This is a genomic window from Alteromonas sp. IB21 (assembly GCF_016405965.1).
In the GTDB taxonomy this organism is placed as follows: domain Bacteria; phylum Pseudomonadota; class Gammaproteobacteria; order Enterobacterales; family Alteromonadaceae; genus Alteromonas.
Window position 1 is genome coordinate 1 of the sequence record NZ_JAEFCD010000020.1, and the last position, 57,671, is coordinate 57,671.

Consider the following 57,671-nt stretch of genomic DNA (forward strand, 5'->3'; position numbering starts at 1 on the left):
TCCAGTTGAGATAATTATCCCTTAACTGGCTGTGTGAATCTATTGGAGCACGTCATGGTATTTACGATGCCGCAGAGGAATAACTAAAAAAGGAGCAATAACGATTGCTCCTTTTTCTAACACTGGTTGGTTATTAAAGAGGGGGAGCTGCTGGCTATCACTAATTACTGACGGTTAAGTGTTAGGCTGTCGCTTTCAACTGAATGTCAGTGAGATAACGCTTACGTTTTTTTTCAGTTAGCGTTTGCATATCGACGACCACGAGTCCATCAATACAGTCATTAAAGTCAGGGTCGACATTAAATCCCAAGAACGCCACGCCCCCATCCTTTGCTACCTCAGAGTATTGTTTATAAAGCGTTGGTACATTTACTCCCATATTGGCAAGTAAATGCTTTAGTTGTGTAAATTCCGCTTTATAGTCCTTACCCGTGAACTGATGTAGCGACTCTTGGGTGATCTGATAGGGGCGCTTGCAAGTGGCTTCACCAAATTTCGCAGGAAAGTAAGTAGAGTAAAATTGTACCAGTAAGTCTTTTGCTGGTTCTGGGTATGCGTTACTCAACGACACTGCACCAAATAAGTATCGATATTTAGGGTAACGACTTAAAAACGCGCCAATGCCAAACCATAGGTAATCTAAACTTCGCTTTCCCCAGTAGCGGGGCTGCACAAAACTTCTACCAAGCTCCAAGCCCTCTTTAAATAGCTTGTCGTTATTCTGGCCGTAATTGAATAAGGTTGCAGAATACAAACCCGTGGGGTGTTCAGGGGCGGTAAGCAGCTCTGCATCGCCAAAACGATAAGCGCCTACAATTTCCAAATCACTGTCATCCCATAGCACAAGGTGATAGTAATGTGAGTCGTATTGATCGATGTCTCTGCGCTTATTAGTGCCTTCTCCAACCGCTCTAAACGCTACCTCTCGTAATCGACCTATCTCACGCATAATGGGCGAGCAGCTTTTGTGCTGGTAGAGATAAATAGACTTTCCATCGCCCGTCTCGCCCAAGTGTTCGCACTCACGTATGGCTCTGGCCAATTCTTTTCTATCCTCTGGCATTGCAATAGAGGCTTGAGTGTGGAAAACGCCTTTTTTGTTGCTGCCAATACGGTATAAATGGCGCTTAAAAAGCTTTACTTGTTCCTTCAGGGGGATGGTTGTTTGCTGATATGACTCAAAAGGAATAAGTTCACCAATTCGCATAGGAAGATGCTTCTTGCGCTGTTTGAACATTTCTTTAACCAGTAACGCTGTCGCGAGCGGTTTATAAACCATAGAGACGCCATAAAAAAGCGGGCTGTTCTTGGCATCAATATAAACGGGTAAAATGGGGGCTTTCGCTTGCCTTGCAATACGCAAAAAGCCAGAGTGCCAACGGGTATCACGTACACCCTGAGGTCGGAGCCTGGACACTTCGCCTGCTGGGAAAATGAGGACGGCGCCATCTTTATTCAAATGAGACTGAATTGCCGATAAATGTTGTTTTGGCGTTCCGCCTTGCATGTTGTTCACAGGGAGCAGCATATCGTGCAATGGCTCAATCGCCATAAGCATTTCGTTTGCAACCACCTTTAGGTCGTGACGTACTTCGCTAACAAGCTTTATCAGTGCAAGAGCGTCTAGTGAACCAATAGGGTGATTTGCAATAATGACAACCCTACCATCGCTAGGAATACGTTCTTTCTCTACATCTCGAGTGGAGTAGCTGATATTAAAATACTCAAGCACCTGCTCTACAAAATCGATATCTTCATAGTGAGGATATGTCTCACCAAACTCAGTAATTTCACGCTCGTGAAGCAAATGCTTTAGTACGAAAGACAGCGACTTAAAAAGAATGGGGTTATTCGCTACCTGAGGATAATGCTTGTTCAGTACTTCGTTTACGGTAAACATAGAACCTGTTTCTCTTTCGGTTTTGGCGAACAATAGCAGGGCAATGTGACGTTTTTCACACACTTTGATGGCAGTTATTTGACAATGTTAATGAAATGTAAGTGTGCGATCTGCTTCCCTTAATTTTGTCGGTACAAGAGTGGGTTAGGTGCTTCTAGGGGTGAATAAAACGATTAGAGTGTCGTGGCTCATAAAAAGGTCGAACCCAAATGCTGAATTTACATAGCATCTATAATGGCAATGAAGAATAGGGGCGGAATTGCGCCCCTATGTTTCTAAATGTTTTATGCGGCTTTAGATGGAGAGGATTTTACTGTGATTGAAGTAACGCTCGCCGATTCCATGGTATCTAAATAATGAATAAGCGATAGATTACCGTTTTTATCTTCTGCCAACGCACTACAATTTTCAATCCAGTCGCCGTCATTAATGTAGTGAATACCATTTTCCATACTGCTCTCTGGATGGTGGATGTGACCGCACACCACACCGTCAAGCCCCATCTCATCAGCGCGCTTGCAGCATGCTTCTCGATAGCGGGCAATAGCGTCGTTAGCCCCTTTGATGTGCTTTTTAATATAACCGGCTAGTGACCAGTATTCTCGTTTTCGCCAAGCGCGAAAGCGATTAAACTCACGGTTGAGAAAGAGCAATAGGTCATAACCTTTATCGCCAATCCACGCATGAAACTTGCCCATTGTGACATCGCCATCGAATTGATCGCCATGTAAAACTAAATAGCGTTTGCCCTGTGCCGTGGTGTGAACCAACTCGCGCTCAATCTCTATATCACCGAAAGCCATGCCTGAATATGATTGGATAGGCTCGTCGTGATTTCCGGGTAAATAGACTACCCGTGTGCCTTCTTGGCTCATTTGCATAAATTTATGCATCACCTGATTGTGGGCTTTGGGCCAGCGAAATTGCTTAGTCATTTGCCACATGTCAACGATGTCACCTACTAGATATAAGGTGTCTACAGTGATGCTATTTAGGAAGGAAAGTAAGTGTTCTGCCTTACAATCGCGGTTTCCTAAATGGATGTCTGAAAGCCAGAGTGTGCGATAGTGTGTCTTTTTCATAGCGGGTTCCCAAAGCGATGCCTCGGACAGACACTATAGGTTTGCAAATTGACACTACCGTGACGCTTGCTTGACCATTGTGTTACAACAGCACAAATACGCGCTATAACCCCAACTTATTCGCCACTTCTAAAAGCTTATCTCGCATCCATACATTCACTAAGTCTTCGTCGGCGTGTTTGTGCCAGTACATGTGTACGGGGAGTGGGGGGACGTCGAATGGAAGGGGCAGAATATCGATAGCGAATTTATTACTGAATTGTTGGGCGAATCGCGTTGGCATGGTCAGCAAAAGATCGCATTGGCTAACTACATTAACGGCTGCAAAGTAGTGTTCACACTGCAATGCGATGTTGCGATGTAAATTGTGCTGAGCAAGGGCTAGATCTACCGTATCTAATTTAGAGTCTTTTAAAGATACAAGCGCATGCTGTGCAACTGAGTAGCTCTTGATACTCGGGTTATCTACGTAGCTATTACTAGGCGCGCATACCACGACAAACGTTTCTTCGCAGATAAACTGTGAACGAATGTCACGGCTGGTGGGAACTAGTGCGTCAATTACGATATCAAGCTCTTTAGCGGCTAACGCAGGAGCAAGCTCGGGCCAGGTAACCTGTCTGCTATTCACCGTGATATTGGGAGTATGTTTAACAAGCTCTGGAATAAGCACGGGAAAAAATATAGATTCTAAAACATCTCTCAAGCCAAGGTTCACCTGACGGGGTTTATCACTTATATCAAAGCCCACTTTACCTTTTAACGTACTTTCAAGGGTTTCGATTGATTTCACAACCGATGCAATAATGCCTTGGCAAAATGGGGTAGGCACGACTTGTCGTCCATGACGAATAAACAGCGGATCATCAAATTTCTCTCGCAGACGACCTAAGGCGTGACTCACCGCAGGCTGAGTAATATGAAGTGCGTTGGCGGCTTTCGTAATGCTGCCCTGATCGTAGACCGCGCGCAGCACAACAAACAAATTCAGGTCTAATTTTCCATGCATATTATTTATGGGTTTCCATAATAAGGCATCATTTTTATTTATTATTAAACAGAGTACACTGGCTTAAATGTTAATAAAAGGTTTCTTTAATAGAGGCTTCTTTTGTAAGGGGCGTGTGCATGCAGGCATCAGTACTTACCGAGGTGTTGTTACCTCTAGCGTTGGCATTTGTTATGTTTGGTATGGGGCTAACGCTAACCCTTGCAGACTTTGCCCGACTACTTAAAGTACCTAAAGCAGTAATAACGGGTTTTATAGGGCAAATTATATTGCTGCCTATGTTGGCGCTAGGACTGTGCTTTGTTTTTGGTCTACCTGATTATATTGCGGTTGGCGTAATGGTTTTAGCGGCATGCCCAGGCGGCACGACCAGTAATTTAATCAGCCACATTGCAAAAGCAAATCTGGCCCTTTCAGTAAGCTTAACCGCTATTTCTACCATCGCTTGCGTTTTCTCAACGCCCTTTATCATTCAATTTGCTCTTGATTACTTTGTAAAAGAAAACGCGCCAGACTTTTCTATTATTCAAACAGTGATCGGGCTGGTTGGTATATCAATTGTACCGGTCATTTTAGGCATGACCATTCGTCGCTTTAACAGCAGGTTTGCTACTAAAACTGAAAGCTTCTTTCGGCAGTTTTCCATGTACTTCATGTTGCTTATGATTGTGGGCGTGCTTGTTTCAGAAAGAAACAATTTAGCCGTGTCCTTTGAAAGCGCGTTTTTGGTTTGCCTAACGTTAAATTTATCATCGGTATTGTTAGGGCTCGGGCTTGCTAAGTTTTCAAACCTAGCATTTAAAGACTCGCTCACGCTGGCCATTGAAATAGGCGTGCAAAATGCGGCGCTTGCAATGCTGATATGTATTACCTTTTTAGATGCGCCTGATTACGCGATTGCACCTGGTGTATATGGCGTAGCAATGTACATCGGGCCGGCACTATTGGCGCTGTGGGCAAAACGAAAAATGCGTAACGAACAGCCATCAGTGTCACTGCAAAAGACGGAATCAGTTTGATTGGATTGATAAGGCGGTCAATTCGAGAGAATAGTGAAGTACTGATTAGCGCTTAACACAATAAAGCGCAACTAAACATAAACGCCGATACAAGAATAATGAAACAAGAACAAGTAGGAAACACAGAATGCGCATATTAATTACCGGAGGCGCGACCGGCTTGGGTCAAGCCATCGCCCTTAAATGGGCAGATAAATGGGCAAATAAAGAAGGCGCTTTTGATATTTGTATTGCTGACATAAACCAAGAAAGAGGGGATGAAACGGTAAATGCGCTTATCGCAAAAGGTGCAAATGCATTTTATGTGCATTGTGATATCACCTCGGACAGTGATGTACAAATGCTGGCGCAAACTATCGATTCGCGCTGGGGCGGCACAGACTATGTATTTAATAACGCAGGTGTTGCAACCGGCGGTAGCCTCTTAGATGAAAGCATTGAGCAATGGCAGTGGGTTTTCGATATCAACGTGCTGGGTATGGTGAGAGTTAGTCGTGCGCTATTACCGTTAATGCGCAAACAAGGTGGTGGCTACTTTATTAACATTGCATCGCAAGCGGGATTAACGCCTATTCCTTACATGGGTAGTTACAACGCGGTGAAAGCCGCTGTGGTATCGTTTTCTGAAACCATGAAGTTAGAATTAGCTCCCGACAATATAAATGTTAGTGTCGTATGCCCTAGCTTCTTTAAAACTAACTTAGATGAGTCGATGAGAAGCACTAATCCCGCGTCGCATAAAATGATTAATAAGTTTTTTGCCAAGGCCGACATGACCAAAGAAGATGTCGCAGAGGCTATTTACCAACAGGTTAGTAAAAAGCAGTTTCTTATTCTTACTCACAAATTGGGTAAACGGGCTTTCTTATTAAAGAAGCTGCTGCCAACTCAGCGTTATATCAGCAACATGCTAAATCAAACCAAGACGATGAAACGTGTGATGGAAAAGCAAAATTAAGCCAACAAGTCGAACATGTTTCGTGGGCGCTTTACTGGCGCGTGCTAAGTAGCTCGCCACAAATCCCTAGCGCGAGAGCATACAGCCGTGCTTTAAAGTAAACGCTTTAAAATAGAATTAGATAGAAGAATAACTCATGCAACAGCAAGTCGTAGACAAGGCCGATAGCGTGCGCTCAGGCGAAGAACTAGATGTGGATGCAGTACATCATTGGCTTAGAGGTAATATTAGTTCATCTGACCCATCACTGTTAGCAGCAATACAAAACAGCGATAACTTACCTAGAGTTACCCAATATTCAGGAGGTGCCTCTAATTGGACCTATTGTCTAGATTACCCAGACACCTCGCTCATTTTGCGCAGAGCGCCCGCAGGTACTAAGGCGAAAGGTGCACACGATATGGCGCGGGAGTACCGATTACAGCATGCGTTAAAGCCTGTTTATCGCTACGTGCCAGAAATGCTTGGGTTATGTGAAGATGACAGCGTGATAGGGACGGACTTTTATGTAATGGAAAAGTTCACCGGTGTTATCCCGCGCAAAAATTTACCCCGAGGTTTAGACACCACGGAGCAGCAAACGAAACAGCTTTGTACAAATGTACTTGATAGTTTAATTGAGCTGCATAAAGTCGATTACCAAAAAGCAGCGCTTGACCATCTTGGAAAAGGCGCTGGCTATATAGAGCGGCAAATCAGCGGGTGGAGCGAACGCTACAGTAAAGCGAAAACGTGGAACGTTCCCTCAGGCAAAAAAGTTATGCGCTGGCTTGAAAGAAACATGCCTGATACCGAGCGCATTTGTATAACCCACAATGATTTTCGTTTCGATAATGTGGTGTTACAGCCAGACAACTACACGCAGATTATTGGCGTATTAGATTGGGAATTAGCAACGTTAGGCGATCCGCTAATGGATTTGGGCAATACATTAGCGTATTGGGTTCAAGCTGATGATGACTTTTTGGCTCAATCTACCCGCCGCCAGCCCACGCATTTACCGGGAATGTTTACCCGTAAGCAGGTGGTCGCGTATTACTGCAAAGAAATGGAATTAGATGTAGAGGACTTTACTTTTTATGAGGTGTACGGACTTTTTCGGTTAGCAGGTATAGCCCAGCAAATTTACTACCGTTATCACCACAATCAAACAAACAATCCGGCGTTTAAAAACTTCTGGATCTTTATTCATTACTTAATGTGGCGCTGTAATAGGGCCATTAAAGCATCAGGAAAACGATAATGACAACAAGAAACAATATTCTGATCACAGGCGCAAGTTCTGGTTTAGGGAAAGGTATGGCCATAGAGTTTGCTAAACAAGGCTGTAACTTGGCTTTGTGTGCAAGGCGTTTTGAAAACTTAGAAAAGCTGAAAGAAGAGTTGCTTTCAATAAATCCGAAGATTGACGTGTATATTCGGTCGCTGGATGTTACCGATCACGATGCGGTTTTTGAAGTATTCGACGCATTTAAAGCTGACATGGGAACCCTTGATAGAGTGATTGTGAACGCTGGTATGGGAAAAGGGGCGTCCGTTGGGACCGGCTATTTTCATGCAAACAAGCAAACGGCGGTGACTAACTTTGTATCAGCACTAGCTCAGTGTGAAGCGGCAATGGCTATTTTCCGAGCGCAAAATAACGGCCATCTTGTCACAATCTCTTCAATTAGCGCTGTGCGTGGGTTTAGGCGCGCAATGACGGTGTATGCGGCAACGAAAGCGGGCTTAACATCTATGACCGAAGGTATTCGAATGGATGTGATGAACACACCAATTAAAGTAACCTGTATTCACCCAGGCTTTATTCGCAGCGAGATTAATGAAAAGGTAGAGAAGGTGCCGTTTATCGTTGATACCGATGTGGGCTGTCGAGCTATGGTAAAGGCGATAAATAAAGAAAAGGCAAATGCCTTTGTACCAAGCTGGCCGTGGGCTATCTTACACTGGATTATGCGTATTGCACCGGCAAGTTCAATAAGGAAAATGAGCTAGGACGCAAAGCAAAACGCAGATACAAAAAAAGCGCCGAGAGGCGCTTTTTTAACTACTAATCGTAAAGATTAACCTAGTGCTTTGATTTGCGCAGCTAGACGGCTCTTATGACGAGCAGCTTTGTTTTTGTGAATCAAGCCTTTAGTAGCCATTCTGTCAAGTACTGGAGTAGCAGCAGTAAGTGCAGCTTGAGCCGCTTCTTTGTCACCGCTTGCAATTGCAGCGATTACTTTCTTGATGCTTGTACGTGTCATTGAACGACGGCTAGCGTTGTGCTGGCGACGCTTTTCGGCTTGGATTGCACGCTTCTTAGCAGACTTAATGTTAGCCAAGGTGTAACTCCCAAAATAAATTCATGTCAAAAACGAGGGTGCGGATTGTGCCTACCAAACGCCCAAATGTCAAACGATTTAAAAGTTAAATCGTTTCGCGATAAAACGCGCAAGCTATTGAACACAAAGTATGCTCAACACGTTGCACATTCTTTGCGACATTTTTTGCAGTAAGCCTTTAGCGACTTAAAAGAGCCTTTAGCGACCAAGAAAGCCTCTAGCGACTTAATGAAAAACCGTCAACAATTCTCAATAATTTAAGAATCCCCAACGACATTTCCCTGCGACATCAGAGCGGAAAGCTAAGCATAAACATAGCATCCCATATCGGGCGCGGATTATAGCAATAAACCGAGCGAAGATGCACAACTTATTTTGAAGAAATCGTTTCGCCTGCCTGAGCCTTTCGCTATTATGGCTCGCTACGAAAAGTAGTAATGGCTTTTTACTGTGTGTATTCCACAGATAAGGGAATACATTATTCAACGCACATAGCCATTATTTTGCGAATAGGGCTTTTTAGAAAAAGCCGAACTTTTACCTTCTCATCTGGAAATGTGACGTGTCACGGAAGTTAATTAAATCAGGTCTTATAGTTAGCGTAATGACCTTAGTCTCTCGCGTGTTGGGATTGGTACGAGATGTGGTTGTTGCCAGATTGATGGGCGATGGCGCTGCTGCGGATGTGTTCTTCTTTGCCAACAAAATCCCTAATTTTCTCCGTCGGTTGTTTGCGGAGGGGGCGTTTGCTCAGGCTTTTATTCCCGTATTGACGGAAGTTCATGCGAATGACGATAAAAAACAACTCCGTGAATTCGTTGCCAAAATTAGCGGCACATTGGGAGCGATTGTTTTTGTCGTCTCCATCATAGGCGTCATTGCTTCCCCCGTGCTTGCGGCGCTTTTTGGTACAGGGTGGTTTATCGCTTGGTTAGAAGGCGATGAAGCAGGTGATAAGTTTGTCCTCGCTTCAACCATGTTAAAAATAACATTTCCATACTTAGCGTTTATTTCACTAACAGGGCTCTCAGGCGCAATTCTAAACACGCTAAATAAATTTGCCGTAGCCGCATTCACGCCAGTATTGCTCAACGTTTGTATTATCGCATGCGCTATTTATCTGTCTCCAATGTTGGCGCAGCCTGCTTATGCGTTGGCATGGGGCGTTTTTATCGGCGGGATAGTTCAGTTTGTATTTCAGCTCCCTTTTTTATTTAGGGCTGGATTATTGGTGAGACCTAAATGGGGATGGCACGATGAAAATGTCGTGAAAGTAAGAACGCTGATGATCCCCGCATTGTTTGGGGTGTCGGTTGGGCAAATTAATCTGTTGTTCGACACTTTTATCGCGAGCTTCCTTGTAACCGGCTCAATCAGCTGGCTGTACTACTCTGACAGATTGCTTGAGTTTCCTTTAGGCCTTTTCGGTATTGCAATTGCTACCGTTATTCTTCCCACACTGTCGCGAAACCACGTAAGTAACAACCCTAAAGCCTTTGCTGCAAATATAGACTGGGCGTTTCGCATGGTGTGTCTATTAGGTATACCAGCGGCAGTCGGCTTAGGTGTCATGGCTCGCCCCATCCTAACGGTCATTTTTCAGCGAGGCGCGTTTACTGCTGAAACAGCAATAATGGCGTCGTACTCACTAACCGCATACTCGTTTGGTCTACTGAGCTTTATGCTCGTGAAAGTTCTAGCCCCTGGTTTCTATTCGCGGCAAGACACCAAAACGCCCGTCAGGTTTGGTATTTGGTGCATGGTAGCCAATATGGTGTTCAACGTTGTTTTGGCCATCCCTTTCGGTTATGTGGGGCTAGCTATCGCCACCAGCATGTCGGCTACACTTAACGCTGCCTTACTCTACATAACACTACATCGGCAAGGCGTCTTCGCACTAAGCCGTACGTCCGTGTTATTTATCGCTCGCGTTATTCTTGCAAGCACTGCCATGGGTGGGCTTATTTATTATCGCGATAAAGGGTTGGCCTTCTTTGATTTATCCCTATCCGCCCAAATGTTAGAAGTAGGGATTACCATTGCAGTTTCAGTTGTGCTCTTCTTGATCACTATGATCGTTTTGGGTATGCGTCCAAGACACTTCAGAAGTGGCGGGGGATGATTTTCGATTCGCAGCTGTCTGTACCCGGTTAAATAGCATGCTCAACGTTCTTCAAATAAAGGTTTGCGACAAGCATTGGGTCGCGCGGTAAGTATGGCGGGTGCGCTTGGTATTGTGCTCGGTGTCGGCTATAATCGCGAGCTTTGATTTTCTAGCAGTTAAAAGGTAGTGGCTAACAGTGGAATTTATCCGCGGGCTAAACAATGTAAAACCGCACCATAAAGGGTGTGTGCTCACTATTGGCAAGTTCGACGGCGTGCACCGTGGTCATCAAGCTGTGCTGGCCAATGTGCTTGAAAAAGCGAAATCGCTATCACTTCCTGCCACCGTTATGGTGTTTGAACCGCAGCCTGAAGAAGTCTTTATGCCCGAGAGGGCGCCGGCGCGCATCAGTCCACTGCGTGAAAAATACGAATTGTTGCGGCAGCAAGAAGTGGACAGGCTGCTCGCGGTAAGATTTAACGCGGAATTTGCCAAACAAAGTGCTGATACTTTTGTGCACGACTTACTCGTCGATAAGCTGGGCGTGAAGTTTTTAGTTGTGGGAGACGACTTTCGCTTCGGAAATGGTCGTAAGGGCGACTTCCAAATGCTGCAAGCGGCAGGCAAACAATATGGTTTTGACGTGGTAAGCACTCACAGCTTTACTATGCACGCTCATCGCATAAGCTCTACAGCAGTTCGCGATGCGTTAGCCGATGGTGAATTTGGGCTTGCAACAGAAATGCTGGGGCGTCCCTTTGCTATCCATGGCAGAGTGGTTCATGGTGAGAAAAAAGGCCGTACCATTGGTTTCCCTACAGCGAATGTCATGCTAAAACGCCAAAAAACGCCTATTCATGGTGTGTTTGCGGTTCGTGTTGACGTAGATGGGAAGCACTTTAATGGTGTAGCTAATATTGGCACCCGACCTACTGTGAATGGCGTAAGAAACCAACTGGAAGTTCACATTTTTGATTTGTCATCCGATCTATATGGCAAGCCCATAACGGTGTTTCCGATGGCAAAAATAAGAGATGAAATTAAATTTGATTCTTTTGAAGCGTTGAAAGATCAAATTCAAGCAGATGCAGCACAAGCGCGTCTGTTATTAGCATAGTTAAACGTGATAAAGTCACGGCAAGTTTGTGCGCGTATTTGTTTCATTGAGTTCCATTTTTAAGCGTGAATTCGTGTTTGTGAAACCTGTAAGCAAGTCACTGTGCTAAAACAAAATACGTCGACCTCGCGGCAGTGAGAACGATACGCTGTTTTAAGCTGAACTTTTTATATTCAGCATTTTTATTTGAACATCGCATAATGAATATCGCCTTCACAATGTTTTAGTGCATTGGGTGAAAATTAAGGTAACCGGATAATACAATTTTATGAGTGATTACAAAGCCACACTAAACCTTCCAGAAACTGCGTTCCCGATGCGCGGTAACCTTGCTCAGCGCGAGCCTAAAATGCTTAAAGACTGGCAGGAAAAAGGGGTATATAGCAAAATTCGTGAAGCGAAAAAGGGCAAAAAGCCATTCATTCTTCACGATGGCCCTCCTTATGCAAATGGCGATATTCACATTGGTCACGCGGTTAACAAAATTCTTAAAGACATTATCGTAAAGTCGAAAAATCTATCTGACTTCGATTCACCGTACGTGCCAGGTTGGGACTGTCACGGTCTTCCCATTGAATTGATGGTAGAAAAGAAAGTAGGCAAGCCAGGTAAGAAAGTCACGGCGGCTGAATTTCGTCAAAAGTGTCGCGAATATGCACAAAAGCAAATTGATGGCCAAATGGCTGACTTCAAACGCTTAGGTGTATTTGGTGAATGGGATAATCCATACAAAACCATGGACTTCAAATCTGAAGCCGACATCATTCGCGCGTTAAGTAAAATAGTGGATTCTGGCCACTTGGAAAAAGGCTTTAAGCCCGTTCACTGGTGTACAGATTGTGGTTCGGCACTTGCTGAAGCAGAAGTCGAATACAAAGACAAAGTATCACCTGCAATCGATGTTAAGTTCCCAGTAGCTGATATAGCAGCCATTGCAAAAGCGTTTGGCGTGTCTGAAGATGACTTAGTCACACACAAAGCAGGCGTTGTCATATGGACCACTACACCTTGGACTCTTCCTGCTAACCGCGCTATCAGCTTACATCCAGAGCTTACCTACGCAATTGTGGAAGTTCAGCCTTCAAACGAATGGTTCGTGGTAGCCCAAGATTTGCTGGAAAGCTGTATGACCCGCTACGGTGTTGAAGATTTCCGCGAAGTCGCGACCTGTACTGGCGCAGCACTTGATAAGCTAAAAGTGAATCACCCGTTCTTAGATCTAGAAGTGCCGCTTATTCTTGGCGACCACGTTACGACCGAATCGGGTACGGGCTGCGTTCACACAGCGCCTGCCCACGGTGTAGACGATTTCAACGTGGGTAAGCAATACGATATCGAGGTATATAACCCGGTTGGTAATAATGGTGTTTACCTTGAAAATACGCCTCTTTTTGCTGGTCAGTTCGTATTCAAAGCTAACGATGAAATTATCGAAACAGTAAAAGAGAAGGGTAACCTTGTCTTGAACGTTAAATACGAGCACAGCTACCCGCATTGCTGGCGTCATAAAACACCTATAATTTTCCGCGCTACCCCACAGTGGTTCATCAGCATGGATAAGAAAGGTCTTCGCGCTGAATCACTCGAGCAAATTAAGCAAACCAAATGGATCCCAGACTGGGGCCAAAACCGCATTGAAAAAATGGTTGAAGGTCGTCCAGACTGGTGTATATCACGTCAACGTACCTGGGGCGTACCCATTCCTTTGTACGTGCATAAACTTACCGGTGAAATTCATCCAGAGTCTTCAGCATTGATGGAAAAAGTGGCGCTAGAAGTTGAAGCTAAGGGTATTCAAGCATGGTGGGATTTGGATGATGCAGCACTGCTTGGCAGCGAGCTCGAAAACTACGAAAAAGTGACCGATACCTTAGACGTATGGTTTGATTCAGGGGTCACTCACTATTTTGTTGTTGACAGACGTGACGACATTCCGGCATCGGCTGATTTATATCTTGAAGGTTCTGACCAGCATCGCGGTTGGTTTATGTCTTCGCTTATGTCATCGACTGCAATGCACGGTCACGCGCCTTACAAAGAAGTGCTTACTCACGGCTTTACGGTAGATGCCCACGGCAGAAAAATGTCGAAGTCGGTAGGTAACGTTGTGGCACCTCAGGAAGTCACTAACAAGTTAGGTGCAGACATCCTTCGCTTATGGGTAGCGTCTACTGACTATCGCGGTGAAATTGCGGTATCAGATGAAATATTAAAACGTGCTGCCGATGGCTACCGCCGCGTACGTAACACCGCGCGTTTCTTACTTGCTAACCTCAACGGTTTCAACGTTGAAGATGCGGTTGCAGAAGAGGATATGGTAGCACTTGACCGTTGGATCGTTGCGCGCGCTAAGGCACTTCAAGAAGAGCTAATCGAAGCATATAACAACTATGACTTGCTAGTAGTATCGCAGAAACTTACGCACTTTTGTTCAATAGAGCTGGGAGCGTTCTATTTAGACGTGATTAAAGATCGTCAGTATACGGCCAAAGCGGATGGTGTCGCCCGTCGTTCATGCCAAACAGCGATGTACCATATCGTTGAAGCTTTAGTTCGCTGGATGGCGCCTATCACAAGCTTCACTGCACAAGAAATCTGGGAAACGTTACCAGGCGAGCGCAGTGAATTTGTATTTACCGAAACCTGGTACGAGGGTTTTAATAACTTCACGCAAAGCGACACCTTTAACGATGCCCTGTGGCATCAGGTGCTAAGCGTTAAAGATGCGGCAAACCAAGCGATGGAACAGGCGCGTAAAGATGGCGCGCTAGGTGGGTCACTAGAAGCAAGTATATCGCTCTATGCTACCGAGTCGCTTTACAACGTGCTAGCTAAGCTAGAAGACGAGCTGCGTTTTGTACTTATTACGTCAGGCGTTACCCTTGAAAAAGTAGACGGTGCGCCATCTGATGCAAAAGCCACGGACGTTGAAGGCCTATGGTTGAGCGTTGACAAAGCAAGTGGCGAGAAGTGCGTACGCTGCTGGCATCACCGTGAAGATGTAGGCTCACACGAAGGTCACGAAGCGTTGTGTGGCCGCTGTGTGACAAACATCGACGGTGATGGAGAAGAGCGTCACTATGCTTAAGCTTTTTCGCGAAACGGGATTGCGTTTCTTATGGATAAGCGCGATTGCGTTTATCCTTGATCAGTGGAGTAAGTATACGGTTATTGACAGCATGTCATTGTATCAGTCGATACAGGTATTGCCGTTTTTTAATTTTACTTACGTGCATAATTACGGCGCCGCATTTAGCTTTTTAGAAAATGCAGGTGGTTGGCAGCGCTGGTTCTTTACTACCATTGCTGTTGTCGTCAGTGTTGTTATTTTATGGTGGCTGAAGCAGTCACCTCGTTCGCAAAAGATGCTGCCGGTCGCCTTTGCCTTTATTCTAGGTGGCGCACTCGGTAACGTTTACGACCGTTTAGTTCATGGCTATGTCATCGACTTTTTAGATTTTTACGTAAACAATTACCATTGGCCGGCATTCAACATTGCCGACAGCGCGATATTTATAGGCGCGGCCTTACTTATTATCGATATGTTTAAAAATGGTGATAAGAATCGTGAAGCAAACGGTGCAGAGGCGCAAGCTGGCTCTGCAGATAATAGCGAAACCATTAAGTAGTATTTGGATAGGTTATGACTGACTCATTATTAATTGGCGCTGACAGCGAAGTTATTCTTCACTTTGATTTAAAGCTAGAAGATGGCTCTGCTGCTGACAGCACTCGCGTAAACAATAAACCTGCCAAAATGGTAATGGGCGACGGTAGCCTAACGCCGAATTTTGAAGCCTGTTTACTTGGGCTCAAAAAAGGTGATAAAAAAGCGTTCACGCTAGCTGCCAATGACGCATTCGGTGAGCCTAATCCAAACAACATCCACTATATGGATAGAAGTCGTTTTGGCGCTGATTTAAAGATTGAAGAAGGCATGATCCTCGCGTTTTCTCAACCAGATGGTTCAGAAATTCCGGGTATTATTCGAAGTGCAGCAGGGGATTCAGTCACCGTTGACTTCAATCACCCGTTAGCCGGGCAAACGGTTATTTTTGACGTTGAAATTATTGATGTTAAACCTGGCGTATCAGCACAAGGTGGAAACTAGTTATGCAAATACATTTAGCTAACCCTCGAGGGTTTTGCGCAGGCGTTGACAGAGCTATCACTATTGTAGAGCGAGCGCTTGAAATGTTTGAGCCGCCTATCTATGTGCGTCACGAGGTGGTGCATAACAAATTCGTGGTAGACGGGCTGCGTGAGCGCGGCGCGCTATTTGTCGATGAACTTCATGAAGTGCCAGATGACAGCATTGTCATTTTTTCTGCCCATGGCGTATCGCAGGCGGTGAGAAAAGAAGCTGAAAGTCGTGGACTTAAAGTTTTTGACGCTACTTGCCCACTTGTCACTAAAGTGCATATGGAAGTCACCCGCGCCAGCAAAACAGGGACGGAGTGTATTTTAATAGGTCACGCTGGTCACCCAGAAGTAGAGGGGACCATGGGCCAGTACAGCAATAAGGACGGCGGTATTTACTTAGTTGAATCTGAAGCTGACGTGGCAACGTTAGAAGTGAAAGATCCAACTAATCTTTATTATTGCAGCCAAACCACGCTATCTGTTGATGATACTGCCGATGTAATTGACGCGCTTCGCGCTAAATTCCCTCATATCAATGGTCCACGAAAAGACGATATTTGTTATGCCACTCAGAATCGCCAAGATGCTGTGCGAGATCTCGCTCAAGATTGCCAAATCCTCCTTGTAGTTGGTGCGCAGAACAGCTCAAATTCAAATCGGCTTCGCGAGTTAGCCGAAAAAATTGGTGCTAAAGCACATTTAATTGCCGATGCTAACTGTATACAAAAAGAATGGTTAGAAGGTGTAGAGCATATAGGCGTTACTGCTGGTGCATCAGCGCCGGAAGTGTTGGTGCAAGGCGTTGTCAATAGGTTAAAAGAGTGGGGGGCAACCTCTGCCTCGGAACGGTCTGGACGAGAAGAGAACGTTGAATTCGCTGTACCCAAAGAGTTGAGAGTTAAGCAGGTCGTTTAACACTACTGAGTTGCTAAAACTATTAAAACACCGCACTTCACAATGCGGTGTTTTTTTATGCTTTTGTCTACTGGAAATTCAATGGCTTACGGATAGATAATAATACCCAATCGATAGACGCAAATACGTTGCAGGTTAGTCGCAGTCAAGTTTTGAGAACCTGCCCGTTAGTATTAAGGGTTAAACTTTGATTTATGCGTACCGATATTTCTAGCACCGCTAAGTATATCGGGTGTGTTCAGGTTCAAACTGCATGTTGGATTTGCTGCTAGTCGTTTATCTAGCGTAATGTGAAAGGATTCTTAAAATTATACGTTTTAATAACCAACGATACCCAGCGTTATACGCTTTTGGCTTACTATACTACATTGGTAATAAAACCATCTGTTATGCAAGGTATATGTCAAAGGTAATGAAAGCTGAAAAGGTGATAATCAAAAAAGTGAAAGGACGTAGCCTTCCTCGCCAAGCCGGCGCAGGTCTTATTGAAATCCTTATCACGCTTTTTATCCTTGCGGTGGGATTACTTGGTGTTGCTGCATTACAGTTCACAGGTTCCTTTGCGAACAAAGATGCAATTAGCAGAACGCAAGCAGAAATGGTTGCCGCACAAGTTGCAGAGCGTCTTCGCGCGGCGGCCCGACCGGCCACTGTTGGCGATGGCATGGTAGTGAATAACGCCTACTTTTCCAGCAATAACTACAATTTTTCGACCCTTAGCTGTGCGGGCTCTTCAAACCCTTACTATGGCTGCTGTTTGACGAGACCGGCAGGTGTGCCTAATTGTGAAGGGCAATCCTGCAACGAAGCGCAAATGGCTGCCTATGACGGGTGGGCGCTTTCCTGCTCGGCTGTGCAAACTAATCCTCAAACGAAAGTCTCAGTGTCTTGCGCTGATAATAATACCGCTGATATTTATAGCTGTAGCGCTGGCTCTCGAGTTGAGGTACTACTAACGTGGCCCGTTTCATCATCGGGCAATCAAACTTACACACTCAACGCTAGATGCAACCCAACTACGGGCGACAGCAATGCGTGTGTGTTTAAGGATATCACGTTATGAACACGACTCAGTTAAGATCTCAGCGGGGTTTTTCACTCGTTGAACTGATGATTACACTGACGTTGGGCTTAGTGATCTCAGGCGCTGTTATCCAAGTGCTGGTTAGTAGTAGTGTGACCAATAAACTCAATCAAGCAGTGTCCCAAGTACAGGAGTCGGGGCGTTTCATAATGGGACGATTATCTGCCGAATTCTATGAAATTGGTCGCTACGACCAAGTAACCGCGAACATCGACGCGTCAGTTGACGTTGTCGCAGAAGCGGCATACGTAGAAAATCATCCCATTGCCGTGGTAGGCGACTTCGCAACTAACGCAACCTTAGGGAGTGTCCAGACCGCAAGCGGCGGCAGCGACAAGCTCGTTGTAAGCCTGTTGGCGCAAGAGGATTGTACTGGTAATTCACATGGCTATGCCGCGGGTAGCGAGTTTCATGTAGTAAATCACTATTTTGTGACAGGAAATACGCTTAAATGCACTGGCTACGATGGCCGTGTGCTGCGTGGCTTAAAAGCACAAGCCGTCTCTCCACTTTCTGTAACCTTGCTCGACAACGTCGAAAGCTTTCAAGTGCAGTTTGGCGTTTCAGACATAATAACTAATTCACGAGGACAAGCCATTTCATACGTGACCGCCGACGAAATTGCGGGTTTAAGAGCGTTGAATCAGCAAGTGGTATCACTGCGATGGGCCATCATGCTTAAAAGCTATCAAAATGAAGTAAGGCAAACTCAGGCCCAAAAGTATGCGCTGTTGAACGAAGCGTCTAAAACCATGGATACCGCACATTATTATCAGGTTTTCTCGAAGACCTTAGCCCTTCGAAATATGAAGAATTTTGTCAGGAGTTCGCAATGAAACAACAAGGCTTAGTGATGGTATTTGCATTGCTAGTATTGCTTTCGATTACTGTTTTAGGTGTGAGTGCGGTTACCAGCAGTCTTTCCCAATCTAAGATGGCGGTGTCTATGCAGCAAAGTGGCTTAGCGTTTGACGCTGCTGAAGCCGCTATCGCAGGCGTGTTTTTCGAATCCGAAGATGAGACGTTACTCACAGATCCAGCTAAAACCGATCCGCTATCAGAAGCAAGACAGGGTAATGTATTTGACCCTCAGGCTGATGCCATGAGCTGCTTTGACGAAGGGCAGTGGACTGACCGTCACATGACTGAAGGCGGGCTCTCTGTAGGTGATAGGCATATTACCGATGGCACTTATCAAAGTGCAGCATCGTCTAAGAGTTGGTCACGTACTGCATTTATTCGCGAGCAGGCTTGCCGTGGTTCAAGTAACGTTATTGGTGGAAGTAATGTGAACTGCCATGTGTTTATTATAAGAGGCTGCGGCAAAGTTGCAGGTAAATCCTCGGTTGTCGCTAACAGTTTGGCTGCTTCAGTATTTGGCCCGGCTTCACAATAGGTATCAGCATGAAAAAATTGACTACATATCTTGCTTCGATAACGCTTTTTAGCTGTATAGGCTTTTCCGCTTTTGGTGATGACCTTGATATTTATTTAGGCAATGCAAGCAGCGCGGTTACCTACAATCCAAACGTTTTGTTTATCATGGATTCTTCGGGGAGTATGGGGGCGTATGACAATACCAGTCAAACCAGAATGCTTCGCGTCCAAAACGCTCTTAAAGAGGCCCTTGGCTCTGCCACCAATATTAACGCTGGCCTGATGCGTTTTTCTGACTATGGCGGCCCTATTTTGTATCCTATCCGCAATATAGATGAATCAGTACGGCCTGAAATTATTGTTTCCACTAATGACGACGATCACGACGCCCATGAAATCGACGGCAGCGTAACCACAGAAAGCAACGACTTAATTTTAAGTAGTGGTACTAAAACCGTAACATCAGGACTTCGTTTTACTGAGTTGAATATCCCCCAGGGTGCTACGATCATAAGCGCCAATATTCGCTTCACTTCAGAGAAGTTTAACGTTGCGGGTACCTCATTAGTTATTTCAGCGGAAGCTTCAGCAGAAAGCACCGCGTTTTCATCGTCAAGTAATAACCTGAGTAGCCGAGTAAAAACGGCTGCAAATGTTGAGTGGCTCACCGACAATAGCTTTCCAACATCGGGTGAGGTAATAACCACTCCCGATATCAGTGCCGTTATTCAAGAAGTCGTGGATTTATCAGCTTGGTGTGGCGGTAAAGACTTAAACATTTTAATTGAAGGCACGAGTTCAGATACAGCAAGCGCCCGAGAAGCCAGAGCAAGTGATGTAGGGCAAAGTGGTGCTCCTCAGCTAGTTGTTTCCTACGACGACTCAACGGCCACAGGTTGTATACAAGGGGAGGCCATCTACCAAGTTGCCAGTTCACGAGATAATTCTGAAGAGAATGTGAATGGGTATCCAAACACGGGTAATGAGCTGACTTTTAATTCGTCGTATAACGACTATATCGGTGTTCGCTTTAGGAATGTCAATATTCCTCAAGGCGCTGTGGTTACAGAAGCCTATTTGGAATTTACGGCTTACAGTACACGAACAAGTGGAAATCCAAGTATGCGGATTCGTGGCGTTGCAGATAATGATGCCTCGGATTTTCACCCAGAGCGTCGTTACCGGTTGCGAGATCTGCCAAAAACCTCAGGCATCACCTGGTCTATGCCTGATTTTTACAGTGACAATGACTATCGAACACCGGATATAAGCAGTATTGTTGAGCAAATTGTAGATCGCTCTGGTTGGCAATCCGGTAATGATATGGCCTTTATACTTGATAACTTTGTCTCTTACCGCGGCGCGCATACCTATAACAACTGGCCCTCTCGAGCACCTAAGCTTATTGTGAAGTTCAATGGCGCCGCTACGCCTGGCTCATCGGCGTCAGTGCGCGAACATCTCATGAGCAAAATAGACGAACTGGGTGCTAACGGATTTACTCCCATTGTTGATACGCTTTTGGAAGCGACAAATTATTATGGCGGTTTGAGCGTGGATTATGGCCGTAAACGGGGCGAGAGCGACGTTAATGATTCAGTCAGACGTAGCACGCGGGTAAGTCATAGAAGTTCATACCTAGGAGCGGATTCAATTCTCCCTTCTGGATGCTCTGAAGATAATTTATCTGACAGCGATTGTATTAATGAGCAGATACCCACGCCTGCCACTTATATTTCACCTGTATCAGATTTGCAGTGTCAAACCAATAACCACATCGTACTGCTCTCTGATGGTGAAGCAAACAACAATCACAGTGTCTCTAAAATCCAAACCTTGCTAGGTAAAAGCTGTACAGGTAATGGTGGCGAAAAATGTGGTCTGGATTTAGTCAAAAACATAAGCGATACCGCTACCTCTGTGATTGGGCCAAGAGTTATTACGCATACCATAGGTTTTGCCGCGAATAACACTGCAAATAACTTCTTGAATCAACTCGCTTTACAAAGTGGGGGCGGCTTCTACCAAGCTGATAACAGCACTGACTTGCTCGAAGCTTTCAATACTATCTTGCGTTCAGTGAAGGACGTGAATGCCACCTTCGTTTCACCCGGTGTTGCGGTGAATCAACTCAATCGTCTTACTCACAGGGACGAGCTTTATTTTGCTCTATTTAAGCCTAGCGAAGGCGCTATTTGGCCAGGTAACTTGAAGCGCTATCGTTTGAGTGGCGATAAGATTTTAGACAAAAATAGCCTTAGTGCTGTGGATAGTGAAACCGGTTTTTTTGCTGAAAATGCCCATAGCTACTGGTCTACTCTTGCTGATGGAAGCGAAGTCAGCGAGGGCGGTGCAGCTAGCCGTTTAGGTGCCAATCGCAATATTTATGTCTTCGAAGGCGTTGGAACAATTGTAAGCGATGCCAATCGCCTTCACGAGGATAATTCCAATATCACTAAGACCGACCTTGCTATTCAAAGTGAAACAGATGCTGACCCATTAAGAGATGCGATTCTAAAGTGGGCAAGAGGTGTAGATGTGAAAGACAGCAACGGTGATGGCAGCACTAGCGATTATCGCCCTCAGATGGGCGATCCCATCCATTCGCAACCTATCATCGTAAACTATGGGACTAACGATTCGGCCATTTTGGTCGCGACAAATCAGGGCATGTTGCATTCTTTCGACACAGAAACGGGAGAAGAAAATTTCGCCATAATGCCCAAAGAGTTACTCCAAAATCTACATCACTTTTATAAAGACACACCGTCGCTAAGCCACCAATATGGCCTTGATGGCGATATGATTTTACGAACCGTTGAAGATAAGAAGTATCTTTACGTGGGCATGCGAAGAGGCGGGCATAACTATTACGTTTTCGATGTAACCCAGAAAGATGCTCCAAAACTAAAATTTAAACTAGAAGGTGGTCAGGGTGCTCTGACTAAGTTGGGACAAACATGGTCAAGACCAACCATTACTAAAATTAATATGGGCGGGCAAGTAAAAAACGTAATGATTGTCGGTGGTGGTTACGACGACGCTCAGGATGATCGTGCTATAAGAGCTAGCGATGTGGTTGGTAATGCGGTATTTATTTTTGATGCTGACACAGGAAGTCTGCTATGGCATGCAAGTAATGAAAATGCCGACCTGAACCTTTCAAATATGACCTACAGTATTCCGGGCCGTATCTCTGTGATTGACCGGGATAACGATGGGTTTGCTGATCACATGTATGTTGCGGATACTGGCGGACAACTATTTAGATTAGATATCTACAACGGCAGATCGGGTGCTGACTTTATAAAAGGGGCGCGTATTGCCGATTTTGGTGGAGACACTGCCGAGACTAATCGCCGTTTTTACTACGGCCCTGATGTTACAGAAATCGCTCTGGGTAACGAATTATACTACGGTGTAGCACTGGGGAGCGGTTGGCGAGCTTCACCCCTTGATACTGTTGTGGAAGACAATTTTTATATGCTTAAAGATAGCGGCGTCTTCAAACGCGACACCAATGGCAATTACACCTATATGGAAACCGCCTATGAGAGCGATATGTACAACGCCACAAGTCACGCGCTTAATAGTAGTGATGAGAACGAACGGGAGCTTGCTTCACAAGAGTTTGCAAATAAAGACGGGTGGTATCTAAATCTAACTATCAATGGTGAAAAAGTGCTTTCTTCCCCGCTTATCATTGATTACAAGGTGTTCTTTACTACTTACATACCTGCGGTTAGCAGCACGAGTTCGTGTGCGCCCCCTACTGGGAACAGCCGTGCTTACCTTGTGAACATGTTTAACGCAAATGCAGTAACAGATGTAAACAATGATGGTGAGGTCAATGAATTGGACCGTGCGGCCGATTTAAAACAAACCGGTATAGCGCCTGAAACCAAAATTCTTATTGAAGATATTGTTAGCCCCGTTGTTTGTTTGGGTACCGAGTGCGTGTCCGCGGTAATAGAAGTGGATGAAGATGGAAATGAGCAAGCCTGTACCAATGCTTTTGAGTGTCTGGCTGAGAATATTTATGGGCGTTTCGAACGTGTTCAGCGCGGCAGTTGGCATTCGGAAACAGAAAGAGAGTAGGTATAAACATGAGCGCATCCCAGCAGGGTTTTTCACTGATTGAGCTAATGATTGTCGTCGCTATTGTCGGCATCATCGCAGCGATTGCCTACCCTTCCTATCAAGGTGTCATTGCAGACGGATACCGTGGCACGGGGCAGGCAGATTTGCTTGGGCTAGCTTCCGCCATGGAGCGACATCATAGTGGCTCTTTTAGCTATGAGGGCGCCGCCGATGGCGGCTCGAATACGGGGGCGCCGGCAGTCTTTTCAGCATATTCTCCTTCATCTGAGCCTGCAGCGAATAAGCGCTATACACTTAGTATCGTTGCTGCCTCTGCGACAACCTTTGAGCTTAAAGCTACGCCCGTGACAGGGACAGGGCAGGCTGCTGATGGAGCACTCTATTATTTTAGCGATGGCAGAAAAGGCTGGGACAAAAATAACAACGGTAGTCTTGAATCCGGTGAATATTGTTGGTCGTGCTAAGCGGTTGAGGGCATTGCATAGCGGCTTCTTTGCCGCCTTTTGAATGTTTAAATAGTCCTATCTCGTGGCTTATCAACGCGCTTTATCAGGGGGGCGTTGAGAGTAATGAAGGCGTGCCAAACACAGCAATATCACTCCACTGCTGGTCCACGTCATCGTTAATATAAGCGGTGCGACTCGAATTATTCACTGCTGTTTGATTGATTTGCGTCTCAAGAATGGTTTCCCAAAGTACTAGTGTCCTGATTTTGCTGTTTAGCAAGTAAGCGCTTGTGCTTGTAAAAAGCAGTAAAGTAACAAGCACTTCTACAAGAATTCCTCCTCCTTCAACTCTTGAATTTATACATCGGCTTTGTAGAAAAGCGCGGGGTAAACGCATACTTCTAAAAGATTCAATATTACTCGTTATCATAGGACGTTCCTGGAATGGGAATTATTTTGGCAAGCACTGTGTTCTCTTGAAGGGCCCTAAGTAACGAAGTAGAAAGCGTCAATGCACCGTTAATTTGCTCATTGATCGGTGTGTTTGAGACATAGGTGCCGCTGATAGAAGCTGAACTTGCAACACGCAGCGTAAAAGTTGTAGGTGAAGATGACAGCATAAGAATAAGACCGTAAAGATGGGTGTTTGCTTGAAGTGTTAAATCGCCATCGGCAACTATTAGCAATACAGGGTTGGAAATAGAGTTATGTGATAGATCGCTATTGTCCAGTACACAATCTCCCGTTATCCAATACATGTTCGCAGGCGACATATTGTGGCATTGAGTCAGGCTCTCACCTTCAGCGAAGAAGTTAGCGTTGAGTGCTGATGCATCCCGGTTAAATAACCAGTTTGTTACTTGGTTATCCCATGAGAATTGCTGAGCTGAAGTCGGCAACCTCAAAAGAGAAGGGTAGCGAACAAATCTAGCAGTGTACGCCGTGTTGTCAATATCATGAGATACATTCACTTCAAATTGGGTCAGTAGTTGACCATCTACTCCCTCTAATTCGCTTACCAGAACAGTTGTAGTTAAATTAGCCGAATTGGTCGTAGTTAAAACATTTGAAACGTTTTGTGATCGTAATGCCCTGGCAATGTTTTTCGCGTGCTGTTTTAGCTCAATTTGAATGGATTCGGCGTCACGTCTAACCTTTTCTAAGGTGTAAAACTGCTGGACGCTTTGGGATGTCGTTACCGTTGCAAAAGTAACAATGCCAAGAAGAATAGCGACAACCGCAAGCACCACCATACCTACTTGGTGTTTTTTATTACCAGTGAAGCTCGGGCCGCTAAGTTTACCGTTTTTAAAATGTTTGCCTTTATTAACCATCATTGGGCACCTCTACGATAAAGCTTTCATGACTTTGTACGTCAGTATCCATGATACTTTGAAGCGTTATTTTTATTTCGTATGCTGACCCCCAACTGCTTTGGTGTATGCGATTTGCACTGAACTGAGTGACAGAGAGTGTTTCTGGATCAGTTAAATCAAACCATCCTCCCTGTTCACATGTATTACCGTTCACTCGGTACTCTACCGCTTCGTTGTTTAATCGGTAGCCAAACAGCTCGCCCTGGAACTCGGAGATCACGCCGTCTTCATTTTTGTCGTAAGAAAAGGTGATGCAACTGTTTAAAGACTCAGTTGGACGTTCACCAAGCGTGACATTCGAAGCAGGGGAATGGCCGCTAGACAAAGCTATAAATGGGGAGAGTATATTAGTCTCTTCAATAAAACCCGCTCTTCCTAGATGCTGAGAAATTGTGCTTTTCAAAGCACGCATATCTTCTTCAACGCTGGTGGCATGTTGGAGTGAAGAGAGCGCACTGTGGGATTGCGCGGCATACGAAGCAACAATAGAAATAAGTAGGCCAGATAGAGCGCATGCAATCATAAGTTCCGTGATACTGAAACCCGATACTCTGCGATAGGCACTATTGGAAGTGTTGGCAGTTTGAAGGCTTAACATGGCGCTATACCTACAAAATACTGTTCACTGCATAACCTTATTCGGCCTAATGAACTAAAGGTTACCTTTGCATTAAAGCGCTCACTAGAAAGAGTAAAGGTTGTATTGCTGCCAAAGTTGAGCGTGCCGTGCTTATTAAAAGCGACCGTCTTGTCTGTGCTACCCACTGTCCTGAGTTTGGTATTCCATGCGGTGGGGAGTTCCCAATAAGAGGCCTCATTTAACGCGCATGTTTGATAGGAAGCACAACTGCAATCTTGGTCCGCACTTACCATTAAACAATTGTCGGTTTCGATTTTTGCTATCAAGTAAAACGTTTTTTGCTGGGCGAGGGACTGTATACGTGTTTGTTTTGCAAGTTCTGTGACCCGCGTAGCGAAATGTTTGAACGCATTTTTTTCCTGCCACCTTTGAAAAGACGGGACGGTAAGTAAAGAAAGTATGCTCAAAATCAGCAAAGAGACGAGCAGTTCAAACAAGGATAACCCCGTCATGGTGTTGGGCCGCTTATTTGTGTGTTTTCCTTTGTGCATTGTCCAAAAAGCCATGCGTAAGTCCAGTTATAGCGACAGAGGTAAATTGATAGGCTCAATGTACTGAATAACTAGCTAACAGGAAGCTGTACTATGGAAGTGAATTACACTGCAAATGATAAAAGGTACGGGCAAAAAGGGTTTACCTTGATTGAGCTATTAGTCGCTATGGCTATTGTTGGGTTGCTCAGTCTTGCTGCAACGTCTGCCATAAACACGACACGACAGATAAGCGAGATAAATAAAGTTAAAGCTCATTTACTATCACTTCAAGCGATGCAGTCGACAATGTGGCTCGAAAATGGGCATTACCTTGCGCTAAATTCGTTACCCAGCACTAACATACCAAACGTCAGTTTTACGCAATCCAATAGTCAGGGGGGAGGCTATGAAATTGCCGCTACACGTTTATCATTAAGTGCGGACGACAGCTGCCGAACGATAAAAATCAGTGAGGTAATGCTTTCACCCAAAGAGTGCTGGTAAGAAAAGTACGTTATATATTCTGAGCGCCCTAAGTAAGGATTACTTACCTATTGAACGTTAGTATTTTAGAAAATAGTGACTACTAGCTGCACGTTAAATCATTACCGGCAAGATCTTCTTTCGTTCCATCACCATCGCTATCTACAGCGACAGATATTCTGCCATAAAGCGACAGTAAAAGTGCTGACGCATAGTCTGTATCGCCATCATTGGGGCAAAGAGTGATGGTAGCAGCATTGTCGATACCGCCCTGTTCATTAAACACTAAGCTGCCGCTAATACCGTATACAGTGTTGGCGGCATTGAGAGGGTCGCTAGCAACGACTAGATCTTCGCTGTTATCTCGAGTGCCGTTGCTGTTAACGTCAATAAACACCATTTTGGCATCTCGCCAGTTGTTCGTGCAGGCTGTGTAATTGTTTGTAGGGCACAAGACCACGTTAGTCTGTTCATCCACGGCGGTAAATCGGGCACGCTGAGCAACCGCGCTTAAGTTGTTTAAGTCAGCAGTGATCCTATTTTTAATAAGTATATTTTGTATGCCTGGTGCAACCGTCGTTAATATTATGGCAAGAACGGCGACGGCCACAAGCATTTCCAACAGGGTCAGTCCTGCTTGTTTCGAAATTTCGCTACGCTTAATTTTTTGCTTATTGTTTATCATTTTAAAACGCTATCTTCCAATAATCTAACCGTTATCGCTAATGCCTTTTGTCTGCCTTTTCATCGGTTTAACAATTGATTTATCTTGTCCATCACGGCTTACTATATTTTTCCATCAGGATAGCTAGAGGGGGCATCCCGACATCGCGAAGTGTTTCTATCTTCAATGTAATGAAATCAAAAGATAATGAGGCATAAATACCCAATATTTTAGGGTAAACTAAAAATCATCGGCAAAGGTATGTTTTACTGTGTTATCGCATCGTTGACCATACGCCTTATGGTTAATGGGGCTTCAAATAACATGCCTAGCCTGCACCATAATATAATAAAGATGACGTGGCCTTTAAACGGTGAGACGGGCCAATGTCTTTCGAATACAGGGGACGATAACACTAACATCCGAAGTGATATTGTCGTAGAATCAAGTTCCAGGACGCCTTAAAAATACGTGGATATTACAATGCAAAAACAAGCAGTTATTGATGAAATGAAAGTGCTGCCTGAAATTGACGTGGAATATGAAGTTGCACGTCGAGTCTCTTTTATAAAGAAGCAGTTGCTGACATCCGGTTTGAATTCTTTGGTACTCGGTATCAGTGGGGGAATTGATTCGTGCACATTGGGCCGTCTTGCTCAAATAGCGGTGAATGAATTAAACGAAGAGCATCACGAAACCTATCAGTTCATTGCAGTTCGTCTGCCTTACGATACGCAAGCGGACGAGGAAGATGCGCAAAAGTCTATCGACTTTATTCAGCCTACTTATTCTGTCGCAGTAAACGTGAAGCCAGGTGCAGATAACATTCATGCGTCAACCGTAGAGGCGCTTTCCCATGCAGACCTTCTTCCTGCTAGCGAAGCAAAGCAAGACTTTGTTAAGGGTAATGTTAAAGCGCGCACTCGCATGGTTATTCAATATGAAATTGCGGGTATGGTTGATGGCTTAGTATTAGGTACCGACCATTCGGCTGAAAATATTACAGGGTTTTATACCAAATACGGAGATGGTGCATGTGATCTGGCGCCGCTGTTTGGCTTAAGTAAGCGCCAAGTACGTGCAGTGGCGGCCCATTTAGGTGCGCCGCACAATGTTATTACCAAAGCTCCCACCGCTGATTTGGAGAGTCTTTCTCCACAAAAGGCGGATGAACAGGCGTTGGGAATGTCTTACGACCAAATAGATGACTTTTTGGAAGGTAAGCCGGTTTCTGCAGAAGTGGAAGAGAAATTGCTCTATATTTATGAGCGCACACAACATAAACGTGTGCCAATTCCAACAATTTACGATGAGTTGTAGTCATGAAAAAAATTGAAGCTATCATTAAACCGTTCAAAATGGACGATGTTAGGGAAGCGCTAGCTGAAGTCGGTATCGCAGGGATGACCGTGTCTGAAGTTAAAGGTTTTGGCCGACAAAAAGGCCATACCGAGCTTTATCGCGGTGCAGAATATCAAGTTGACTTCCTACCTAAGATTAAAATTGAACTCGTGCTGGACGATGACAGGGTTGAGCAAGCCGTAGAAGCGATTCAGTCTTCAGCAAAAACGGGCAAAATTGGCGACGGAAAAATATTTGTTTACAGCGTAGAGCAGGCAGTACGTATTCGTACTGGAGAACAAAACGAAGACGCGATTTAACGTTGTGAGTGCTTACTGCGCATGAAAAAGGGAGTCAATTGACTCCCTTTTCGTTTATGTGTTTTGTCATTCATCTAAGAGCAAATGATCAAAAATTTTAGTGATCGTGTCCGCAACCGCCTTCACTATGAACGTGGCCATGTTCAAGTTCTTCTTGCGTAGCTTCACGTACATCAACAACCGATACATCGAATGTAAGTGGGATGCCCGCCAGCGGGTGGTTTCCGTCTACAACTACTTCGTCATCAGTGGTTTCGATAATAATGACCGATTGCTCACCCTGGGGAGTGGTAGCGCGGAAAGACATACCCACTTCAACATCCATCCCTTCAAACATTGAGCGAGGAACGGTTTGCACCAATTCATCAGCTCGCTCTCCATATGCTTTCTCAGGCTCTACAGACACATTAAAGCTATCGTCTTTTGTTTTGCCAATAAGTGCATCTTCAAGGCCTTCAATTAAAAAGCGGCGACCTAATAGTACGACTAGCGGCGATTTCCCTTCTGAAGAGTCTAGCGTTGTGCCGTCTTCGGTTGATACGGTGTAGTGTAGCGTTACAACGCTGTCAGAAGTAATTGTCATAACAAATCCTATCTTGGCCCTATTGTTAAACTTGTTTCAAAAATTAGGGCATTAAATGAAAGGCAGCAAAACTGCTGCTTAGCGACGTTTTTTTACAATATTGCTAGCTTGTTGCTCAATATTGTACGGCAAGCTATTAGGGTAACAGGTAATCGCGTTATTATCAGCCAGTCTGTGTAAATCTTCAGACGTTGTGTCGTTATTAAGCACAGCTATAAACCACGTTTCGCTTTCCAGCGCCGCCACTTTAAGTACTTTACCAGCAACACGCCAGTTGTCACCGAGTTGCTTTTCGAGGCTGTCACCAGCCTTCACAGGAACATGGCCTTCAAGCTTAAAACTGTACGCGGCTCGCTTGTTTTTGCCTAAAAAGCGGGTTCTAGCAACGACCTCTTGACCCATATAGCAGCCTTTATCAAAATCGATACCGTTAAGGGCCTGCACATTGATCATTTGCGGAACATATTCACCAATGGCTTCACTATCTAGCATGGCATGCACACTTTCTATTTGAATCGCGTCGAATACGGTATGCGAAAAACAAGGAAGTGAGAGTTCGCTTGTGTTTTCTTCAAACTGCTCGCTAGCATCTTTAGTTAGCAGCAGTACAAAGCCCTCGCGGCTTGTATTTGCAGCAAATATCACGCCGTGCTCATTTTCTACTTTTTGAAGTGTATTTGCTTGGTTCTGATTTGAACCAAATAGTTTTTCTAGTTCATCACTTCCAAAAAGCTCACGAAGCAATAGTTGAGTGCTGTTGTTGTTAGCGGCGTCAGATGAAAGAAAATAAGGGTTATAGCATGGCGTATCGTCTACTATATCTACTTTTGAAAAGACGCCATATTTATTCAACTGCGCTAGAGAATGGTGACCCGCATCTGCATTGGTAAGCAACAACAGTTTATTGGCATGTCGAGTTACATAACCTGTCGCCCAGGTTTTACCTTTGTTGTCACAATGAGCAAAATGCCTCGCTGTCACCTTATCAAGTTTATTGATATTCACTGTTATTTGACCGTGCAGGTAATTGTCGGCTTGCTCGCCTTCCAGAGAGATAATCATAGAGTTGGAAAGCTTAACCATAAACTCACCAGGGAGGTCGTTTAACGATGCGATAGAGGTCATATTCACCACGTGTAAAATTGATAGTATGTACCCAGAATATGGCATAACCATCATTATTCAAGGGCAAAGCAAGCAATTCTGTACAGATTAAGTTCTATTTAGTTTTCGCATCAGACCAAAAGAGCAGTGATCACCACACTCGCGCCATGGTATTATTGTTAGATAATACTAAGTGGTAAGGATGACAGATGTTTGAACCAAAAAGATTAGCGAGATTAAAGTGGGCTTGCCGCCGCGGTATGCTGGAGTTAGATGTGCTACTGCTACCTTTCGTTGAAGAGGCGTTTGAATCTCTGAGCTACGAAGAACAAGAGACATTTGAGCGGTTACTTACTAGCGATGACCCAGACCTATTTGCGTGGATTATGGGCCATCAAAAGTGCGAAGACCCTGAGTTAGCCGCTATGGTCGCGACCATCGTAAATCGTGTTAAAGTATAGAATAAATGTAACCTGTAACAAATATAGACCTTTGCTAGGGGAGGCATGCGTAGCGCTTTGTTTTTATGCGGCACTATGTAGTCTTCCTTATAATGTTTCAACCCGGCTTAATTTTTCAGCGTCGATGGCCGCTGCCGCTGTGGTAACGCTTCTTTGGTTGTTGTGGCGCCTTTGGTCGACGCTCAGATGCAATGATTCGCCGATTCAATACGTTCTCTCGCTCACCAACGACGGTGTTATCCGGGTTATTGACGATGAAAGAGCCATGGCCTTGCGTTCCGCTCACCACGCCTTAAATAATGCTAGCGCTGACGGTACTGCGAAGAAAATCCATCATACTTCACAGCTTTTTTCTTGGGGGCTTTGTATCAAGGTGCTTCGCCGTAAGCGTAAATGGTTCGAAAAGGACTACAGCCACTTGGGTTGGATATTAAAAGGAGAGTGCTGCGAAGCAGATTACAGGCGCTTAGCAAGAGCTATTATTTTTGCTAGAAGAGCAACGAATTCAAGGAATTTATAGATGTTTCGTGAGTATACAAAAGCGTTGTTTAAACGCGTGGATGCACGACAGTTAATGCAATTTAAGCCTCCAACGCTGCCACAGCGTATCTACACCAATACTCTTAAGATAGATAATGCGCATTACTGTGCGTTTTGCCAAGAGGTAGACTGGCCGGCGAGTGAACATCCTCACCCCCTTTATTTGCAGATGTTGTCGCTGCCGCTGCAAATGCAGTGTTTATTAGACAAAAAAAGTCCATTTCCTTTGCTAGGCCTCATTCATGCGGCCAATAAAGTGTCAATTATCGAGCACGTCAATTTAAGCGAGCCCTTTGAATGTCGCGTGCGCTTTCACGATGTAAGGCCACATAGTCGCGGATGGGAAGTCGACGTTATGCTAGAGGCGCTTCAATCGGGGCAACTCGTATATAGGGCCATAAGCAGCTATTTAGTCAAAGTTAAAGCTGTCCATGTTGCGCCCTTTATTGCAAAAAAAGACGTGCGTGATGAATGTGATTTGCAAGACAGAAATCTTATTGAGGCACTCCGTGTGAACGCAAATACGGGCCGTCGGTACGCTAAATTATCAGGGGATTATAACCCCATTCATTTATCGAGTATTTCAGCAAAAGCGTTTGGGTTTAAACAGCCCATAGCACATGGTATGTGGACGTTGTCACGCGCAGTGTCTGCGTTTGTAAGTCATCAGGAACAGGCCGAGTCTCTGCAAGTGGAAGAGGTGACCTGTCGCTTTGAAAAACCTGTTTTCTTGCCAAGCGACATTCATATTCATCAGCATTGCAAAACACACACTCATGCGTTGCTCGATGTTACTGATAGCGATAATAGCAGCACGTATTTGTCAGCAAGTGTAGTGTTCTTTGCCAAGTCTTAAATAGACGGGGAGTTATACGTTGCAAGACGTGTGGCAGACTATTGCGTTGAGTACAATCGAAAACCGCCTTTTGATTTGACGTACATAGTAGACGGACTCATCGAGCTCAAGTAGAAAGAGAGCCTTTTTTAAATGCTCTCTTTCTTAAGATTTAAAATTACCAGTGGGCGTTTGAACGTGCAGATGAACTGACTAGATAGACAAATTAAATTGACGGTGTTGCACTTGCTGCCACTTTACTCAGCGTCATAAAAGCTGTCATGGGTAATCAATGAACCCACGTCGCTACCTGAGAGCTGCTTTCTTGGGGTAAGAATAGTAGGCTTGGGATCATCTAGTTGCTCAGGATGGTCTAGATTGAAGTGTAGCCCGCGACTTTCTTTTCTCGCCATGGCGCATCGCACAATAAGCTCCGCAACAGTAACAAGATTACGCAACTCTAATAAGTTGTTGCTCACCCTAAAGTGAGAGTAATATTCGGTAATCTCTTGCTCTAGCAATTTAATCCGCCGCATAGCACGCTCAAGACGTTTGTCGGTACGCACAATGCCTACGTAATCCCACATGAACAATCTCAGTTCATGCCAGTTATGCTGAATTATGACCTCTTCGTCTGAGTTAGATACCTGACTTTCATCCCAAGGCGCGATAGATTCTTCGCAGTCCGCACTTGGGAGCTTTTTTAGAATATCTTCAGCAGCGGCGCTCGCAAACACCACGCATTCTAACAGAGAATTAGACGCCATACGGTTTGCACCGTGCAGTCCTGTATAGGCCACTTCACCAATGGCATAAACGTTATTTAAGTCAGTTTTAGCGTTAAAGTCGGTCATAACACCGCCGCAGCTATAGTGCGCCGCTGGTACTACTGGAATGGGCTCTCGGGTAATATCTATGCCAAGAGAACGACACTTTCGATAGATATTAGGGAAATGTTTAACGATAAAGTCAGCGGGCTTATGACTGATATCTAAGTACATGCAGTCAGCACCCAATCGCTTCATCTCGTAATCGATGGCTCTGGCCACTACATCACGTGGTGCGAGGTCGCCGCGCTCATCAAATTTGTGCATGAAGCGCGTGCCGTCAGCGTGACAAAGGTTAGCGCCTTCACCGCGCAGCGCTTCGGTAATCAGAAAATTACGCGCTTGCGGGTGATATAAACACGTCGGGTGGAACTGATTGAATTCCATATTGGCAACGCGACAGCCCGCTCGCCATGCCATAGCGATGCCATCGCCGCTGGAAACATCCGGGTTAGACGTGTATTGATATACTTTACTTCCGCCACCCGTCGCTAAGGCAACAAATGGCGCGCGAATAACCTCAACATGCTCTTGTTGCCTGTTCCAAACGTAGGCGCCCACAACACTATTTTTCTCTTCCCTAGAGGGAATGAGGTCAATAGCATTATAGCGTTCAAATACATGAATATTTGGATGCGTGGATACCGCATCGTTCAGGGTAATTTGTAGTGCTTCACCGGTGGCATCTGCGGCGTGAAGAATGCGTCTATGGCTATGACCTCCTTCACGTGTTAAGTGAAAGCGCTCCTCTCCAGACTCACTTTTTTCTGTGTCGAATGGCACACCGTAACCAATTAGCCATTCTAGAGAAGACTTGGCGCGTTCTGCGGTAAATCTCACCGCAGGCTCCTCACAAAGTCCTGCACCGGCTGCTAACGTGTCAGTCACGTGAGCGTCAATAGAATCTTGCTCATCAAATACTGCCGCAATACCTCCTTGGGCATAACGTGTAGAGCCTTCGTTTCTATCACTCTTACTAAGCACGATAACCTGACAATGGTCGGCAAGCTTGAGTGCAAGGCTTAATCCTGCCGCGCCGCTCCCAATAATCAATACGTCACAACGGTGTTCAATTGCATTTGATGTGGAAGTTAGTGAAGACGATACAGATTTCATGTATTTTTATATCAATCCAAACGAGCAAAGGTTCGGCAAGTCTAAAGGATGAAAAGCAAAACACAATCATTCTTGGCCTCTGTCTTAAGCATTTTTTCAAATATTTAATACTTTTACCGAACTTTTAGGAAAAGAACGCGTCTACACACATGCTTGTTAGAGCTATTGTGTAGTTGAAGTAGGGAGTAATGGCTCGAATGAGCGAGCAGATAACCGACCAGCAACTGGTTGAAAGAGTACAGCGTGGCGATAAAAATGCGTTTAATTTGTTGGTAACTCGTTATCAACACAAAGTAATGCATCTCGTTTCTCGCTATGTGAAAAATACCGGTGACGTGGCTGATGTAACGCAAGAAGCGTTCATTAAAGCCTATCGCGCCTTACCTAACTTTCGTGGCGACAGTGCATTTTACACTTGGCTTTATCGTATTGCGGTAAACAGCGCCAAGAACTATCTTGTATCTCAAGGTCGTAAGCCACCGGCCAGTGATGTAGATGCCGATGAGGCTGACTTTTATGAAGGCAGTGACGCACTTAAAGAGCAGTCAACGCCGGAAAGAAGTTTACTCTCTGAAGAATTAGAAGAAACGCTTTTTAAAGTCGTAGAGAAGCTGCCTGATGATTTGCGTATGGCAATAACACTTCGCGAAATTGAAGGGTTGAGCTACGAAGAAATTGCGAACGTGATGTCGTGCCCTGTTGGGACCGTGAGATCACGTATTTTCAGAGCTCGTGAAGCGATAGATAAAGTTATTCAGCCGTTGTTAGAGAATTAAACAAAAAGAAAATCAAAAAAAGATGAACTTTCTTTTTTATAAGATGACTAACAGCTGTGTTAGGGTAGTTAACGATCAAATTGATCTGGAAATGAATATATGACGCAACAGCAAGAAAAATTGTCCGCATTCATGGATGGTGAGATAGAAGGCAATGATATCATCGATGCAATAAAGCACGATGAGGCGCTTCAAGGCAAATGGAAACGTTACCACGTGTATCGCGGTGCAATGCGCAAAGAAGCAAGCGTTGCCCCGCAACTTGATATTACAGCAAGCGTAGCCGCAGCCATTGAAAACGAACCTGCTATAGTGGCACCAAAACGCTCCCGTTGGACATCAATCCCATTAATTGGAAATGTTGTTCCATTTGCAAAGCAATCGGGTCAGTTTGCGGTAGCGGCTTCCGTTGCTGTGGCGGTTATCTTTGGTGTTCAATACACCAATCAAGACGCGCCCACAGAACCATTTATGACAGCGCCGACCATTGCCCCTCAAGGCGGTCTAGCACCGGTTAGTTTGGAGCAGACCCGCACTTTGCCGCGCAATGACATGAATGAAGTGCTTGAAAAAAAGCGTAAGATAAATGCATTGATTGCTGACCATGAACAGCAAATAAAACTCAAGCAAGCGCAAGAGGAAGAGAATGAAGGTAAAGCGAGCGGCCCGCAGCGACCGTAGTAAGCTTTATTTTGAAAACTGGTGCATCATATTTACTGATGCACATGCTCTTAGCTAACGAGCCGGTTAAAGCAATCCACAGAAACGTGCTGTCGCTAAAGCGTCACTGACAGAGATGCGGTTTCATATTTTAATCATACCAGCATATACTGCTGGTATGTTTGTTTTAAGGCGGGAAAAAATGCGCTTTAGTTCCATCCTTGCACTTTTTTTCATTTCGGGCGGTGTTATTCAACCAGCGGTTGCCCAATCTGTTGTTTCTATTGAAGGAACGGAAGTATCTGATACCTCTATTCAATCTTCTCCAACGGGAATAGTTGATGAAGATGCGAGTAGGCGAATCTCCCAGAACGACGAGGCGGAGAACAGGCAACAAGAGCTTCAACTTGATGAGCAAAGCAAGCCAGCGGGGCGAACAGAAGTGCCACAATCTGCAAGTCAGTGGCTCGCTGAACTGCAGAACATAGTCACCAATGCCAACTTTCAGGTGTCATTCGTTCAAACTGTTGCGGGTAAGGAAACCATTCCTTATCTTTGGCGTCATGGAATTATGGAAGACGGTTCGGAACTAGAACAGTTAAATCTCCAAAACGGTCCAGGTAGAGAGTTAATTCGCGTAAACGACGTGGTAAGCGTGTTTGAACCCGACGTGCAACCATACAGTCTGCGCTCTAAACATATCAATGGCCCTATACCTAGTGCACTTCTTTACCACCCAGAGCAGCTTTTAGACGCTTATGAATTTGTGGCGGTGGGAAGAGCAAGGGTAGCAGGTCGTTCGGCTCAGCAAATTCGAATTGTGAGCCGAGACAACACTCGCTTTGGCTATCAACTATGGCTAGACGAATCGTCAGGTATGCTGTTAAAGCTAAATATGCTCGATTTACAGGGAGGGCTTTTAGAGCAGATTCAAGTTACTGCATTTGCTATATCACCGTCGCCAGCAGAGTATTTTTCACGCATTAATTCTGCGTCTTTACCCCCGCCAATGGCCTTAAGTAACATGCCTGTGCGACCACACAACTGGGATGTGACCTATTTGCCAGCGGGAATGCGAGAAATAAAGCAAGATACAAGACGACTGGCATTAACGGGGCAGGTGGTAGAGTATAAACTCTTTTCAGATGGGCTGGTCGATGTGTCTGTATATGTACAACCGGCCGATGATGCGTTAGGCGAGACGTTAGCACTGCGTAACGAAGTGAGTACGTTTCTAACGCTTACCGATGGCAAGGCGCAAGTGACAGTAGTGGGGGAGATACCACTGCAAACTGCTAACGCCATTGCAAATTCTCTAAGACCAGTCACTAATTAGAACTAGGATTAATGATTAAAGAAACAGCGTTGGTAATTGCGGTAGACGGAGATCGCGTTACCGTTGAAGCAGCAATTAAATCGACCTGTAACGCTTGCGAAGCGCAAAGTGATTGTGGCACGGGAGTTATTTCCCGCGCTATTGCACCGAAAACTCAGCAGTTGACATTAAGAACCCCGATGACTGTTCATGTGGGACAAAAAGTCACCGTCGGTATACCTGAGGCCGGCATTTTAAGTGCGTCCGCATGGTTATACCTGTTACCGCTGATAACCTTTATGGGGTCATATTCAGCCTTCATGTCAGTGCTTAGCAGCAGTGCTATCGTTCATGAATTGTGGGCGATTATTCCTAGTGCCGCTACTACCTTTTTAGTTTACAAGCTCATTGCATATAAGCTAAGGCGCGTTGAAAGTGCCAAGTATCAACCTATCCTGCTTGGTATATCAGACGTCTAATCACTTATATACGTTCTTTATATCAGGATGAATAGGCATGAGATCCGTATCACGCGTAAAATGCTTTTTAACAAGGAAATAAGTGTAGAACAACGTAGCGTCTTGCCTTTTTGAGGAAGTAATAAGGCAGTTGTTATCTTGGATGTTTATCAATTTACGTACCCCTTTTACCCTAGCCTACTAATTTTCTACATGGTGATTCGCTTTTCGCGACAGAAATGGGTAAAATCCGCACGCGCTGCGTATAACCCTTGAAGCAAGGCAAGCAGCATTTTTTGTTTAATGAATTTTTCTGCAGGTAATTTCCAGCATTATGCAACAATCGCACATTCGTAACTTCAGTATTATCGCCCACATTGACCACGGTAAGTCTACGCTGTCAGATCGTTTAATCCAGCACTGTGGAGGGCTAACAGATCGCGAAATGGCTGAGCAGGTCCTCGACTCTATGGACCTTGAAAAAGAGCGCGGTATAACTATCAAGGCGCAAAGCGTGACACTGAACTATGAAGCGCGCGATGGTGAAACCTATCAGCTTAACTTCATCGATACCCCAGGGCACGTTGATTTCACTTATGAAGTATCTCGTTCACTTGCCGCTTGTGAAGGTGCGCTGCTGGTTGTTGATGCAGGGCAAGGCGTAGAAGCGCAAACATTGGCAAACTGCTATACCGCCATCGAAATGGATATGGAAGTAGTGCCTATATTGAACAAAATCGATTTGCCTCAGGCTGAGCCAGACCGTGTTGCAGAAGAGATAGAAGATATTGTTGGTATTGATGCCCTTGACGCTGTGCGCTGTTCAGCGAAAACCGGTATCGGTATTGAAGAAGTACTTGAAGTCATTGTAAATAAAATACCACCGCCAGGTGGCGACCGCGAAGCACCGCTCAAGGCGCTTATCATCGACTCGTGGTTCGACAACTATCAAGGTGTTGTTTCCTTGGTACGCATCGTCGAAGGGCAACTTACCAAAAAAGACAAGATTCAAATCATGTCGAACGGTCAAACACACCAGGTTGACAAAATTGGTGTATTTACGCCTAAGCCTTTGGATACGGGTGTACTTAGAGCGGGTGAAGTAGGCTTCATTATTGCGGGGATTAAAGACATTCAAGGTGCGCCGGTGGGTGATACCATTACGTTGGCGCGCGATCCCGCGGATGCCATGTTACCAGGCTTTAAAAAAGTTAAACCTCAGGTTTATGCCGGTATTTTCCCAATAAGCTCGGATGACTACGAAGATTTTCGTGATGCCCTCGCGAAGCTTAGCCTAAACGATGCATCGCTTTTTTATGAGCCAGAAAGCTCTGCGGCGCTCGGCTTTGGTTTCCGTATTGGATTCCTTGGCATGCTACACATGGAAATTATTCAAGAACGCTTAGAACGTGAGTATGACTTAGGCCTTATCACTACTGCGCCTACGGTAATCTACGAAGTAGAAACCACCAAGGGTGAAATACTTACCGTTGATAGTCCAGCAAAGCTGCCACCGGTTAATGATATCGCTGAAATTCGAGAGCCTATGGTTGAAGCTAATATTCTTGTACCGCAAGAATATTTAGGTAACGTCATTACCCTTTGTATTGAAAAGCGCGGTATGCAAACCAACATGACATACCACGGTAAACAAGTAGCAGTCACTTACGAACTGCCGATGGCTGAAGTGGTACTTGATTTCTTCGACCGTTTGAAATCAACCAGCCGTGGCTTCGCATCGTTGGATTACAACTTCAAGCGTTTCCAAAGCTCGGATATGGTGCGTGTCGATATTCTTATCAATGGCGAGCGCGTAGACGCACTCGCGGTTATTACGCACAGAGAAAATTCTCAAGGTCGTGGCCGCGAGTTAGTTGAAAAACTTCGTGAGCTTATCCCACGCCAGATGTTCGACATCGCTATTCAAGCGGCTATTGGTAACCATATTGTTGCAAGAAGTACAGTGAAGCAGTTGCGTAAGAACGTAATCGCGAAGTGTTACGGCGGTGACGTGAGCCGTAAGAAGAAGCTACTTCAAAAGCAGAAAGAAGGTAAGAAGAGAATGAAGCAAGTGGGTAATGTAGAATTACCACAAGACGCGTTCCTTGCAATACTTAAGGTAGGTAAATAATGGCAAATTACTTCTCCTTGATTTTGGTGGCACTCACCTTAATAACAGGATTAATCTGGCTAGTGGATAGCCTGGTGTTTGCGCCAAAGCGAAAAGCGCGTTTACAAGCTGCGGCTACCGCAGAAGGTGCGGGCTACGGAGAAGATCCTCAACTGCCATACTTAGTTGACACCTCGCAACAGATTTTCCCTGTTATCGCGTTTGTATTGGTGTTGCGTTCGTTTTTGTACGAACCGTTTCAAATTCCATCAGGTTCTATGATGCCCACACTTTTAGTGGGGGATTTCATCTTAGTAGAAAAGTTTGCCTACGGCGTGAAAGACCCGGTTTTCAGAAGCAAGCTAATTGAAACTGGCGTGCCAGAGCGTGGAGACGTGGTGGTATTTAAATACCCAGAAGACCCGTCAATTGACTACATCAAGCGCGTTATAGGGCTACCGGGTGACACCGTGGTTTATCAAAATAAACAGGTTTATATCAAACCTAAATGCGAGTCTGGCAACAATTGTCCGAAGTTAAAAGCAGTACCGCTTACGTTCCAAGAGCGAGGTGAGTTTGTACAGGACATGGCGCAATTGATGCGTTATACCGAAGATTTAGGCACAGTAGAGCACGACATTTTACGCCACCCCGTGCGCGAGATATCACCGGTTAATTTTTACACTCAGCCGGGCACGCGGAGCAACGAGTGGATTGTGCCAGAAGGTCAATATTTCGTGCTAGGTGACAATCGCGACAATAGCCGTGACAGTCGTTTCTGGGGGTTTGTACCCGATGCGAATTTGGTCGGAAAAGCGGTAGCGATCTGGATTTCATTTGAGTTTGAGCGTAGCCCTGCAGATTTCTTACCGACGTGGGTGCCCACAGGTATTCGATTTGAGCGAGCAGGTGGCATTCATTAATGCAGGGAATTGATAAATATCGTCGTCTATATAAGGCGATAGGCTATACGTTTAACAATGAAGCTTTACTGGAGCAGGCGCTCACTCATCGAAGTGCGGCAAAGCAGCACAACGAACGTTTAGAATTTTTGGGCGATGCCATCCTAGGTATGATTGTTGGGGAAACCTTGTTCAAACGTTTTCCAGCGGTGCCTGAAGGAAAGCTTACCAGAATGCGTTCAACCTTGGTCAAAGGGGAAACGCTAGCGGAGTTAGCTAAAGAAGCGAGCGTGGGAGAGTTGCTGAACCTTGGTCCTGGCGAGCTTAAAAGTGGTGGGCATCGCAGAAGTTCAATATTAGCCGATGCCGTTGAAGCCATTTTAGGGGCAATTTACTTGGACTCTGGTATGGATGAAGTCCGTAGCGTCATTGACAGACTGTGGGAAAGTCGTATCAACAAATTAGACCCGAACGCGCACCCTAAAGACAGCAAGACACGCCTTCAAGAGTTTTTGCAAGGGCGTAAGCAGTCGCTACCGACCTATGAGGTGCTGTCAATTTCGGGCAAAGATCACGCGCAAACATTTGAAGTGAGCTGCAAAGTAGAAAGTCTTTCTGAAGCAGTCGTGGCGTCTGGCAATAGTCGTCGTAAAGCAGAACAAGAAGCTGCTCGTTTAACATTGGAGAAGCTTGATGACAACGCATAATGAATCAGATTTGCCAGAAATGCCAGATATCCAAACACGCTGTGGTTTAGTGGCTATTGTTGGTCGGCCAAATGTGGGTAAGTCAACCTTGCTTAATCGTTTGCTGGGCCAAAAAGTAAGTATTACTTCTCGCAAACCGCAAACTACCCGACATCGTATTTTGGGTATCGACACTGACGGTGAGTATCAAGCGATATATGTTGATACGCCAGGCCTTCATCAAGACGAAAAACGCGCCATTAATCGCTATATGAATCGTGCGGCATCCAGTTCACTTGCCGAAGTTGGTCTTGTATTATTTGTCGTAGAAGGCGACCGTTTTACTGCCGACGATGAAATGGTGTTAAACAAAGTGAAGCAATCAAACCTTCCTTGCTATCTTATCGTAAATAAAATGGACAAGGTGGAAGATAAAGAAAACTTCATGCTCCATCTTAAAAAACTCGGCGAAAAACACGGGTTTGAGCATATGATCCCGATTAGTGCAAAACAGAATAAAATGGTCGACGAAATAAGAGAGCTTGTTGCCAAATCTCTGCCAAAAAGCGAGTTCTTCTTTCCTGAAGACTACATCACCGACCGTTCTAGTCGCTTTATGGCGGCTGAAATAATCCGTGAAAAACTCATGCGGTTTACGGGCGACGAATTGCCATACTCAACTACCGTTGAGATAGAACAATTTAAGATGGCTGAAAATGGGGTGTACCGCATAAGTGGCCTTATTCTGGTTGAGCGTGAAACGCAAAAACGCATGATTATCGGAAAAGGTGGAAAGCATTTGAAAACCATTGGTGAGCATGCCCGAAAAGACATGGAAAACTTATTTGACAACAAAGTGTTCCTAGAGCTCTGGGTTAAGGTTAAGCAAGGTTGGGCAGACGATGAACGTGCATTACGCTCGCTTGGTTACGGCGACGACAGCAACTTTTAGTTTAAGATTATACTTTCTTTATAACGCTAGTTAGCTGTAACTGGCGTTGTATTAGAAATTATAGTCAGTCAGCATTTTTGTTTAGCTGTTTAGCTGTTTAGCTGTTTAGCTGTTTAGCTGTTTAGCTGTTTAGCTGTTTAACTGAATGGCTTTTGGCAACTACCTTAGTAAAATGCGCCGGTGTAAGTATTTACACGGTTATTTACTTATTCGGTTTTAAAAGCACTCGCAGGCGAAATAACCTTTTTTCAGGAGCGGTATATGGCAATTTCAGATATGCGCAGGCAGTACTCAAAGGGCAGTTTGAGTGAGTCAGATATTACTTCAAATCCGTTTACCTTATTCGATAAATGGCTGAAAGATGCTATCGACGCGGGCATTCCCGATCCGACAGCAATGACGGTTGCCACGGTTGATGACAGTGGGCAGCCTTCACAACGCATTGTGCTTCTAAAAGATGTGAGTGAGAAAGGCTTTGTGTTTTTTACTAATTTAGGTAGCCGCAAAGCGCAAGAATTGTCCGTCAATCCAAAAGTATCGTGCCATTTTCCATGGTTCTTTATGGAGCGCCAAGTAAGAGTGTGCGGAAGTGTCGAGAAGCTTTCTGTTTCTGAAAACGCTGCGTACTTTTTCTCTCGGCCGAAAGACAGTCAACTTGCCGCCTACGCTTCGAAACAAAGTAAACCTATTGGCAGTAGAGAATTACTTCTTACCCAGTTCAAGCAGCTCAAAGATAAATTTGCCAACAAGGAACTTCCTGTTCCCGATTTTTGGGGCGGCTTTAGAATTGTGCCTCACCAAATTGAATTTTGGCAAGGTGGTGAAGACAGGCTCCACGATCGGTTTGAGTACAATAAAACGGAAGAAGGCATTTGGACTACACAGCGTTTAATGCCATAAAGAAGAGTTGCTTAAGGTTTAATCCGTATACAGCTTATTTCGTGGCATTCACGTTATGATAGATAGTCACTGTCATCTTGATTTACTTGCGTCACGCAAAAAACTTGAGGTGGTGTTAGATAACGCTCAAGCTGCAGGGTTATCGAGGATAATGGCGCCAAGCATTCATCCTGAATCCTGGCGAGCGCTTCAGAACATAGCAGATCAATACCAAAACATAATCCCAATTGATAGTGCACTTGGGCTCCACCCTTATTTTCTCGACGCGAACGATGGTCTTCCATCAGACAAGGTTATATCTCATCAACTATCGCTACTTGAAGCAGCAGCGTTAGATAGACATGCATCGGTAAAAGCCATTGGCGAAACCGGGGTTGATGGACATATCGATACACCCGTAAAGCTTCAGCAGCGGGTCTTCAATGCGCACCTGGCCCTTGCCGAGCGCATATCCTTACCCATTATCGTCCATCACAGAAAGAGCCATCACTTACTGCTTGAATGCTTTAAGCAAGCTAACTATCAAGGCAGTGGGGTTATTCATGCTTTTTCTGGCAGTGTTGAAGTAGCAAAGAGTTATATAGAGCGCGGTTTTTATCTAGGCATAGGTGGCACAATCACCTATGAACGGGCAAAAAAAACGCGACAAACGTTGGGCTATTTGCTGGAACACCACATTGATAGACTACTCCTTGAGACAGATGCGCCGGATATGCCAATGTGCGGGCGTCAGGGAGAGCTCAACGAACCTTGTTATCTCACAGACGTGGTAGACGCGATAAGCAAGCTATATAGCGTAAAAAAAAGAGAGGTGATAACGGTAACAACACGTAACTACTTTCGCTTATTTGGAGACGAGTAACGTCGAGAATAAATGGCTGCGTGTCCTATCGCCTATTCTCTAAAGTTGACGTGCTTCTTTTAGATTCTATGACTTGAATTAACCAAGGCCGGGATTTGTAAAAACCCCGTGTAAGGTAAACGCCAAATAACAGCGCAAGAAACACTAAAATCCCTGCGATGAGTGCCAATTGGTATCGAAGTGTAAGCGGGCTTTCTAATACGGCTTGGGTATCAATATGGATATTTACATAACCCAGCAAATTGTTCTCTGTATCGGTGATCATACCAACGTAGGTAAGCGGCGTAACATGCTGTGATTGGCTTAATTCAACCACGCTGTCTATTTTCGGCAATGGCGCAATGTAACGTCCGTCTTTATCAAAAACAGACAAGGCCAATACATGCGGCTCGTCAACTAATACGGAGGCGACGGCCTCTATATAGTCTCTTTGTCTTTGAGAAACACCGGCACTTGAATGCGATGTCGAATTAGATAGATCGTCAGCAATAAATGCAGGCTGTAAGAGTTTTGCATATTGTCTTGCTATACTTTCACCCGAATACCGGGTTTGAACCGTCAGCCAATCACTCTGATATTGCTGAAACAACAATAGCAATACAACAATTAGCGCAAACACTGTGCATACTATCAATGTGTGGAAAAGTCTTTTTAGCGCCGTATATAATGAATGAGCGTCATTTTTATTATACGTTGCCTCTTTATTAAGCACATCGTCCAATTCGTATTTCCATAAAGTCTTTGCGTTTTCCTAACAGTAGGGGAATTCTAAATAATTTTAAAGATGATATTTTATTAGTTAGCCTAATTAGTTAGCATTGGGGTATCTTTTGCTTACTTTTGCAGTTTCTGTTTTCACCATGAAAAACACACTTTTCTCGACGCTCAATGACCACAACTCGCACACTGCCTCTTCGCTTTCACAGGTCGTTGGCTCTTCACACAATAACATGACGTTTACTCACACTCTAACTGTGATTGGTCAAGCCGTTACTCCTTACTTGATAGAGGGTGTGCTAAATAAACTGAAAGATGTGTTTACCCCCACAAGTTTAGCTTTTCATCATCTACATCAATGCTTAGGTGAAGACGTTATCGAAATTCAAGGTACGCTGGCTCATGCCGATCTTGAAAATATAAAACCACTTTTAGGCGATGTTTCTGCTTCTTATAATCTAGATATAGGGCTACAAGCATCGCGTCCATCTCTATCCAAACCAGGTTTATTGGTAATGGATATGGATAGCACAGTAATTGAAATAGAGTGTATTGACGAAATTGCGAAACTAGCTGGTGTCGGTGAGCAAGTTGCGGAGGTGACAGCGAAAGCCATGCGAGGAGAAATTGCGTTCAATGACAGTTTGACAAACCGCGTAGCGTGTTTGGAAGGCGTGCCCGTTGCTCACCTTGATCGAATTCGCGATAGCATCCCAATCATGCCAGGTATTCAACGCTTGTTGACAGAACTTAAGAAGAATAATTGGAAGCTCGCTATAGCATCGGGGGGGTTCACATTTTTCGCAGATCATTTAAAGCAAAGACTCGGTCTTGATTTTGCAATATCGAACACGCTCGCCATTGAAGGTGATAAGCTCACCGGAAAAGTAGAAGGTGAAATCGTTAATGCTGATGTTAAAGCCAGAACGGTTAAAACGCTGGCTGACAAGTGGGAAATCCCATTTTCTCAAACGGTAGCTATGGGTGATGGCGCTAACGACTTAGTAATGATGGCGGAATCAGCGTTAGGTGTGGCGTGCCATGGTAAGCCACTGGTTAATGAAAAAGCAGATGTGGCGATACGTATTGGAAGCTTGCATAGTCTGCTTTACTTCCTAGATAAATAGGTCGCTGGTAGTTTTTTGCTGGTTTTGCGTTTTCGTTGCAGGGATCCAGCTGAAGGGTAGCTTAGAAGGCTATGCACCCTTCATTTTAAGCAACAAGCTAAGCACAAATCATTCAAAGATAAATGTAAACGCGCCGCTAGGCATCGCTTAGAACAGGGCGCTCAGGAGTTGTGCTCTTTAACGTTTTGTTTGCGGTGATGTCTTCTCTGGAGAAGCCATACCTGATTAATACTTCGTCTGTCACATCGACAAGATGAGAGCATGCAGCAATACTCCACATTTTTTTCTCTAGCTCTCGAGCGCGATGCACAGCGTACATGGTGACATAGTTAATTTCGGTTTGAAGTAAACTCATGTCGGGTTTACCTGTAGTCGTTAACATCACGTGAATAGCTATAAATTGGCCTCGTGTCATCGCCTCTCTTATGAAAGCACGGCGTTGCTCGTTGCTTTCAAACTTGTCAGAGTAGCGCGGAATTATTGCCATGCGAGGGTCTTTCTGGGATGCATCGAACGAAATAAATAGTTCTTGACGTAGCGGCATATTTTCAAGCTTAACGGCTTTGATACCACTTTGTACGAAAGGTGAGTCTTGTTTTCTATCTCTGAACAGGAACTCTAAATTAACTTTACCTCGTTCCGCATATTGCGTTGTTAAGTTTGTGACTCTTTCATCTTGTTTACCAACTATGCAAGCCTGAGGCGTATAGCGAACCCCCTCTTTGCTCATCAAAAAAGAAAGAGAAGTCGCATTTCTCGCGTTGATACAGCGAAGTGCTTGACCAATGCCGGGGACTATTTCTTCGTCACTCTCAACTTTTAAACTGGCTTTGTTCTTTTTAATCAGTTCTTCAAAAAAAGTGCGAGCGGATTTCCCTTCGTCGCCAGGCATGGTTTTTAAATGCAAAATGTTCTTATCTACGTTGTGGTAAATAACTTCGTATTGCAGGTGCATAACGTCGAAAGAGCTAGCAATCTCTTGAAGGCGAGGAAAGGCTACTTCTACCTTACCTTCCAAGTTGCCTTTGTACTCTTTACTCAATTCTATCCTTAGACCCAAACCGTGAACTGATATATCTTCACTAACCCCAGTGTGCACCGTATCTTCATTATTAAAGCGAGCTTCAACTTGGGTTCTTAATTGATATCGGCTTTCGATACGTTGTTCTTCATATTTGAAGCGTACGACGTGAATGTTAGATGGGGCGCGATTACGTGGATGACCGAAATGGCGCAAATGAGTAAGATCGCTACGGTTAAACTTAAACTCATTGTAAGTTTCTTGACCGGTCACCGAAGTCACGTCCGTGATGTGAGCCAAATATCGTAAACTTTTAAGTTTTGACATCAATCTCGCCGAAGGCGGTGAGTTAAGTTTTTTAACTTTACTTCCTACCGAATCCGGAATTGAAAGAGGAATATGAGCCTGTTCGGGATTCATGTCAGTAAGGGTAACTTTGAACACGCGCCAGCTCGCTTTCCTTGAGCCAAAGCCCAGAAAAACGCGAAAAAGCATATCTTTTTGCATGAGCTCTTCAAAAGAGGCTGAGTAAAAATAAACTTTCTCGCCATGCAAATGGGTAAAGCTGAAAATGAAAATTTCACGGGCTTCTTCAGACTTGTTGAGAAGTCGAGCAAGGCGCTCCTGCGTTAAAAGAAAATTTAATCTGCAGATGCCTTCTTCATCTTGCCAGTACTGAACGGTCTCTCTGTTCACCTCGTTGGCCATTGCAAAGCGTGGTACTAGTGTATTATTTATCGCGTCTATGAATACAGGAAGCGTTGGGCTGCGCGGTGAAAAAAATTGTTCACAAGTTTTACTAGTGATCGCCTCAACGGTATTATTCATATTCACTTTGTAGCGGCGTTTATTGCCGTGAATAAAGCTTTCTAAAAATTTATCGAAAGCAGGGTTTGGAAGTTCTTTATCTCGTTGTAGCGCTAAATAGTTAATATCGTTTTTGGTAATTATTTTAACGAGTTTATAAGCAATGCCATTTTTTTTATCCATGGCAAACTCGTTTTCCAAACCTCTGAAATAGATAAAAAGCTTTTCGCCTGTTTTGAAAAAAGCGTCTTTTGAAAGCTTTATTTGAAGTCCTTCAAGTGAAATATCAACACTCAAGCCTCGCATCGACTGATTTGCAGTGTTGAAAATTTCAACGGCCACAGCAAAGTTCATTCGCTCTGTGTTGCGCTGACTGTAATCTAGCAAATTGACGGTGGGAACCTTAAATTGTTCTAGTACGGCAGAGCGTTTTTGGGCCGAAGGGTTCTCTTTATCTGCAATTTCTTGCGCTAACTCTTTTTCCCGTAACAATCGAAAGTTGTTTTCAGTATTCTGGACCGCCTCGTAAACGCCATAAGTGTAGCGACCGAACACACGCAGTTGCTCTTCGAACTTATCGACAGCAAGATCATCCATGTAGTGGCTTCGACCTTCATGCACATACTTTCTGCACTTGCCATCTACATGCCCTCTCAAATCAATGGTGCGCATACACGGCTTTGCTAAACGCTTCACTTCCATTTTTATTAAGAAACGTTTTTCCTTGGGCACATCTGCGGCAACTTGAAGCAACACTTGGTTAAACTCAGGCTCGTTAACCATGGGTTTTAACTGTTCAATTATATCAGCGTATTGCTTTAAATCTTGACTCATGAAGGCGCAACTTTACTCTTAGTTTTCATTATTCTAGTTTTTATCGGCCAATCAGAAAAACACATTAACCCGAAAAGTTATAATACTTTTGGCTAAAATCATAAGTATAGCGAGGGGGTAGGTTTCTGATTAATTCCCTTTTATAGCATGTTAGAATACTCTTTTTGGTCTTTGGATAATACTGGAATATGGCAAAACGTAAAACTGCTTATGTGTGTTCTGATTGCGGGGCAGAGTTTCCCAGATGGCAAGGGCAATGCTCTGAGTGTAAAGCGTGGAACACGATAAGTGAGTTTGTGGTTGCAAGTGTGAAAAGTGTCGCTCGACAAACCACGTCTGGTTATGCGGGGCAAACCGCAGCTAAAATCGAAACTCTTAACGCGATAGACTTGGAATCACTCCCGCGATTTTCTTCAACATTCAAAGAACTCGATAGAGTGCTCGGTGGTGGTATAGTTCCGGGGGCCGCTATGTTGATAGGGGGGTCACCCGGCGCAGGTAAGAGTACGCTGCTTCTGCAAGTCATGTGTCAGATGGCGAAGAGCGAAACCGCGCTTTATGTGACAGGGGAAGAGTCGCTTCAACAAGTTGCCATGCGAGCAAAACGTTTAAACCTTCCCGATGACAAGCTGATGATGCTGGCTGAAACAAACGTTGAGACAATATGCGACTTAGCATTGACGAAAAAACCTAAAATTATGGTTATCGACTCGATTCAGGTAATGCATGTTTCAGATGTCCAGTCGGCGCCGGGGAGCGTTTCGCAGGTACGAGAGAGTGCTGCGTATTTAACGCGTTTCGCGAAACAAAATCACATTGCTATGTTTATTGTCGGCCATGTTACAAAGGATGGTAACTTAGCGGGTCCAAAAGTGCTTGAACACTGTATCGATAGCTCCATGATGCTTGAAGGGGAAAGTGACGGTCGATATCGCACGTTGCGCAGCCACAAAAACCGGTTCGGAGCGGTCAATGAACTTGGCGTATTTGCCATGACAGAAAAGGGTCTAAAAGAAGTCAGTAATCCCTCTGCCATTTTCTTAAGCCGCGGTGATAACGAAACGCCCGGGTCTAGTGTGATGGTCATTTGGGAAGGCACGCGGCCTTTGCTGGTAGAAATACAAGCACTAGTAGATTACTCACAAATGTCTAACCCCAGGCGCATTGCGGTTGGCCTTGATCAGAACCGGCTTTCAATGCTATTAGCTGTGTTGCATCGTCATGGCAATGTACAAATGAACGATCAAGATGTATTTGTTAACGTGGTTGGAGGCGTGCGTGTCTCGGAAACAAGCGCTGACTTAGCGTTATTGTTAGCTATGATTTCCAGCTTTAGAAACCGTTCGTTACCAAGAGAACTGATCGTATTTGGAGAAGTAGGGTTGGCGGGTGAAATACGTCCAGTTCCAAATGGGACAGAGCGCATAGTAGAAGCAGCAAAGCATGGTTTTAAGCGTGCTATTGTGCCTAAAGCAAACGCACCTAAACAGCCTGTTAATGGTATGCAGGTTGTGCCGGTGGCACGACTGTCTGAAGCATTAGATGCGTTAGAGTAAAGTTATTCGCATAGCCTGAAACACTGACGTTCTCGAGCAAACACGTTATTTTGTTTGGGTAAAGTGCGTTCCATAATATGCATACGAGGCTGAGCAATGATTTATAAGTCGTCTTTAGGTCTTGTTCATTACGGCCGCAGAAGCTAATGGACTTCTTGATAAACCGCATCAACTAGCGCGTTTAAATCTTTTTCCTCAATACTCGCATCTTCGCTGTTTAAGGTAATGAGACGGCGAAGAGCGCTAATACTTTCCACGTCCATACGCTCAACTTTGCAGCCAAGAGATACACGCTCTTTCCTACTATCGGCATGGCGGTATAGCTGTGAAATATAAAGGGTAATAACAGGGCTATCTTCATTTGCCTTAAAAGTAGCGACGTAAGGTTCATGGCTATCGAAAGGTAGGTTTAACAAGGCTGTTTCTGTCGCCTGAAGTTTGATGCCTTGCAGCGATACATCACTTACCAGCACGTCGATACTAATATCGTTATGTGTCAGCGTGCCGTTTACCTCTAGAGATACACGTTGAAATTGGCGCTTATCTGTCATTACTTTTTCACCTAGCTTTCGTTTAGGTTTTCAGTATTGGCTAATTTACGCGCGTTCGCAATGAAAGCCACCAAATTAAAAGGGCCTTAATCACTGATTAAGGCCCTTTGCATTAATTACAATATGGGCTGGAACCTATCTTATGTTTCTCTTTATTACTTAGCCATACGCTTGTATTTAAGGCGATGTGGTTCAACAATATCCTGTCCAAATTCTTGCTTCAGCCAGCTTTCGTAGTCTGAGTAGTTACCCTCGAAGAAATTGATATTACCTTCGTCGCGGTAATCCATGATGTGCGTCGCCACACGGTCAAGGAACCAACGATCGTGCGAAATAACCATAGCGCAGCCAGGGAATTCCAACAACGCGTTCTCTAAGGCGCGAAGTGTTTCAACATCGAGGTCGTTGGTTGGCTCATCCAGTAGCAATACGTTGCCACCCGCTTTCAAAAGCTTTGCAAGGTGAACACGGTTGCGCTCACCACCTGACAAATCTTTGATAAACTTCTGCTGGTCGGTACCTTTAAAGTTAAATCGGCCACAATATGCGCGACTGTTAATTTCAAAGTTGCCAATGCGGATAATGTCTTGCTCGTCGGAAATTTCTTTCCACACGGTGTTGTTTTCGTTCATATGGTCACGGAACTGTTCTACCGCAGCAATTTGAACGGTTTCACCTAAATCAATGGTACCCGAATCTGGTTGTTCAGCACCGGTAAGCATTCTGAACAAGGTTGATTTACCCGCACCGTTAGGACCAACGATACCCACAATGGCACCCTTTGGCACTTTAAATGTCAGGTCGTCGATAAGTACGCGCTCGCCATAAGATTTTTTAAGGTTGCTCACTTCGATAACCTTGTCACCTAAGCGCTCACCTGGCGGGATGAAAAGCTCGTTGGTTTCGTTACGCTTTTGGTAATCGCTGGTGGAGAGTTCTTCGAAGCGGGCCATACGAGCTTTACTTTTAGCGTGACGACCTTTTGGATTTGATCGCACCCACTCAAGCTCCTGCTTCATGCTCTTCATACGGGCAGTTTCAGTACGCTCTTCTTGTTCTAGTCGGTTTTCTTTCTGTTCCAACCAAGAAGAATAGTTGCCTTCCCATGGAATACCTTCACCGCGGTCAAGTTCTAAAATCCAGCCCGCCACGTTATCGAGGAAGTATCTATCGTGGGTAATGGCGACCACGGTACCTTCGTAATCGTGAAGAAAGCGTTCTAGCCACGCTACAGATTCTGCATCCAAGTGGTTGGTAGGTTCGTCAAGAAGCAACATTTCAGGCTTTTCTAAAAGCAGGCGACACAGCGCTACACGACGTCTTTCACCACCAGAAAGCTTACTTACATCAGCATCCCAAGGCGGAAGGCGTAGGGCATCTGCTGCACGCTCTAGTGCATTTTCCAAGTTATGACCGTCTTTGGCTTGAATGATGGCTTCTAGCTCGCCTTGCTCTTTCGCAAGAGCGTCGAAATCGGCATCAGCTTCTGCATATGCAGCGTAGACTTCGTCAAGGCGAGTGAGCGCGTGCTTAACATCAGCAACGGCCTCTTCAATATTGCCGCGAACATCTTTTGTTTCATCAAGCTGCGGTTCTTGAGGAAGGTAGCCTACTTTAAGTCCAGGCTGAGGACGCGCTTCACCTTCAATATCAGTATCGATACCAGCCATTATACGAAGCAAGGTTGACTTACCTGCACCGTTTAGACCCAGCACACCAATTTTGGCGCCAGGGAAGAAGCTAAGTGAAATATTTTTAAGAATGTGTCTGTTTGGTGGGACGATTTTGCCCACGCGGTGCATACTGTAAACGTATTGAGCCATGCTTATCCTCGCTGAAAAAGCGGTGAAAAATAAAAATTTTTAAAGCGTGTTGAACTGCGATGCACGAAAGTCGGCAATAAAGTTCAACACGTCCTAGCTGGTGGCATATTCTACTCGTAACAGGGTAGTTTGTGCTAGTGACTTACACAAAGGTAGCTTGTGCCTGTGGAAATTTTGAGCGCTTAGGGTAAAAAGGTTAATTTATCCATCGGTCGATGAGGCAATTTAATGTAAACTTAGCGTTATAAATCGAGAAAAGTTGAACTGTTGCCAGCGTGATAATCCATCGCACACACCGACAGAATCAATACTCAACACCATCAAATATCCGAACAGGTAATAAAGATGACCGCCATAAATAAACGCACATACAGTTTGGACGAATTAGCTAAACATGTTGGTGGGGAAGTGCAGGGTGATGGAACTATCACGATTTCTGCCGTGGGCACGCTATCTGGTGCAGCCTCGCATCAAATTTCGTTTCTTACCAACCCCAAATATAAGCCGCAGTTAAAAGATACGAAAGCCGGTGCGGTTATACTGCACGAAAGTTTAAAAAGTGACAGCCCTGTTCCTGCGTTAGTTGTGGGTAACCCACATGCTGCATTTGCTCTTATCGCTCAGCTATTTGATACCACGCCAGCGGTTGCTTCAGGTGTGGCAGAATCAGCGGTTATCGCCCCATCTGCTCGTATCGGTAGTGATGTGTCTCTAGGGCACAATGTCATTATTGAAGAGAATGTTGTCCTGGGTGACCGAGTAATCGTTGGTGCCAACACGGTTATCCGCAGAGGTACGCATATTGGTGAAGACTGTATTATTCATCCCAATGTGACCATTTACCATGACGTGGTCATTGGCAAGCGCGTGACTATCCATAGCCAAACGGTTATTGGCGCGGCAGGCTTTGGTTATGCAAATGATAAAGGCGTGTGGATCCCTATTCCACAAACTGGTTCGGTTCGCATTGGCGACGACAGTCAAATTGGGGCAAGCAGCAGTATCGACCGAGGCGCGATGGAAGACACAGTACTTGGCACTAACGTTATCATCGATAACCAGGTCCAAATTGGTCACAATTGTATTATTGGCGATCACTCGTGTATTTGCGGCGCTACCGGTATTGCTGGTAGTTGCCATATAGGCAAGCATGTCATTATCGGCGGCGGTGTGGGCATAAATGGACATATCAGTATTTGCGACAATGTTCAGGTGACGGGTTACACGATGATCGTTCAAGATATTACCGAACCAGGTGTCTATTCGTCGGGTCAGCCAGCACAAACCAACCGAGACTGGCGCAAAAATACGGTTCGCCTTGCTAAAATTGGCAGTTTATTCGACCGCGTTAAAGCCCTCGAAAAACAGGTCTGATCTCGCTCAAGCGCAGGTTTTACGTTAAACCTACGCCATTTATATTAATTTGGTCATAAACCGGTATACAAGCAACTCAAAATGACTAGAATATGGCTCGAATTTGAGCAATCAGTGCGTAACGCCGTATAAAAACCGCAGTTAAGGAGCCCCCATGTTTTCTCGCGAAATGAATATTGCTGACTTCGATCCTGAATTAGCCAATGCCATGGCTAAAGAAGTTGAGCGTCAAGAACATCACATCGAACTCATTGCCTCTGAGAACTATTGTAGCCCAAGAGTAATGGAAGCTCAGGGTTCTCAGCTTACGAACAAGTATGCTGAAGGCTACCCTGGCAAGCGCTACTACGGTGGTTGTGAGCACGTAGACGTTGTTGAACAACTTGCTATCGACCGTGCAAAAGCGCTATTTGGTGCAGACTACGCGAACGTTCAGCCGCACGCTGGTTCTCAAGCTAACTCTGCGGTATTCATGGCGTTACTTGATGCTGGCGATACTGTACTGGGTATGAGCCTTTCTGAGGGTGGTCACCTTACTCACGGTTCTCACGTAAACTTTTCTGGTAAAACATACAACGCTGTACAGTATGGTCTGAACAAAGAAACCGGTGAAATTGATTACGCACAAGTTGAAGCGCTAGCAAAAGAACACAAACCAAAGATGATTATCGGCGGTTTCTCTGCGTATTCAGGCATTGTTGACTGGGCAAAATTCCGCGAAATCGCAGATAGCGTAGGTGCTTACTTGCTTGTAGATATGGCGCACGTTGCTGGTCTTGTGGCTGCTGGTGTTTATCCAAACCCACTTCCTCACGCACACGTAGTAACGACAACAACGCACAAAACCCTTGCGGGTCCGCGCAGTGGTCTAATCCTATCTTCATGTGGCGACGAAGCGATTTACAAAAAGCTTAACAGTTCGGTATTCCCGGGTAACCAAGGCGGTCCGCTTTGTCACGTCATTGCAGCTAAAGCCGTAGCGTTCAAAGAAGCATTACAGCCAGAATTTAAAGTGTATCAGCAGCAGGTAGTCGCTAACGCGAAAGCAATGGTTGCTGTTATGCAAGAGCGCGGTTACAAAATTGTTTCTGGTGGAACAGACAATCACTTGTTCCTGCTTGACCTTATTGACAAAGACATTACCGGTAAAGATGCAGATGCGGCACTAGGTGCAGCGAACATCACAGTAAACAAAAACTCAGTGCCCAATGATCCGCGTTCACCGTTTGTAACCAGTGGTCTTCGTATCGGTAGCCCGGCCATAACGCGTCGTGGTTTCAAAGAAGAGCAAGCTCAACAAGTTGCAACATGGATTTGCGACATTCTTGATAACATGGGAGACGAGTCTGTTATCAAACGTGTTCAAGAAGAAGTGGTTGCACTTTGCGCACAGTTTCCTGTTTATAAATAAATAGCTTTGTGTTTTATTGCGTACTTTGGTACTAATGCTGGACTAACTAGTCTAGATTAGGTTTAACGCGCCTAAGTACGCAATAATTAAGGATTATTCATGTTTTGCCCTTTTTGTTCGGAACAAGAAACAAAAGTTATTGATTCTCGTTTGGTTGCAGAGGGGCAACAAGTGCGAAGACGCCGTGAATGTATGGTGTGTCATGAGCGCTTCACCACCTTTGAAAGTGCAGAGCTTGTGATGCCCCGCGTTATAAAACGCGATGGCTCTCGCGAACCCTTCAACGAAGACAAACTTCGTGCAGGCTTACAACGTGCGTTAGAAAAACGCCCTGTTAGCACAGAAAAAGTTGAACAGTGTATTCTCTCTCTCAAATCTCAGCTTCGCGCAACTGGCGAAAGGGAAGTGAGCAGTGAATTGCTTGGCAACTTAATTATGAAAGCCCTCAAAGAACTCGACAAAGTCGCCTATGTTCGATTCGCCTCTGTTTATCGTTCCTTCGAAGACATCCGTGAATTTGGAGAAGAGATTGCACGCTTAGGGGATTAGGTTCAACAAACCTTAAACACTTAGGGCTACAACAGGAATCCAAGTGAACCACGCTACGGTTAAAAATGATTATTTTTGGATGGCAAAAGCCATTCAACTTGCCCAGAAAGGGCGTTTCACCACTTCACCCAACCCACGCGTTGGCTGTGTGATTGTTGATGAAAACAACGAATTACTAGGTCAAGGGTATCACATCCAAGCTGGCACGCCCCATGCCGAAGTCCATGCACTAAGACAAGCTTTACATGCTCGTAGCGACGGCGCAAAAGGCGCTACAGCATATGTAACCCTAGAGCCATGTAGCCATTTTGGCCGCACGCCCCCTTGCGCTAAAGCACTCATCGAAGCGCAGGTGTCACGCGTTGTAGTGGCAATGACAGATCCTAATCCAAATGTATGTGGCAATGGTATAAATATGCTGCAAGCCGCAGGTATCGAAGTCGTCAGTGATGTGATGGCCGCCGAAGCCGCTGCGCTTAATCCTGGATTTACCAAACGCATGCTTACGGGTAAACCTTTTGTTAGGGTTAAATTGGGTATAAGCCTAGACGGTAAAATTGCGCTTCAAAATGGAGTAAGCCAATGGATAACCGGGCCTGAAGCAAGACGTGATGTGCAGCGTTATCGCGCGCAAAGCTGCGCAGTGTTAACCGGTTCAGGTACTGTTGCGGCGGATAATCCCAGTCTTTTGGTGAGGGAACAAGAGGCGAAGTTCGAAAGTTATCCACTTGAGCATATTCGCCAACCCGCTCGCATCGTTGTGGATAGTCAGAGCCAACTAAACCGTGATTTTACGTTATTTAACGACGGTCAGGTTACCTTTACTGTAACGCTGCAAGCGCACCCTGACACTTCAAATGGTCACTACATTCAACTTGATGAAAAAGAGGGTAAGGTTGACTTACGTGAGTTGATGTTAGTGCTCGGTGATAAGCAGTACAATGAAGTATGGGTAGAAGCGGGCCCTGGTCTTGCTGGTGCGCTATTGCAAGAAGGGCTTGTGGACGAGCTTATTTGCTATCAAGCGCCCAAGCTATTGGGCGATAAAGGCGTGAGTATGGTCTCTTTGCCAGCATTTACCGCTTTAAATCAATCTATTTCACTCTCTCTTATTGAAAACCGTCAGGTGGGTAACGATATTAAGCTTATCTTTCGTCCTGATGTTAGCAACACCTGTCGTAAAGACGACTAACGAGGAACTTTATGTTTACTGGAATTATTCAAGCGTTGGGTACTATTAAAAAGCTCGACAATCGAGGCAATGATATTCGTTTAACGGTATCTTCATCTACGCTTGATATGTCTGATGTCGCTTTAGGCGATAGCATTGCGACCAACGGTGTTTGTTTGACAGTGACAGACATGGGGCCAGACTATTATTGCGCCGATGTTTCTGCTGAGACTATCAAGTTAACGGGGTTTGCGCACTACAGCGCGGGCTCTACGGTGAATCTCGAAAAAGCCATGCGTCCCAGCGATCGTCTAGGTGGACACATTGTTTCTGGTCATGTTGATGGTGTGGGCCAAGTAACTCAGATTATTAAACATAAAGACTATGTAGAATTTTGGGTAAAAGCACCGGATGCGCTGGCTAAATATATTGCCCATAAGGGAAGTATCACCGTTGATGGCATAAGCTTAACGGTGAACGAAGTGAATGGTGCAGAGTTTATGCTTTGGATTATTCCCCACACGTTGCAAGAAACAATTATGGGAAGCTATAAAGTAGGCACAGCGGTGAATTTAGAGGTTGATGTTATTGCGCGCTATTTAGAGCGATTGATGCTTGGCGATAAAGCCGCTGAGCCGACAAGCAAGGGCATTGACATGGCATTTCTTGCCGAGAACGGATTTTTAAAAAAATAACCCTACAAGAAGCACACAAGATGGCATTTAACACTACACAAGAAATAATTGAAGACATTCGTCAGGGTA

55 protein-coding genes (1 of these 55 running past the window's edge) are annotated in these 57,671 nt (G+C 44.9%); 39 read left to right on the forward strand and 16 right to left on the reverse strand.

What is annotated here, in order from left to right:
- Positions 1-181 precede the first annotated feature (181 nt).
- The 3 genes from JC525_RS13650 to JC525_RS13660 all read right to left on the reverse strand — a co-directional run bounded on the left by JC525_RS13650 (position 182) and on the right by JC525_RS13660 (position 3,991).
- The gene (locus JC525_RS13650; RefSeq protein ID WP_198816311.1) at positions 182-1,900 is read right to left on the reverse strand and encodes a GNAT family N-acyltransferase; all 1,719 of its coding nucleotides are present in this window, start codon (positions 1,898-1,900) and stop codon (positions 182-184) included.
- A gap of 284 nt (positions 1,901-2,184) precedes the next feature.
- Positions 2,185-2,982, reverse strand: coding sequence for a UDP-2,3-diacylglucosamine diphosphatase (locus JC525_RS13655; protein ID WP_198816312.1), 798 nt, complete (start codon positions 2,980-2,982; stop codon positions 2,185-2,187).
- Positions 2,983-3,085: 103 nt separating this feature from the next.
- Entirely contained in the window at positions 3,086-3,991 is a 906-nt protein-coding gene (locus JC525_RS13660; protein ID WP_198816313.1) for a LysR family transcriptional regulator, read from the reverse strand.
- A gap of 119 nt (positions 3,992-4,110) precedes the next feature.
- On the opposite strand from JC525_RS13660, the gene JC525_RS13665 reads away from it, so the two are divergent.
- The 4 genes from JC525_RS13665 (at position 4,111) to JC525_RS13680 (ending at position 7,963) form a co-directional block, all read left to right on the forward strand.
- Positions 4,111-5,010, forward strand: coding sequence for a bile acid:sodium symporter family protein (locus JC525_RS13665; RefSeq protein WP_198816314.1), 900 nt, complete (start codon positions 4,111-4,113; stop codon positions 5,008-5,010).
- A 127-nt stretch (positions 5,011-5,137) separates the two neighbouring features.
- Positions 5,138-5,968, forward strand: coding sequence for an SDR family oxidoreductase (locus JC525_RS13670; protein ID WP_198816315.1), 831 nt, complete (start codon positions 5,138-5,140; stop codon positions 5,966-5,968).
- A gap of 136 nt (positions 5,969-6,104) precedes the next feature.
- A complete protein-coding gene (locus JC525_RS13675; RefSeq protein ID WP_198816316.1) occupies positions 6,105-7,211 on the forward strand; it encodes a phosphotransferase family protein in 1,107 nt (368 codons plus the stop codon).
- Positions 7,211-7,963, forward strand: a complete 753-nt coding sequence (locus tag JC525_RS13680; RefSeq protein WP_198816317.1) for an SDR family oxidoreductase — start codon at positions 7,211-7,213, stop codon at positions 7,961-7,963. The genes JC525_RS13675 and JC525_RS13680 overlap by 1 nt, the downstream gene beginning before the upstream one ends.
- A 68-nt stretch (positions 7,964-8,031) precedes the next feature.
- On the opposite strand, the gene rpsT is transcribed toward JC525_RS13680, so the two are convergent.
- Positions 8,032-8,295, reverse strand: a complete 264-nt coding sequence (gene rpsT, locus JC525_RS13685) for a 30S ribosomal protein S20 (protein ID WP_014950134.1) — start codon at positions 8,293-8,295, stop codon at positions 8,032-8,034.
- A 562-nt stretch (positions 8,296-8,857) separates the two neighbouring features.
- Here rpsT and murJ point away from each other — a divergent pair.
- The 11 genes from murJ (at position 8,858) to JC525_RS13740 (ending at position 23,600) form a co-directional block, all read left to right on the forward strand.
- Complete coding sequence (murJ, locus tag JC525_RS13690; RefSeq protein ID WP_198816318.1) at positions 8,858-10,417, forward strand: murein biosynthesis integral membrane protein MurJ; 1,560 nt, start codon at positions 8,858-8,860, stop codon at positions 10,415-10,417.
- Positions 10,418-10,595: 178 nt separating this feature from the next.
- On the forward strand, positions 10,596-11,516 hold the full coding sequence (ribF, locus tag JC525_RS13695; RefSeq protein WP_198816319.1) for a bifunctional riboflavin kinase/FAD synthetase: 921 nt from the start codon (positions 10,596-10,598) through the stop codon (positions 11,514-11,516).
- A gap of 268 nt (positions 11,517-11,784) precedes the next feature.
- A complete protein-coding gene (gene ileS, locus JC525_RS13700) occupies positions 11,785-14,604 on the forward strand; it encodes an isoleucine--tRNA ligase (RefSeq protein ID WP_198816320.1) in 2,820 nt (939 codons plus the stop codon).
- Entirely contained in the window at positions 14,597-15,145 is a 549-nt protein-coding gene (gene lspA, locus JC525_RS13705) for a signal peptidase II (protein ID WP_198816321.1), read from the forward strand. Before ileS ends, lspA begins: the two co-directional genes overlap by 8 nt.
- 14 nt (positions 15,146-15,159) lie before the next feature.
- The gene (fkpB, locus tag JC525_RS13710; protein ID WP_198816322.1) at positions 15,160-15,627 is read left to right on the forward strand and encodes an FKBP-type peptidyl-prolyl cis-trans isomerase; all 468 of its coding nucleotides are present in this window, start codon (positions 15,160-15,162) and stop codon (positions 15,625-15,627) included.
- Between the two features lie 2 nt (positions 15,628-15,629).
- Positions 15,630-16,574 carry a 4-hydroxy-3-methylbut-2-enyl diphosphate reductase gene (ispH, locus tag JC525_RS13715; protein WP_198816323.1) on the forward strand — a complete coding sequence of 315 codons (945 nt, stop codon included), beginning with the start codon at positions 15,630-15,632 and terminating at the stop codon, positions 16,572-16,574.
- A 412-nt stretch (positions 16,575-16,986) separates the two neighbouring features.
- Positions 16,987-17,637, forward strand: coding sequence for a prepilin-type N-terminal cleavage/methylation domain-containing protein (locus JC525_RS13720; protein WP_198816324.1), 651 nt, complete (start codon positions 16,987-16,989; stop codon positions 17,635-17,637).
- Entirely contained in the window at positions 17,634-18,494 is an 861-nt protein-coding gene (locus JC525_RS13725; RefSeq protein ID WP_198816325.1) for a PilW family protein, read from the forward strand. The genes JC525_RS13720 and JC525_RS13725 overlap by 4 nt, the downstream gene beginning before the upstream one ends.
- Positions 18,491-19,054 carry a PilX N-terminal domain-containing pilus assembly protein gene (locus tag JC525_RS13730; RefSeq protein ID WP_198816326.1) on the forward strand — a complete coding sequence of 188 codons (564 nt, stop codon included), beginning with the start codon at positions 18,491-18,493 and terminating at the stop codon, positions 19,052-19,054. Before JC525_RS13725 ends, JC525_RS13730 begins: the two co-directional genes overlap by 4 nt.
- A gap of 8 nt (positions 19,055-19,062) precedes the next feature.
- A complete protein-coding gene (locus tag JC525_RS13735; RefSeq protein WP_198816327.1) occupies positions 19,063-23,133 on the forward strand; it encodes a PilC/PilY family type IV pilus protein in 4,071 nt (1,356 codons plus the stop codon).
- Positions 23,134-23,141: 8 nt separating this feature from the next.
- Positions 23,142-23,600, forward strand: a complete 459-nt coding sequence (locus JC525_RS13740; RefSeq protein WP_198816328.1) for a type IV pilin protein — start codon at positions 23,142-23,144, stop codon at positions 23,598-23,600.
- Between the two features lie 85 nt (positions 23,601-23,685).
- Here JC525_RS13740 and JC525_RS13745 read toward each other — a convergent pair whose 3' ends face one another.
- From JC525_RS13745 to JC525_RS13760, 4 genes are read right to left on the reverse strand one after another with little or no spacing between them, the layout of a single operon-like run.
- A complete protein-coding gene (locus JC525_RS13745; RefSeq protein WP_233095203.1) occupies positions 23,686-24,012 on the reverse strand; it encodes a hypothetical protein in 327 nt (108 codons plus the stop codon).
- Positions 23,999-24,919 (reverse strand): hypothetical protein, encoded by a 921-nt coding sequence (locus JC525_RS13750; protein ID WP_233095204.1) that lies wholly within the window; start codon positions 24,917-24,919, stop codon positions 23,999-24,001. Before JC525_RS13750 ends, JC525_RS13745 begins: the two co-directional genes overlap by 14 nt.
- A complete protein-coding gene (locus JC525_RS13755; protein ID WP_198816329.1) occupies positions 24,909-25,556 on the reverse strand; it encodes a prepilin-type N-terminal cleavage/methylation domain-containing protein in 648 nt (215 codons plus the stop codon). Before JC525_RS13755 ends, JC525_RS13750 begins: the two co-directional genes overlap by 11 nt.
- The gene (locus tag JC525_RS13760; protein ID WP_198816330.1) at positions 25,550-26,104 is read right to left on the reverse strand and encodes a prepilin-type cleavage/methylation domain-containing protein; all 555 of its coding nucleotides are present in this window, start codon (positions 26,102-26,104) and stop codon (positions 25,550-25,552) included. The genes JC525_RS13755 and JC525_RS13760 overlap by 7 nt, the downstream gene beginning before the upstream one ends.
- 78 nt (positions 26,105-26,182) lie before the next feature.
- Here JC525_RS13760 and JC525_RS13765 point away from each other — a divergent pair, with 78 nt between their 5' ends.
- Positions 26,183-26,575, forward strand: coding sequence for a type IV pilin protein (locus tag JC525_RS13765; protein WP_198816331.1), 393 nt, complete (start codon positions 26,183-26,185; stop codon positions 26,573-26,575).
- Positions 26,576-26,657: 82 nt separating this feature from the next.
- Here JC525_RS13765 and JC525_RS13770 read toward each other — a convergent pair whose 3' ends face one another.
- The gene (locus JC525_RS13770; RefSeq protein ID WP_198816332.1) at positions 26,658-27,239 is read right to left on the reverse strand and encodes a GspH/FimT family pseudopilin; all 582 of its coding nucleotides are present in this window, start codon (positions 27,237-27,239) and stop codon (positions 26,658-26,660) included.
- A gap of 462 nt (positions 27,240-27,701) precedes the next feature.
- On the opposite strand from JC525_RS13770, the gene nadE reads away from it, so the two are divergent.
- Both nadE and JC525_RS13780 read left to right on the forward strand, forming a co-directional pair.
- The gene (gene nadE, locus JC525_RS13775) at positions 27,702-28,538 is read left to right on the forward strand and encodes an ammonia-dependent NAD(+) synthetase (protein ID WP_198816333.1); all 837 of its coding nucleotides are present in this window, start codon (positions 27,702-27,704) and stop codon (positions 28,536-28,538) included.
- 2 nt (positions 28,539-28,540) lie between these two features.
- Entirely contained in the window at positions 28,541-28,879 is a 339-nt protein-coding gene (locus JC525_RS13780) for a P-II family nitrogen regulator (protein WP_105931694.1), read from the forward strand.
- A 97-nt stretch (positions 28,880-28,976) separates the two neighbouring features.
- Here JC525_RS13780 and JC525_RS13785 read toward each other — a convergent pair whose 3' ends face one another.
- Positions 28,977-29,462: an FKBP-type peptidyl-prolyl cis-trans isomerase gene (locus JC525_RS13785; protein WP_198816334.1), complete on the reverse strand. Its 486-nt coding sequence runs from the start codon at positions 29,460-29,462 to the stop codon at positions 28,977-28,979.
- A 78-nt stretch (positions 29,463-29,540) separates the two neighbouring features.
- On the reverse strand, positions 29,541-30,587 hold the full coding sequence (gene ygfZ, locus JC525_RS13790; RefSeq protein WP_198816335.1) for a CAF17-like 4Fe-4S cluster assembly/insertion protein YgfZ: 1,047 nt from the start codon (positions 30,585-30,587) through the stop codon (positions 29,541-29,543).
- Positions 30,588-30,775: 188 nt separating this feature from the next.
- Between ygfZ and JC525_RS13795 the strand changes: the two genes are divergently transcribed.
- From JC525_RS13795 to JC525_RS13800, 3 genes are all read left to right on the forward strand, one after another.
- Complete coding sequence (locus tag JC525_RS13795; RefSeq protein WP_105931697.1) at positions 30,776-31,027, forward strand: FAD assembly factor SdhE; 252 nt, start codon at positions 30,776-30,778, stop codon at positions 31,025-31,027.
- A gap of 124 nt (positions 31,028-31,151) precedes the next feature.
- On the forward strand, positions 31,152-31,547 hold the full coding sequence (locus JC525_RS19955; RefSeq protein WP_233095205.1) for a hypothetical protein: 396 nt from the start codon (positions 31,152-31,154) through the stop codon (positions 31,545-31,547).
- On the forward strand, positions 31,548-32,423 hold the full coding sequence (locus JC525_RS13800) for a MaoC family dehydratase (protein WP_198816336.1): 876 nt from the start codon (positions 31,548-31,550) through the stop codon (positions 32,421-32,423).
- A gap of 236 nt (positions 32,424-32,659) precedes the next feature.
- Here JC525_RS13800 and nadB read toward each other — a convergent pair whose 3' ends face one another.
- Entirely contained in the window at positions 32,660-34,345 is a 1,686-nt protein-coding gene (gene nadB / locus JC525_RS13805; RefSeq protein ID WP_198816337.1) for an L-aspartate oxidase, read from the reverse strand.
- A gap of 197 nt (positions 34,346-34,542) precedes the next feature.
- Here nadB and rpoE point away from each other — a divergent pair, with 197 nt between their 5' ends.
- From rpoE to JC525_RS13855, 10 genes are all read left to right on the forward strand, one after another.
- Complete coding sequence (gene rpoE / locus JC525_RS13810) at positions 34,543-35,121, forward strand: RNA polymerase sigma factor RpoE (protein ID WP_198816338.1); 579 nt, start codon at positions 34,543-34,545, stop codon at positions 35,119-35,121.
- A 99-nt stretch (positions 35,122-35,220) separates the two neighbouring features.
- Positions 35,221-35,802, forward strand: a complete 582-nt coding sequence (locus JC525_RS13815; RefSeq protein WP_198816339.1) for a sigma-E factor negative regulatory protein — start codon at positions 35,221-35,223, stop codon at positions 35,800-35,802.
- Between the two features lie 181 nt (positions 35,803-35,983).
- Positions 35,984-37,117, forward strand: a complete 1,134-nt coding sequence (locus JC525_RS13820) for a MucB/RseB C-terminal domain-containing protein (RefSeq protein ID WP_198816340.1) — start codon at positions 35,984-35,986, stop codon at positions 37,115-37,117.
- Between the two features lie 11 nt (positions 37,118-37,128).
- Complete coding sequence (locus JC525_RS13825) at positions 37,129-37,575, forward strand: SoxR reducing system RseC family protein (protein WP_198816341.1); 447 nt, start codon at positions 37,129-37,131, stop codon at positions 37,573-37,575.
- Between the two features lie 313 nt (positions 37,576-37,888).
- Positions 37,889-39,685, forward strand: a complete 1,797-nt coding sequence (gene lepA / locus JC525_RS13830; protein WP_198816342.1) for a translation elongation factor 4 — start codon at positions 37,889-37,891, stop codon at positions 39,683-39,685.
- A complete protein-coding gene (gene lepB / locus JC525_RS13835) occupies positions 39,685-40,587 on the forward strand; it encodes a signal peptidase I (RefSeq protein ID WP_198816343.1) in 903 nt (300 codons plus the stop codon). The genes lepA and lepB overlap by 1 nt, the downstream gene beginning before the upstream one ends.
- Entirely contained in the window at positions 40,587-41,273 is a 687-nt protein-coding gene (gene rnc / locus JC525_RS13840; RefSeq protein ID WP_159120277.1) for a ribonuclease III, read from the forward strand. Before lepB ends, rnc begins: the two co-directional genes overlap by 1 nt.
- 19 nt (positions 41,274-41,292) lie before the next feature.
- A complete protein-coding gene (era, locus tag JC525_RS13845) occupies positions 41,293-42,204 on the forward strand; it encodes a GTPase Era (RefSeq protein WP_159120297.1) in 912 nt (303 codons plus the stop codon).
- A gap of 261 nt (positions 42,205-42,465) precedes the next feature.
- On the forward strand, positions 42,466-43,104 hold the full coding sequence (gene pdxH / locus JC525_RS13850; RefSeq protein WP_198816344.1) for a pyridoxamine 5'-phosphate oxidase: 639 nt from the start codon (positions 42,466-42,468) through the stop codon (positions 43,102-43,104).
- Positions 43,105-43,159: 55 nt separating this feature from the next.
- Positions 43,160-43,966, forward strand: coding sequence for a TatD family hydrolase (locus JC525_RS13855; protein ID WP_198816345.1), 807 nt, complete (start codon positions 43,160-43,162; stop codon positions 43,964-43,966).
- A gap of 25 nt (positions 43,967-43,991) precedes the next feature.
- Here the strand turns inward: JC525_RS13855 and JC525_RS13860 are convergent, their stop codons facing one another.
- The gene (locus tag JC525_RS13860) at positions 43,992-44,600 is read right to left on the reverse strand and encodes a hypothetical protein (protein WP_233095206.1); all 609 of its coding nucleotides are present in this window, start codon (positions 44,598-44,600) and stop codon (positions 43,992-43,994) included.
- Positions 44,601-44,826: 226 nt separating this feature from the next.
- Here JC525_RS13860 and serB point away from each other — a divergent pair, with 226 nt between their 5' ends.
- A complete protein-coding gene (gene serB / locus JC525_RS13865) occupies positions 44,827-45,810 on the forward strand; it encodes a phosphoserine phosphatase SerB (RefSeq protein WP_198816347.1) in 984 nt (327 codons plus the stop codon).
- A gap of 136 nt (positions 45,811-45,946) precedes the next feature.
- On the opposite strand, the gene JC525_RS13870 is transcribed toward serB, so the two are convergent.
- The gene (locus JC525_RS13870) at positions 45,947-48,472 is read right to left on the reverse strand and encodes a PilZ domain-containing protein (protein WP_198816348.1); all 2,526 of its coding nucleotides are present in this window, start codon (positions 48,470-48,472) and stop codon (positions 45,947-45,949) included.
- 188 nt (positions 48,473-48,660) lie between these two features.
- Between JC525_RS13870 and radA the strand changes: the two genes are divergently transcribed.
- Positions 48,661-50,028 (forward strand): DNA repair protein RadA, encoded by a 1,368-nt coding sequence (gene radA, locus JC525_RS13875; RefSeq protein WP_198816349.1) that lies wholly within the window; start codon positions 48,661-48,663, stop codon positions 50,026-50,028.
- 143 nt (positions 50,029-50,171) lie between these two features.
- Here radA and JC525_RS13880 read toward each other — a convergent pair whose 3' ends face one another.
- Positions 50,172-50,579, reverse strand: a complete 408-nt coding sequence (locus JC525_RS13880) for a PilZ domain-containing protein (protein WP_198816350.1) — start codon at positions 50,577-50,579, stop codon at positions 50,172-50,174.
- Between the two features lie 155 nt (positions 50,580-50,734).
- Positions 50,735-52,402: an energy-dependent translational throttle protein EttA gene (gene ettA / locus JC525_RS13885; RefSeq protein WP_198816351.1), complete on the reverse strand. Its 1,668-nt coding sequence runs from the start codon at positions 52,400-52,402 to the stop codon at positions 50,735-50,737.
- Between the two features lie 345 nt (positions 52,403-52,747).
- On the opposite strand from ettA, the gene lpxD reads away from it, so the two are divergent.
- The 6 genes from lpxD to ribBA form a co-directional block, all read left to right on the forward strand.
- Positions 52,748-53,776 carry a UDP-3-O-(3-hydroxymyristoyl)glucosamine N-acyltransferase gene (lpxD, locus tag JC525_RS13890; RefSeq protein ID WP_198816352.1) on the forward strand — a complete coding sequence of 343 codons (1,029 nt, stop codon included), beginning with the start codon at positions 52,748-52,750 and terminating at the stop codon, positions 53,774-53,776.
- A 154-nt stretch (positions 53,777-53,930) separates the two neighbouring features.
- A complete protein-coding gene (gene glyA / locus JC525_RS13895) occupies positions 53,931-55,187 on the forward strand; it encodes a serine hydroxymethyltransferase (RefSeq protein ID WP_105931715.1) in 1,257 nt (418 codons plus the stop codon).
- A gap of 99 nt (positions 55,188-55,286) precedes the next feature.
- Complete coding sequence (gene nrdR / locus JC525_RS13900; protein WP_012517538.1) at positions 55,287-55,736, forward strand: transcriptional regulator NrdR; 450 nt, start codon at positions 55,287-55,289, stop codon at positions 55,734-55,736.
- Between the two features lie 43 nt (positions 55,737-55,779).
- Positions 55,780-56,928, forward strand: a complete 1,149-nt coding sequence (ribD, locus tag JC525_RS13905; RefSeq protein ID WP_198816353.1) for a bifunctional diaminohydroxyphosphoribosylaminopyrimidine deaminase/5-amino-6-(5-phosphoribosylamino)uracil reductase RibD — start codon at positions 55,780-55,782, stop codon at positions 56,926-56,928.
- Positions 56,929-56,939: 11 nt separating this feature from the next.
- A complete protein-coding gene (locus JC525_RS13910; RefSeq protein ID WP_198816354.1) occupies positions 56,940-57,602 on the forward strand; it encodes a riboflavin synthase in 663 nt (220 codons plus the stop codon).
- A gap of 20 nt (positions 57,603-57,622) precedes the next feature.
- Positions 57,623-57,671, forward strand: partial view of a bifunctional 3,4-dihydroxy-2-butanone-4-phosphate synthase/GTP cyclohydrolase II gene (gene ribBA, locus JC525_RS13915; RefSeq protein WP_159495223.1) — the 5' portion only. The gene runs 1,052 nt beyond the window's last position; only the first 49 of its 1,101 coding nucleotides appear in the window; it begins with the start codon at positions 57,623-57,625; its stop codon lies off the right edge, out of view.

Coding starts and splice junctions, on each gene's coding strand:
- JC525_RS13730 (WP_198816326.1), top strand. CDS start 18,491: ATGAAACAACAAGGCTTAGTGATGGTATTTGCATTGCTAGTATTGCTT.
- nrdR (WP_012517538.1), top strand. CDS start 55,287: ATGTTTTGCCCTTTTTGTTCGGAACAAGAAACAAAAGTTATTGATTCT.
- JC525_RS13855 (WP_198816345.1), top strand. CDS start 43,160: ATGATAGATAGTCACTGTCATCTTGATTTACTTGCGTCACGCAAAAAA.
- JC525_RS13780 (WP_105931694.1), top strand. CDS start 28,541: ATGAAAAAAATTGAAGCTATCATTAAACCGTTCAAAATGGACGATGTT.
- JC525_RS13880 (WP_198816350.1), bottom strand. CDS start 50,579: ATGACAGATAAGCGCCAATTTCAACGTGTATCTCTAGAGGTAAACGGC.
- JC525_RS13770 (WP_198816332.1), bottom strand. CDS start 27,239: ATGATAAACAATAAGCAAAAAATTAAGCGTAGCGAAATTTCGAAACAA.
- JC525_RS13755 (WP_198816329.1), bottom strand. CDS start 25,556: ATGTTAAGCCTTCAAACTGCCAACACTTCCAATAGTGCCTATCGCAGA.
- ygfZ (WP_198816335.1), bottom strand. CDS start 30,587: ATGACCTCTATCGCATCGTTAAACGACCTCCCTGGTGAGTTTATGGTT.
- JC525_RS13665 (WP_198816314.1), top strand. CDS start 4,111: ATGCAGGCATCAGTACTTACCGAGGTGTTGTTACCTCTAGCGTTGGCA.
- JC525_RS13820 (WP_198816340.1), top strand. CDS start 35,984: ATGCGCTTTAGTTCCATCCTTGCACTTTTTTTCATTTCGGGCGGTGTT.
- JC525_RS13750 (WP_233095204.1), bottom strand. CDS start 24,919: ATGATGGTTAATAAAGGCAAACATTTTAAAAACGGTAAACTTAGCGGC.
- JC525_RS13675 (WP_198816316.1), top strand. CDS start 6,105: ATGCAACAGCAAGTCGTAGACAAGGCCGATAGCGTGCGCTCAGGCGAA.
- lpxD (WP_198816352.1), top strand. CDS start 52,748: ATGACCGCCATAAATAAACGCACATACAGTTTGGACGAATTAGCTAAA.
- glyA (WP_105931715.1), top strand. CDS start 53,931: ATGTTTTCTCGCGAAATGAATATTGCTGACTTCGATCCTGAATTAGCC.
- lspA (WP_198816321.1), top strand. CDS start 14,597: ATGCTTAAGCTTTTTCGCGAAACGGGATTGCGTTTCTTATGGATAAGC.
- JC525_RS13825 (WP_198816341.1), top strand. CDS start 37,129: ATGATTAAAGAAACAGCGTTGGTAATTGCGGTAGACGGAGATCGCGTT.
- JC525_RS13910 (WP_198816354.1), top strand. CDS start 56,940: ATGTTTACTGGAATTATTCAAGCGTTGGGTACTATTAAAAAGCTCGAC.
- nadB (WP_198816337.1), bottom strand. CDS start 34,345: ATGAAATCTGTATCGTCTTCACTAACTTCCACATCAAATGCAATTGAA.
- pdxH (WP_198816344.1), top strand. CDS start 42,466: ATGGCAATTTCAGATATGCGCAGGCAGTACTCAAAGGGCAGTTTGAGT.
- JC525_RS13765 (WP_198816331.1), top strand. CDS start 26,183: ATGGAAGTGAATTACACTGCAAATGATAAAAGGTACGGGCAAAAAGGG.
- ileS (WP_198816320.1), top strand. CDS start 11,785: ATGAGTGATTACAAAGCCACACTAAACCTTCCAGAAACTGCGTTCCCG.
- JC525_RS13795 (WP_105931697.1), top strand. CDS start 30,776: ATGTTTGAACCAAAAAGATTAGCGAGATTAAAGTGGGCTTGCCGCCGC.
- JC525_RS13740 (WP_198816328.1), top strand. CDS start 23,142: ATGAGCGCATCCCAGCAGGGTTTTTCACTGATTGAGCTAATGATTGTC.
- radA (WP_198816349.1), top strand. CDS start 48,661: ATGGCAAAACGTAAAACTGCTTATGTGTGTTCTGATTGCGGGGCAGAG.
- JC525_RS19955 (WP_233095205.1), top strand. CDS start 31,152: ATGGCCGCTGCCGCTGTGGTAACGCTTCTTTGGTTGTTGTGGCGCCTT.
- era (WP_159120297.1), top strand. CDS start 41,293: ATGCCAGATATCCAAACACGCTGTGGTTTAGTGGCTATTGTTGGTCGG.
- rpoE (WP_198816338.1), top strand. CDS start 34,543: ATGAGCGAGCAGATAACCGACCAGCAACTGGTTGAAAGAGTACAGCGT.
- JC525_RS13760 (WP_198816330.1), bottom strand. CDS start 26,104: ATGGCTTTTTGGACAATGCACAAAGGAAAACACACAAATAAGCGGCCC.
- JC525_RS13655 (WP_198816312.1), bottom strand. CDS start 2,982: ATGAAAAAGACACACTATCGCACACTCTGGCTTTCAGACATCCATTTA.
- JC525_RS13660 (WP_198816313.1), bottom strand. CDS start 3,991: ATGCATGGAAAATTAGACCTGAATTTGTTTGTTGTGCTGCGCGCGGTC.
- rnc (WP_159120277.1), top strand. CDS start 40,587: ATGCAGGGAATTGATAAATATCGTCGTCTATATAAGGCGATAGGCTAT.
- serB (WP_198816347.1), top strand. CDS start 44,827: ATGAAAAACACACTTTTCTCGACGCTCAATGACCACAACTCGCACACT.
- JC525_RS13735 (WP_198816327.1), top strand. CDS start 19,063: ATGAAAAAATTGACTACATATCTTGCTTCGATAACGCTTTTTAGCTGT.
- ispH (WP_198816323.1), top strand. CDS start 15,630: ATGCAAATACATTTAGCTAACCCTCGAGGGTTTTGCGCAGGCGTTGAC.
- JC525_RS13670 (WP_198816315.1), top strand. CDS start 5,138: ATGCGCATATTAATTACCGGAGGCGCGACCGGCTTGGGTCAAGCCATC.
- lepB (WP_198816343.1), top strand. CDS start 39,685: ATGGCAAATTACTTCTCCTTGATTTTGGTGGCACTCACCTTAATAACA.
- lepA (WP_198816342.1), top strand. CDS start 37,889: ATGCAACAATCGCACATTCGTAACTTCAGTATTATCGCCCACATTGAC.
- JC525_RS13680 (WP_198816317.1), top strand. CDS start 7,211: ATGACAACAAGAAACAATATTCTGATCACAGGCGCAAGTTCTGGTTTA.
- JC525_RS13650 (WP_198816311.1), bottom strand. CDS start 1,900: ATGTTTACCGTAAACGAAGTACTGAACAAGCATTATCCTCAGGTAGCG.
- JC525_RS13720 (WP_198816324.1), top strand. CDS start 16,987: ATGAAAGCTGAAAAGGTGATAATCAAAAAAGTGAAAGGACGTAGCCTT.
- ettA (WP_198816351.1), bottom strand. CDS start 52,402: ATGGCTCAATACGTTTACAGTATGCACCGCGTGGGCAAAATCGTCCCA.
- JC525_RS13745 (WP_233095203.1), bottom strand. CDS start 24,012: ATGATAACGAGTAATATTGAATCTTTTAGAAGTATGCGTTTACCCCGC.
- JC525_RS13785 (WP_198816334.1), bottom strand. CDS start 29,462: ATGACAATTACTTCTGACAGCGTTGTAACGCTACACTACACCGTATCA.
- JC525_RS13870 (WP_198816348.1), bottom strand. CDS start 48,472: ATGAGTCAAGATTTAAAGCAATACGCTGATATAATTGAACAGTTAAAA.
- JC525_RS13815 (WP_198816339.1), top strand. CDS start 35,221: ATGACGCAACAGCAAGAAAAATTGTCCGCATTCATGGATGGTGAGATA.
- fkpB (WP_198816322.1), top strand. CDS start 15,160: ATGACTGACTCATTATTAATTGGCGCTGACAGCGAAGTTATTCTTCAC.
- JC525_RS13800 (WP_198816336.1), top strand. CDS start 31,548: ATGTTTCGTGAGTATACAAAAGCGTTGTTTAAACGCGTGGATGCACGA.
- nadE (WP_198816333.1), top strand. CDS start 27,702: ATGCAAAAACAAGCAGTTATTGATGAAATGAAAGTGCTGCCTGAAATT.
- JC525_RS13725 (WP_198816325.1), top strand. CDS start 17,634: ATGAACACGACTCAGTTAAGATCTCAGCGGGGTTTTTCACTCGTTGAA.